This is a genomic window from Allobosea spartocytisi, from assembly GCF_014764685.1.
In the GTDB taxonomy this organism is placed as follows: Bacteria; Pseudomonadota; Alphaproteobacteria; order Rhizobiales; family Beijerinckiaceae; genus Allobosea; species Allobosea spartocytisi.
Genome location: NZ_JACXWY010000010.1, coordinates 112,014 through 169,684 on the forward strand (window position 1 = coordinate 112,014; position 57,671 = coordinate 169,684).

The 57,671-nt window shown below is 64.3% G+C and carries 46 protein-coding genes, 4 pseudogenes and 1 other annotated feature (2 of these 51 cut by a window edge); of the genes and pseudogenes, 24 read left to right on the top strand and 26 right to left on the bottom strand.

Annotated features, from left to right (window positions below; all coding sequences use genetic code 11):
- The 8 genes and pseudogenes from IED13_RS17005 to IED13_RS17040 all read left to right on the top strand — a co-directional run.
- Positions 1–167 carry the 3' portion of a heavy-metal-associated domain-containing protein gene (locus tag IED13_RS17005; RefSeq protein ID WP_089172866.1) on the top strand. 121 nt of this gene lie to the left of the window's left edge, so only the last 167 of its 288 coding nucleotides appear in the window; its start codon lies beyond the left edge, outside the window; it ends in the stop codon at positions 165–167.
- A 1-nt stretch (position 168) separates the two neighbouring features.
- A complete protein-coding gene (gene merF / locus IED13_RS17010; RefSeq protein ID WP_089172867.1) occupies positions 169–408 on the top strand; it encodes a mercury resistance system transport protein MerF in 240 nt (79 codons plus the stop codon).
- A gap of 4 nt (positions 409–412) precedes the next feature.
- Positions 413–2,650 carry a bifunctional organomercurial lyase/mercury(II) reductase MerBA gene (merBA, locus tag IED13_RS17015; protein WP_089172868.1) on the top strand — a complete coding sequence of 746 codons (2,238 nt, stop codon included), beginning with the start codon at positions 413–415 and terminating at the stop codon, positions 2,648–2,650.
- A 126-nt stretch (positions 2,651–2,776) separates the two neighbouring features.
- Positions 2,777–2,992, top strand: a pseudogene (locus tag IED13_RS17020) (zincin-like metallopeptidase domain-containing protein); the annotation flags it as partial.
- Complete coding sequence (locus IED13_RS17025; protein ID WP_157732862.1) at positions 2,992–3,129, top strand: hypothetical protein; 138 nt, start codon at positions 2,992–2,994, stop codon at positions 3,127–3,129. The pseudogene IED13_RS17020 and the gene IED13_RS17025, both read left to right, overlap by 1 nt.
- Positions 3,129–3,827 carry a hypothetical protein gene (locus tag IED13_RS17030; RefSeq protein ID WP_191124835.1) on the top strand — a complete coding sequence of 233 codons (699 nt, stop codon included), beginning with the start codon at positions 3,129–3,131 and terminating at the stop codon, positions 3,825–3,827. The genes IED13_RS17025 and IED13_RS17030 overlap by 1 nt, the downstream gene beginning before the upstream one ends.
- A gap of 938 nt (positions 3,828–4,765) precedes the next feature.
- Positions 4,766–5,077, top strand: a complete 312-nt coding sequence (locus tag IED13_RS17035; RefSeq protein ID WP_089172869.1) for a DUF736 domain-containing protein — start codon at positions 4,766–4,768, stop codon at positions 5,075–5,077.
- Positions 5,078–5,461: 384 nt separating this feature from the next.
- Positions 5,462–5,617 carry a hypothetical protein gene (locus IED13_RS17040; protein ID WP_157732863.1) on the top strand — a complete coding sequence of 52 codons (156 nt, stop codon included), beginning with the start codon at positions 5,462–5,464 and terminating at the stop codon, positions 5,615–5,617.
- Between the two features lie 54 nt (positions 5,618–5,671).
- On the opposite strand, the pseudogene IED13_RS17045 reads toward IED13_RS17040, so the two are convergent.
- A pseudogene (locus IED13_RS17045) lies at positions 5,672–5,951 on the bottom strand (HU family DNA-binding protein).
- A 422-nt stretch (positions 5,952–6,373) separates the two neighbouring features.
- On the opposite strand from IED13_RS17045, the gene IED13_RS17050 reads away from it, so the two are divergent.
- Positions 6,374–6,556, top strand: coding sequence for a hypothetical protein (locus IED13_RS17050; protein WP_089172870.1), 183 nt, complete (start codon positions 6,374–6,376; stop codon positions 6,554–6,556).
- Between the two features lie 70 nt (positions 6,557–6,626).
- On the opposite strand, the gene IED13_RS17055 is transcribed toward IED13_RS17050, so the two are convergent.
- The 4 genes from IED13_RS17055 to IED13_RS17070 all read right to left on the bottom strand — a co-directional run bounded on the left by IED13_RS17055 (position 6,627) and on the right by IED13_RS17070 (position 9,628).
- The gene (locus IED13_RS17055; RefSeq protein ID WP_089172871.1) at positions 6,627–7,826 is read right to left on the bottom strand and encodes a DUF1173 domain-containing protein; all 1,200 of its coding nucleotides are present in this window, start codon (positions 7,824–7,826) and stop codon (positions 6,627–6,629) included.
- 144 nt (positions 7,827–7,970) lie between these two features.
- Positions 7,971–8,339, bottom strand: a complete 369-nt coding sequence (locus tag IED13_RS17060) for a transcriptional regulator (protein WP_089172872.1) — start codon at positions 8,337–8,339, stop codon at positions 7,971–7,973.
- Between the two features lie 175 nt (positions 8,340–8,514).
- Positions 8,515–8,925, bottom strand: coding sequence for a hypothetical protein (locus IED13_RS29370; RefSeq protein WP_089172873.1), 411 nt, complete (start codon positions 8,923–8,925; stop codon positions 8,515–8,517).
- 1 nt (position 8,926) lies between these two features.
- Positions 8,927–9,628, bottom strand: a complete 702-nt coding sequence (locus tag IED13_RS17070; protein ID WP_089172874.1) for a ParA family protein — start codon at positions 9,626–9,628, stop codon at positions 8,927–8,929.
- Positions 9,629–10,231: 603 nt separating this feature from the next.
- Between IED13_RS17070 and IED13_RS17075 the strand changes: the two genes are divergently transcribed.
- Both IED13_RS17075 and IED13_RS17080 read left to right on the top strand, forming a co-directional pair.
- Positions 10,232–10,651: a hypothetical protein gene (locus IED13_RS17075; protein WP_191124836.1), complete on the top strand. Its 420-nt coding sequence runs from the start codon at positions 10,232–10,234 to the stop codon at positions 10,649–10,651.
- Positions 10,648–12,969 (top strand): relaxase/mobilization nuclease domain-containing protein, encoded by a 2,322-nt coding sequence (locus tag IED13_RS17080; protein ID WP_191124837.1) that lies wholly within the window; start codon positions 10,648–10,650, stop codon positions 12,967–12,969. Before IED13_RS17075 ends, IED13_RS17080 begins: the two co-directional genes overlap by 4 nt.
- Positions 12,970–12,977: 8 nt before the next feature.
- On the opposite strand, the gene IED13_RS17085 is transcribed toward IED13_RS17080, so the two are convergent.
- Both IED13_RS17085 and IED13_RS17090 read right to left on the bottom strand, forming a co-directional pair.
- Positions 12,978–13,640 (bottom strand): helix-turn-helix transcriptional regulator, encoded by a 663-nt coding sequence (locus IED13_RS17085; protein WP_248312631.1) that lies wholly within the window; start codon positions 13,638–13,640, stop codon positions 12,978–12,980.
- Positions 13,641–14,235: 595 nt separating this feature from the next.
- Positions 14,236–14,538 (bottom strand): annotated as a pseudogene (locus tag IED13_RS17090) (integrase core domain-containing protein); the annotation flags it as partial.
- 46 nt (positions 14,539–14,584) lie between these two features.
- Between IED13_RS17090 and IED13_RS17095 the strand changes: the two are divergent.
- Positions 14,585–15,988 (top strand): IS30 family transposase, encoded by a 1,404-nt coding sequence (locus IED13_RS17095; protein WP_210323647.1) that lies wholly within the window; start codon positions 14,585–14,587, stop codon positions 15,986–15,988.
- Between the two features lie 7 nt (positions 15,989–15,995).
- Here IED13_RS17095 and IED13_RS17100 read toward each other — a convergent pair.
- Positions 15,996–16,930 (bottom strand): annotated as a pseudogene (locus tag IED13_RS17100) (IS3 family transposase); the annotation flags it as partial.
- Positions 16,530–16,646: a sequence feature (AL1L pseudoknot), on the bottom strand. It overlaps the preceding pseudogene by 117 nt.
- Positions 16,931–17,032: 102 nt before the next feature.
- Between IED13_RS17100 and IED13_RS17105 the strand changes: the two are divergent.
- Positions 17,033–18,061, top strand: a complete 1,029-nt coding sequence (locus IED13_RS17105) for an IS110 family RNA-guided transposase (RefSeq protein ID WP_191124840.1) — start codon at positions 17,033–17,035, stop codon at positions 18,059–18,061.
- Between the two features lie 592 nt (positions 18,062–18,653).
- Here the strand turns inward: IED13_RS17105 and IED13_RS17110 are convergent.
- Complete coding sequence (locus IED13_RS17110; protein ID WP_191124841.1) at positions 18,654–19,670, bottom strand: IS110 family RNA-guided transposase; 1,017 nt, start codon at positions 19,668–19,670, stop codon at positions 18,654–18,656.
- Positions 19,671–20,233: 563 nt separating this feature from the next.
- On the opposite strand from IED13_RS17110, the gene IED13_RS17115 reads away from it, so the two are divergent.
- Both IED13_RS17115 and IED13_RS17120 read left to right on the top strand, forming a co-directional pair.
- Positions 20,234–21,205, top strand: coding sequence for an NAD(P)-dependent oxidoreductase (locus tag IED13_RS17115; protein ID WP_191124842.1), 972 nt, complete (start codon positions 20,234–20,236; stop codon positions 21,203–21,205).
- Position 21,206: 1 nt separating this feature from the next.
- Entirely contained in the window at positions 21,207–21,875 is a 669-nt protein-coding gene (locus IED13_RS17120) for a DUF6629 family protein (protein WP_191124843.1), read from the top strand.
- Between the two features lie 12 nt (positions 21,876–21,887).
- Here IED13_RS17120 and IED13_RS17125 read toward each other — a convergent pair whose 3' ends face one another.
- From IED13_RS17125 to IED13_RS17170, 10 genes are all read right to left on the bottom strand, one after another.
- On the bottom strand, positions 21,888–23,315 hold the full coding sequence (locus tag IED13_RS17125; protein WP_210323648.1) for an ABC1 kinase family protein: 1,428 nt from the start codon (positions 23,313–23,315) through the stop codon (positions 21,888–21,890).
- A 210-nt stretch (positions 23,316–23,525) separates the two neighbouring features.
- A complete protein-coding gene (locus IED13_RS17130) occupies positions 23,526–24,566 on the bottom strand; it encodes a type II glyceraldehyde-3-phosphate dehydrogenase (protein WP_191124845.1) in 1,041 nt (346 codons plus the stop codon).
- A gap of 272 nt (positions 24,567–24,838) precedes the next feature.
- The gene (locus tag IED13_RS17135) at positions 24,839–26,323 is read right to left on the bottom strand and encodes a multicopper oxidase family protein (RefSeq protein WP_191124846.1); all 1,485 of its coding nucleotides are present in this window, start codon (positions 26,321–26,323) and stop codon (positions 24,839–24,841) included.
- 95 nt (positions 26,324–26,418) lie between these two features.
- Entirely contained in the window at positions 26,419–26,796 is a 378-nt protein-coding gene (locus tag IED13_RS17140) for a hypothetical protein (protein ID WP_191124847.1), read from the bottom strand.
- Between the two features lie 128 nt (positions 26,797–26,924).
- Positions 26,925–28,202, bottom strand: coding sequence for an MgtC/SapB family protein (locus IED13_RS17145; protein WP_191124848.1), 1,278 nt, complete (start codon positions 28,200–28,202; stop codon positions 26,925–26,927).
- 43 nt (positions 28,203–28,245) lie between these two features.
- Positions 28,246–28,746 carry a cytochrome b gene (locus IED13_RS17150; protein WP_260368543.1) on the bottom strand — a complete coding sequence of 167 codons (501 nt, stop codon included), beginning with the start codon at positions 28,744–28,746 and terminating at the stop codon, positions 28,246–28,248.
- A gap of 20 nt (positions 28,747–28,766) precedes the next feature.
- Positions 28,767–30,335 carry a thymidine phosphorylase family protein gene (locus IED13_RS17155; protein WP_449727645.1) on the bottom strand — a complete coding sequence of 523 codons (1,569 nt, stop codon included), beginning with the start codon at positions 30,333–30,335 and terminating at the stop codon, positions 28,767–28,769.
- Positions 30,290–31,648: an MBL fold metallo-hydrolase RNA specificity domain-containing protein gene (locus IED13_RS17160; protein WP_191124850.1), complete on the bottom strand. Its 1,359-nt coding sequence runs from the start codon at positions 31,646–31,648 to the stop codon at positions 30,290–30,292. Before IED13_RS17160 ends, IED13_RS17155 begins: the two co-directional genes overlap by 46 nt.
- An 8-nt stretch (positions 31,649–31,656) precedes the next feature.
- A complete protein-coding gene (locus IED13_RS17165; protein WP_191124851.1) occupies positions 31,657–34,026 on the bottom strand; it encodes a phosphoketolase family protein in 2,370 nt (789 codons plus the stop codon).
- A 48-nt stretch (positions 34,027–34,074) separates the two neighbouring features.
- Positions 34,075–35,103 carry a ribose-phosphate pyrophosphokinase gene (locus tag IED13_RS17170; RefSeq protein ID WP_191124852.1) on the bottom strand — a complete coding sequence of 343 codons (1,029 nt, stop codon included), beginning with the start codon at positions 35,101–35,103 and terminating at the stop codon, positions 34,075–34,077.
- A 418-nt stretch (positions 35,104–35,521) separates the two neighbouring features.
- Between IED13_RS17170 and ftsH the strand changes: the two genes are divergently transcribed.
- The 4 genes from ftsH to IED13_RS17190 all read left to right on the top strand — a co-directional run bounded on the left by ftsH (position 35,522) and on the right by IED13_RS17190 (position 42,337).
- Positions 35,522–37,405, top strand: a complete 1,884-nt coding sequence (ftsH, locus tag IED13_RS17175) for an ATP-dependent zinc metalloprotease FtsH (RefSeq protein WP_248312632.1) — start codon at positions 35,522–35,524, stop codon at positions 37,403–37,405.
- Between the two features lie 63 nt (positions 37,406–37,468).
- A complete protein-coding gene (locus IED13_RS17180; RefSeq protein WP_159602293.1) occupies positions 37,469–38,455 on the top strand; it encodes an HlyD family secretion protein in 987 nt (328 codons plus the stop codon).
- Positions 38,445–41,207 carry a ribosome-associated ATPase/putative transporter RbbA gene (rbbA, locus tag IED13_RS17185; RefSeq protein ID WP_191124853.1) on the top strand — a complete coding sequence of 921 codons (2,763 nt, stop codon included), beginning with the start codon at positions 38,445–38,447 and terminating at the stop codon, positions 41,205–41,207. Before IED13_RS17180 ends, rbbA begins: the two co-directional genes overlap by 11 nt.
- A 2-nt stretch (positions 41,208–41,209) precedes the next feature.
- Entirely contained in the window at positions 41,210–42,337 is a 1,128-nt protein-coding gene (locus IED13_RS17190) for an ABC transporter permease (protein ID WP_191124854.1), read from the top strand.
- A gap of 61 nt (positions 42,338–42,398) precedes the next feature.
- Here the strand turns inward: IED13_RS17190 and IED13_RS17195 are convergent, their stop codons facing one another.
- The 4 genes from IED13_RS17195 to arcC form a co-directional block, all read right to left on the bottom strand.
- On the bottom strand, positions 42,399–43,637 hold the full coding sequence (locus IED13_RS17195; protein WP_248312633.1) for an MFS transporter: 1,239 nt from the start codon (positions 43,635–43,637) through the stop codon (positions 42,399–42,401).
- Between the two features lie 382 nt (positions 43,638–44,019).
- Positions 44,020–45,798, bottom strand: a complete 1,779-nt coding sequence (locus IED13_RS17200) for a DUF3141 domain-containing protein (protein WP_191124855.1) — start codon at positions 45,796–45,798, stop codon at positions 44,020–44,022.
- A gap of 211 nt (positions 45,799–46,009) precedes the next feature.
- Positions 46,010–48,103: a heavy metal translocating P-type ATPase gene (locus tag IED13_RS17205; RefSeq protein WP_191124856.1), complete on the bottom strand. Its 2,094-nt coding sequence runs from the start codon at positions 48,101–48,103 to the stop codon at positions 46,010–46,012.
- 210 nt (positions 48,104–48,313) lie between these two features.
- Positions 48,314–49,225, bottom strand: coding sequence for a carbamate kinase (gene arcC, locus IED13_RS17210; RefSeq protein ID WP_191124857.1), 912 nt, complete (start codon positions 49,223–49,225; stop codon positions 48,314–48,316).
- A 411-nt stretch (positions 49,226–49,636) separates the two neighbouring features.
- On the opposite strand from arcC, the gene copM reads away from it, so the two are divergent.
- The 3 genes from copM (at position 49,637) to IED13_RS17225 (ending at position 51,551) form a co-directional block, all read left to right on the top strand.
- Positions 49,637–50,104: a CopM family metallochaperone gene (gene copM, locus IED13_RS17215; protein WP_191124858.1), complete on the top strand. Its 468-nt coding sequence runs from the start codon at positions 49,637–49,639 to the stop codon at positions 50,102–50,104.
- 74 nt (positions 50,105–50,178) lie between these two features.
- Positions 50,179–50,646 (top strand): hypothetical protein, encoded by a 468-nt coding sequence (locus IED13_RS17220; RefSeq protein ID WP_191124859.1) that lies wholly within the window; start codon positions 50,179–50,181, stop codon positions 50,644–50,646.
- Positions 50,647–50,876: 230 nt separating this feature from the next.
- Positions 50,877–51,551 (top strand): NrsF family protein, encoded by a 675-nt coding sequence (locus IED13_RS17225; protein ID WP_191124860.1) that lies wholly within the window; start codon positions 50,877–50,879, stop codon positions 51,549–51,551.
- An 81-nt stretch (positions 51,552–51,632) separates the two neighbouring features.
- Here IED13_RS17225 and IED13_RS17230 read toward each other — a convergent pair whose 3' ends face one another.
- The 3 genes from IED13_RS17230 to IED13_RS17240 form a co-directional block, all read right to left on the bottom strand.
- Positions 51,633–52,898, bottom strand: coding sequence for an SAM-dependent methyltransferase (locus IED13_RS17230; protein ID WP_191124861.1), 1,266 nt, complete (start codon positions 52,896–52,898; stop codon positions 51,633–51,635).
- 137 nt (positions 52,899–53,035) lie between these two features.
- The gene (locus IED13_RS17235; protein WP_191124862.1) at positions 53,036–53,692 is read right to left on the bottom strand and encodes a methyltransferase family protein; all 657 of its coding nucleotides are present in this window, start codon (positions 53,690–53,692) and stop codon (positions 53,036–53,038) included.
- 21 nt (positions 53,693–53,713) lie between these two features.
- A complete protein-coding gene (locus tag IED13_RS17240) occupies positions 53,714–54,001 on the bottom strand; it encodes a DUF2933 domain-containing protein (RefSeq protein ID WP_191124863.1) in 288 nt (95 codons plus the stop codon).
- Between the two features lie 1,501 nt (positions 54,002–55,502).
- Here IED13_RS17240 and IED13_RS17245 point away from each other — a divergent pair.
- Together IED13_RS17245 and ppk2 are read left to right on the top strand one after the other, a co-directional pair.
- Positions 55,503–56,417, top strand: coding sequence for a Crp/Fnr family transcriptional regulator (locus IED13_RS17245; protein ID WP_260368494.1), 915 nt, complete (start codon positions 55,503–55,505; stop codon positions 56,415–56,417).
- An 860-nt stretch (positions 56,418–57,277) separates the two neighbouring features.
- Positions 57,278–57,671: the beginning of a polyphosphate kinase 2 gene (ppk2, locus tag IED13_RS17250; RefSeq protein WP_191124864.1), read on the top strand. 395 nt of this gene lie beyond the right edge of the window; 394 of the gene's 789 nt are visible here — the first part of the coding sequence; it begins with the start codon at positions 57,278–57,280; its stop codon lies off the right edge, out of view.

Genomic DNA, 57,671 nt, shown 5'->3' on the forward strand with positions numbered 1-57,671 from the left:
TTGTGAAGACCACGATGGCGGCGGTCCCCGGCGTCGCGAATGTGACCGTCTCCTTCGAGGCGAAGACCGCGACTGTCACCTTCGACGATGCGAAGACGAACCCCGATGCCATCGCGGCCGCCAGCATGAATGCCGGTTATCCGGCCCACCCGAGGCAGGGCAGTTGACATGAACGACCTTGCCCTGGTCCGCACCGGCGTGGCGGGCGGCATAATAGCTGCGATCTGCTGCGTGACACCCATTCTTGCCGTCCTGCTGCCGCTCGTCGGTCTGGGCGCGTGGCTCGTCAGCGCGGATCTGATGGCGTTTTCACTGCTGGCCGTCAGCCTGGGACTCATAGCGTGGGGCCTCTACCGCCGCCGGGCGAATGCGGCCTGCGGCGAGAGCAAGAACCACAAGGAAGCCTGAAGCCATGAACGATTGCTGTGCATCCTCCTCCCGGGACAAACCTGCCGTTTCTCAGCCCGCGACACTGCCGAGCTTCGCCGTGCGGCCCGATGTTACGTTTCCGGACTGGTCGGCCGTCACATTGCCGGCGGTCCGAGACGCCTTGCAGGCGATGGTCGGCTCCGACCACGTGCTCAATCGCTGGAGCGGCTACGATCCCACCACGGACCGCGTGCGCGTTGCGTTGCTCCAGCTCTACGCCGAAGACGGGCAGGCCCCGGCTATAGGCGCGCTTGCGGAACGTGCAAGTTTGAGCGAGACGGCCATCTGGCCGTTGCTCGCAGAACTTCGCCGGCGCGACCTCGTCGTTCTCGACGGCGAGCAGATCGTCGGTGCCTATCCCTTCACCGACCGCGACACCGGCCATCGGGTCACGCTGGACGGACATGTTCTCAACGCCATGTGCGCGGTCGACGCGCTCGGCATCGGCGCCATGACCGGTCGTGACGTCGCGATCGCCTCGCAATGCCGCCATTGCGGCGCGCCGATCCGGATCACGACGCGTGAGCGAGGACGGGCGCTGGCCGCCGTCGCGCCGTCGACGGCCGTCATGTGGCAAAGTGTCCGCTATGAAGGCGGCTGCGCCGCGAGCTCGCTCTGCGCGACGACCGCCTTCTTCTGCTCGGACGAGCATCTCTCCCTCTGGCGCGACGAACGTTCTGCCGACAAGCCGGGTTTCCGGCTGTCGATCGAGGAAGGACTGCAGGCTGGCCGCGCTCTGTTCGGGCCGAGCCTTGCTGGACTCGATACGGCGTCGAAGAGCACGGCGGTCGCAAGCCGCCCCTTCCCGGCCAACGGCCGCAATGGTGGCACCTACGACCTCGTCGTGATTGGCGCCGGCTCGGCCGGCTTCTCTGCCGCGATCACCGCCGCTGATCAGGGCGCCCAAGTCGCGCTGATCGGCAGTGGTACCATCGGCGGCACCTGCGTCAATGTCGGCTGCGTACCATCGAAGACCCTCATCCGCGCCGCTGAGACGCTGCACAACGCTCGCGTGGCAGCCCGTTTTGCCGGCATCACAGCCGAGGCCGAACTGGCCGACTGGCGCGGAACCGTTCGTCAGAAGGACGCGCTGGTTTCGGAGCTGCGCCGGGCCAAGTATGTCGACCTGCTCCCCGCCTACAACGGCATCGCGTATCGCGATGGGCCGGCGCGCCTCGTCGACGACGGTGTCGAGGTGAATGGTACACGCATTCCGGCCGGCAAAATCATCATCGCTACCGGCGCGCGGCCGGCAATCCCCGCCATCCCTGGGATCGAGACCGTGCCGTATCTGACCAGCACGTCGGCGCTCGAGCTTGAGAAGCTGCCGTCCTCACTGCTCGTCATCGGCGGCGGCTATATCGGCGCGGAACTCGCCCAGATGTTCGCCCGTGCCGGCGTCAAGGTGACGCTCGTCTGTCGCTCGCGACTGTTGCCTGAGGCCGAGCCGGAGATCGGCGCGGCGCTGACGGGGTATTTCGAGGACGAAGGGATCACTGTCGTCTCCGGCATCGCCTACCGTACGATCCGCAAGACTGAGGGCGGCGTTTCACTGACCGTTACGCGCGACGGCGAGGATATTGCTGTCGGCGCCGATCAGGTGCTGATTTCCACCGGCCGCACGCCCAACATCGAAGGCCTCGGGTTTGCCGAGCACGGGATTGCCATCTCGCCGAAGGGCGGCATCGTCGTCGATGACCGCATGCGCACGACGCGCGCTGGCATCTATGCCGCCGGCGACGTCACCGGCCGCGACCAGTTCGTCTACATGGCTGCCTACGGTGCCAAGCTCGCGGCCAAGAACGCCCTTAACGGCGACAGCCTGCGCTATGACAACAGCGCCATGCCGGCGATCGTGTTCACCGATCCGCAGGTGGCGAGCGTCGGGCTGATCGAGGCCGCAGCGCGCGCCGCCGGGCATGCGGTCCGCGTCTCGACGATCGGTCTCGACCAGGTGCCCCGTGCGCTTGCCGCCCGCGACACACGTGGGCTCATCAAGCTCGTCGCCGACGCCGGCAGCGGCCGGCTGCTTGGCGCGCACATCCTCGCGCCGGAAGGCGCCGACAGCATCCAGACCGCAACACTGGCAATCCGGCAGGGGCTCAGCGTCGACGATCTGGCGGACACGATCTTTCCGTACCTCACCACCGTCGAGGGCCTGAAGCTCGCGGCGCTAGCCTTCGACAGGGACGTCGCCAAGCTGTCCTGCTGCGCCGGTTGAATAGTGGCAAGGGCCTCTGAGCACCCCTCGAATCTGTCTCACGCGTCGAGATCGATCGGAAGCGTGTGGATTTTCAGACAAATGCCGCCGAAAAATCCGCCTGAGACAGGTTGACTGTTCAGATAAGTCGCCGAACTCGGAAGCTGCTTTCTTTGCGCCGACCTCGGCATCGCGCCCGAACTCGAACCCCGGCCGGATCACGCCTCCTATCTCGATTCCTGGTTGCGCGTGCTCGCCGATGACAAGCGTGCCATTTTCCAGGCCGCGGCGCATGCGCAGCGGGCTGTCGCCTATCTGCACGGCCTTCAGCCGACGGTCTCCGAAGAACGGGAGGCCGCATAATGGCAGCCACCCCTTCCTCCCGTCTGCTGATCCGCGGCTTCGCCGCGACAGCGCGTGGCGCGCCGATCGACATGCCGGCAATCGCGCGTAACGGCGGCCCGCTCTCGCTGGATGACCATGTTGGGGAGGCAGGCTGATGCGGGCCGCCGCAATCGCAAAGCGGAAGGGCTTCGAGCCCGCCCCCGCGCCCCTACGCAGCCGTTACAAATCTCGGCCGATCGCAAGCACACCGGCTATTGCCGAACTCCTCAGACAGCACGCTCCGGTCGCCATCGGCGTATCCGGCGGCAAGGACAGCCAGGCGGCGGCGATCGCCACGTTCGAATACCTTGACCGTGTCGGCCACATCGGCCCGCGGCTTGCGCTTCATCCGGCTTACCGGCAGTTCGGGATGACGCGCGTCTCGTGCCGGTTCTGCATCATGTCGAGCCTCGCCGACCTCAAGGCCGCAAGCTGCCAGACCAAGGCCCACGAGCTCTATCGGACGATGGTCGACCTCGAATGCCGGAGCTCATTCGCATTCCAGGGCGCGCGCTGGCTCGGCGACATCGCCCCGCATCTCCTTGATCATGACGCTCGTGATGCTTTGGTGCTCGCGAAGAAGACAGCGGCGCGGCGCATTGCCGCGGAGCGCCGCATCAGCCGGCCGATGCGCTTTGTGAAGGGATGGCCGACACGAATGCTCTCCGACACGGAAGCCGATCTGTTGGCGGAGGTCCGGGCCGAAATCAGCGGCCTGCTCCAATTGAACGCGCGGTTTCTCGACCGGGACGGGATCCATGGCCGCTATGCCGAATTGCTGGCGGTCAAGGCCAGCAAAAGCAGGAGCGCATGAGCGGGCTGTCTTCTCACGGCCAGTGGTGAACATCACCTGCCCTGGGGTAGCGGGATCGGCTGGACGATTCCGGGTAGTTGACTGAGCCTCAGAGAGGATAGGGCCACCGCCCGTTCCGGGCGGCCGCGCTCTATGCCTGCGGCACGGAGCCAGCCTGCGGCCGTCTCCGCCGATTCCGGTGACGATCGCTTGTCCAGATCCAAGACGCCGTTCAGACCCGAGATCTGGCTGGGATGTGATGGCCGCTCGCGAAGAGATCGTCGCCTCTTGTTCGGGCCTCCTCGAGCGTCGGAATGCATCTGCCGGAAAACATCCCTGAGCATTGCGCGGCGACCAGGCTAAAGCTGGGCCGGCCGAACCTTCGACGTCCGCGACCGAAGCAGGATGCACCGCGGAAAGCCTGCCGCGCCGTAAGGGCTTGTGGTGGAGTGGGGCGGCACCGCTCGGCTGACGGTAATGCCGGCGCGCAGGCCCGTTCACAGGCGGGGAGTGGAAGGTGTGTTGGCGCCTGGCCTTAGTTTTCAGGGCGGGCGGGTGTCGCACTCGCGCCGGGCTGCCGGGCAGACCGTTCCGGCGGAAGCCTTTGGCGAATCTGTGCGCCGACGCGGCGGCAGCCATGTCGTGGCTCCTCTTCGGTCTGATCCAGGCCTGCCCTCCTGCGGGCTCGATGGGGCATGTCTGACCGGAGAACGGCTTCGCCTCGATCGTCCTCCCGCAACGGCCTCGCGCGACTTTCTTCCCCTGACGCTGCGCGCCATTCCTCGCGGGGCAAGAAAGCCGCTTCCAGCCGTCCTCCATTGCATTGCGGCCCCTAAGGACCACCCCAGCGCGCAAGCGCGCCGGGGACCCCGGTGGGGTGCGGTCCGATCGTCCCCGGTCCTGTCGACAGCCATCGAGGTCGCGAAGGGCGCGGCCCGAAACAGCAAAGGAACGGCACCATGGCTACCATCGGCACCTTCACCTCCACCACCACCGGCTTCACCGGCTCGATCAAGACCCTCACCCTCAACGTCAAGGCCCGCCTCGAGCGCATCGAAAACCCCTCCGACAAGGGCCCCCACTTCCGCATCTACTCCGGCGCCGTCGAACTCGGTGCGGCCTGGCAGAAGCACTCCGAGCAGAGCGGCCGCGACTACCTCTCGGTCAAGCTTGACGACCCGAGCTTCCCGGCGCCGATCTACGCCACCCTGGTCGAGGTCGAAGGCGAACAAGGCCTCCAGCTGATCTGGTCCCGGCCGAACCGGGACTGATCTTCCGCCACCCCGGCCCCGCCATACGGCGGGGCCATTTCCATGTCGGTCGGACCTGCGCCCGCGAGGCCGGGGGCATTCGCGGTTGCCGCCGGCGTGGCGTGTCATCCTGTCGGGCAGGTTCTCTCAGCCGGGAGCCCGCGTCTCCCGGAGGGCGCGGCACCGTGGAGCCAGGCCGTCTTTCTCTCTGGGGCGACAAGCATACCGTCAGTCGGCCCGCCGCAAGGACGGGCGGTACCCCCAATTTTGTCGCCGGGCGCATGCGCGCCCATCGACAAAATCGGCTCCCCCACCCGCCGGCTCCGCCGGTTGCTGACGCAATCCTTGCCCCGGACCTCCAACGACCGGTGGCGGCCTCCCGTCATCGAGACATTGGAGGTTCACATGAACAACGCTTTCGACATCTACGCAGAGATCGGCGAGCTGCGTGCGGAGCTCGCGGAATGCATCCTCACCCGCAAGGAACGCGCCGAGACGCAGGCACGTCTCGACCAACTGCTCGCTGAGGCGGATCGGCGGCGCGAGGCCGAGGAGGCGTGAGCCTCCTCTTCGCATGTCGACGACGGCAGTGTTACCGTTCGCGGTCGGAGGGCTTCAACCGTTGAGCGCGTCCTTCACGGCCTTCGCGGGTGTGAAGCGCAGCTTCTTCGAAGCCGCGATCTTGATTGTCGCACCCGTCGAGGGGTTGCGACCCTCACGCGCCGGGGTCGCCTTCACCTTGAACTTCCCGAAGCCCCGGGACATTGGTTTCACCGCCGCTCTTGGCCGCCTCGGCGATCTGCTTGAACACGCTATCGACGATCGTCTTGGCCTGAGCCTTGGTCAGGTTCTGGTCGGCGGCGATCTTGTCGGCGATTTCAGCGGTGGTGGCCATGGGGGCGTTCCTCGGTGATGTCGTTTGTCGTCGAATCTGTGTGTATGCGCCCGATCGTGGCGCGAGCGGCATCGGGCGTTCGCATCGTGACCACGTCAAGGCCCGCTGCAGTTCTGCGTCAACGGGCTTAGCGCCGTATCACCGGATCGGTCGACGGCAGGTGCCAGCTGCAGGAGAGCGGCGGTACGGGTGTCGTTCGAGGATCAGGGCCATGTGTCGGGGCTTCGGCCCGAGCGGCGCAATCCCGCTCTCTCGCGATGGCGTCCTGGGCCAGCCCCGGATCTTCCACGATCAACCCATGAAGGGTCCGCTAGCAAGCTGCGGCCGCTTGGCCAAGGCCTGCGCGGTGATCGCGACCGGGGCCGACCCTTCGAGGAGCCATCGAGCGGGAATTCCCCCGCTCCGGATGGATCCTCACGACGATGTCCGATCTCAGCCTCGCGCAAGACCACGCCTTCCAGCTCGCCCGCACCCTCATGGTCCCGGTCACGCTCTTCAAGTCCGGCGATCAGTACGGCGCCCTGCCGAGCGACGAACTCGACGCCAACGACGACCTTGAGCCGATCCACGAATTCGATCCGCACGAGCGCGGGCCAGCTCATTGAGCCGGCACCCCGTTGCCGGACCCGCCCGGCCACCCGTCCGTCGCCTCGGCTCGCTGTTCGGCCGACATCGCTATCGGACGGGGAGCGCTGGCATTTCACCACGGCCCGTGTGCCAGATCCAACTATCCATCTCCGGGCGCGATGCGATCATCTCATCGAGCGCTTCCTGATAGGCGTCGTCCGCATTCGCCGGCACGACGAAGAGGGCGAGCGGCCGTGGCCGGTGCTGCAGCAACAGCGCTGCCACGATCGGCTGATCCGCGGGAGAGGCAAAACGCAGGCCCTTGATGCTCTGCTCGCGCGCCTTCGCCAGCGCTTCGACAAGGCGCAGCTCCTGGGCGGATTCGTAGGGGATCCAGTTCTCCGCCACGACCATCAGCGCGATCTCCTCGACGATCGCGAGACCGGCGGCATTCAGCCCGAAGGTCGCGATTGCGATCAGATGCGAGGTATCGTTCGCCGCCCATAGCGCGAGCTCCGCCTCGAAGCGCGCTTGCACGCGAACCCAGGCACGATCGTCGAGCAGGAACGGGAAGCCCGGCAGGTGCTTGATGACGAGCCGGTGGCCGCCGCGCGCCGCCTGGAATTCCTTGACCTCGCCGACCAACACCATGAGCTTTCGCGGGCCGGTCTTCTGCGGCTGGATGTCACTCAGCGCGGTCGCCCGCCGTTGCTCGATCGCGTCCTTCTGCTCGGCGCGGAAGGACTCCGGAACGAGAAGCACGTCACTCAGTGGCGCGCCCTTCACCAGCATCGTCTTCGCCGCTTCGAGCAGGTGCCAGCGAATATTCCACCAGTGGCGCCTGCCGGCCCAGGCGGAGGTCCATTTGGTCAGGCCGGCTTCGTTCCAGAGCAGATGTAGCAGCGCCCGGAGCGACAGCCGGCGCGCCTCGCTCTTCACCGAAGTCGATTCCAACGCGGCAGGCATCGCCGCCGCCCGGCTGCCGGTCCGCGTCAGGCTGAACTCCAGTCGCAACGCCGCCATCCCGCTTTCGGGATCAAGCCGGATCGCACTGCCCATGAGTGGACCGAGACCCGAGAGATCGACAGGCGGCTCATAGGAGTCGCAGTCTGGATCGTGCTGGCCGCCCGAGAGCGGCATGCGCTTGATCACATGCTGCTCGCCGATCGCGGCGACATACATCGGAATGCCCGGCTGGCGGCATAGACACAGCGGGCGAATGTGATCGCGATAAGCCGCCGCGATCGCGTCCTTCAGGGCGGGATCACCCTCCGTTGTGATGGTGCCTGCAATCTCGTACCGGCGCATCCACGTCCTCCTGGCGCGTCACCGGCGTTCCGCTTGCGCGATTGGCGACTGGACTTATGCGAACATCGAGGCCGCCCGCTGCAAGTTAGGCCGCGGCGCGGAGGCGGCGCCGGTCGAAACAGGCTGCCTTCCTGCGCTCATTGCCTACACAGGCAGTTTCCGCGAGCGCGCTTCACGCGCGATCGTGCGTTGAGCCCGGTTCTTCTTGGCGATGGCCGAACTCAAATCGTCATAGTCGACTCCGCCTCTCTGCAGAGCGCGGCGGGCATCTTCGACCTCGAAGCCGAGAAGCTCGAACACCGACATGTGCAGACTGGCGGCGAGGCGCTCGATCGTCTTCAGCGTCGGGTTCCCGGCTCCGCGGAGCATTTGGTAGTAGGTTTGACGCGCGAGCCCCGTCTTCGGCAGAAGCTTCTCCATGCCGCCGTTCTCGATCTCGAGCTGCTGCAGGCGAATCGCGATCATTTCGTTGAGGATCGAATGATCGAGGGGCTGGGGCTTGCGAACGGGCATCTGGTTCCCAGGACAGGTTGGCGATCACGATTCCCAGGACCCTATATCAGCGTCTAACATCTAAGATAATAGACATTTGCAATTTGATCCAAATACGGCTTGCGGCGTCGCCCTGCTCGTATTCAGGCCGATGTCGCCCGGCCCAAGCGACAGGGCGGATTCCGGTGGGGCGCCTTCATATCGGTGGCAGTCGCCCAATCTGCTGCAGATGCTCGTACAGGATGCGGTCGATCACGCGCAGCGGCTGCGTCCGCTCCTCGGCGGCCATCTGGCGAAGGACGAGATCGATCGCGTCCGGCAAGCGCAGCGCATAGGGCCGGGACGACGACCGCTCGCCATAAGCCTCGAACGGGTTCCGCTCTGGCTTCGCTCGCGCGGGCCGCCGGGCCGGTGCTGCGGCTTCCCGCGGCCGAGGCGGAAACGCGCTGCGAGGACTACCGTTGGCGGAGTCGTCATAGGCAGGCGTTACGACCACAGGTTTCGGGTCAGCCGCGACGGGCCCGGACGAAGCAACGCGCTGCGATCTGAAGGCGTCGCGGGGGAGGGGCGGCCTGTCCGGCTTGCTGCTAGTGTCGGAACCGCCCATGTCAGGCCGCCGCCTCGTCCGGCGCTGTACCCTGACTGGCAGCGAGCAGCTCACGCACGACCTGGTCGGCATTGTAACGCGCCTTCCGAACGGGCTCGTCGCCATCGCTCATCTGATAGAGCGTGCCGTGGCCGCTGGTCATCGTGCGATAGGTCACACGGCGATAAAGTGCGTTCGAGCAGATCGGCACCTGTTCGGCATCGAGATAGCCGATGACCTCGCGCAGTGGTCGCGTGTTGCGGTCGAGACTGTCATACTCGTTGAACAGCACGCGATGCTGACTCATCGGTAGAGCCGATGCCGCTGCATGCTGTTCGAGATTGCGGATGGTGCGCACGACCTGCGACGCATCGAAAGTGTGGACCTTGCACGGCAGGACCACAAGATCGGCCCGCAGTGTCGATTGGATCAGGACGTTGCCATAATAGCCGGGCGTGTCGATGACCACGACGTCATAGCGCTCGCCATTTTCGATCGCCGCGAAAAGCTCCGCTTCGTTCGCCGCCCGGATCAGATCGATCCCCTCCGGCTTCATCCCTCGTGCGATGCTCGACGCGTGCCATTGATAGGACGATCCTTGCGGATCCGCGTCGATGATCGCCACCGCATAGCCGTGGCGGGCAAACTCTCCAGCGAGGATGATCGAAACGGTCGTCTTGCCGCTTCCGCCCTTTGGGTTGGCGACTGCGAAGATGCTCGGCATCGGTGCTCCACGGGCCTTCGGGCTCTCTTGGTCAATGTACATTATAATAGATATTAGACAATAGCGTTTCGAGGTAAGGCGGTTTCTCGCGATTGCCGAACTATGCGATTGCGCTAAGGCCGTCAGGCGTGATTGCAGCACTTCGATATGACGTCATTCCGTGAATGCCGGACGTTGGCGGTGCCGCAATTCGGTCTTGCCGTGACGCCGGAAGACCGAAATGAGGCAGGGTGGCATTCGGGCTATGCTGCATCCGCGGAATGCAACGCTCCTTCGGTATATCATTATGATAATGCTGTGATGTGGCGTTCCGCAGGTCGCGAAATGCGATGGTGCGGTAATAACGTTCTTATGCATGACCGAGTCATCGAAAAAGCGAATTGCGGTAATCCCGCATGCCGGAACAGCGGCCCTTGGCGCGATGCGACGGGCCGCGAGGCCGTGAGGTGGCGCAATGCCGGGTGGTCGAGAGTTAGGGTTAGTGATCCGTCTATTATAATAGATATTGGTTGACAAGATACCTGTTTGTGGGCCACAAACAGGGGGGCGGCTGCGGGACGCAGCCGGGCGCTGACGCGCTATCGGCCGGGAAAGGGGAGCGGAATGGCGGGAGCTGCTGCCGGTCGGAGAGGCAAGCCGAGGCTGCGGACCGAGCTCTCAACGGCCGATGAGCAGCGGCTGCTGGACGCGGTGGTCCTGTTCGGCCTGCCGAAGGCGGAGGTGGTCCGCCGCCTGATCCGGGCCTCGGTGCAGGCCGGGCCGGCACTATCGGCGGAGAATACGGAGGCGGTTGTTGCTTTGGCACAGCAGGTCCGGATGGTCGGCCGTAATCTCTCGCAGGTGCTGAAGGCGATCCATCGCGGCAAGGCCGTCGACATGGAGGACACCGAGGCGATCTGGCGCGGCTTGCACGAGGCGATCGCTGCGATCGATGGCGAGCTCACCGAAATGACGGTCGCTTATGGTTCGAAGCTCCGGCGCCAGGCGAAGCTCACACTATCGACCGACGAGCGCCCGGCATGAACCGAAAGGCTCAGATCTCGCGCTGGAGCCAGCAGGCTGAGCTGATTGTTCAGCGGGTGGCTCAATCTCAGCAATGGCGGCGCCCCGGCGCAATCAGCGGTGTCGAGGATGAGGCCTTCGGCCGGCGAGGCGCCCTCACGTTGACACCGGCGATGCCTTCGTCGCGGACGGCCGTCCACGGCGTGACGGTGCCGGGCGCCCGGGACGAGGAGAAGTTGCGACAGCTCCCGGAAACCTCCGGCGGTAGCGGAGCGCCGCTGCCGGGCTCGCGGCCTTCAGCCAAGGCCGCTCCGATCGTCGGCGGTCTGGGCTCAGGCGGCGGAGCGCTCGGCCGGGCCCGGCAACTCGCGGCGGGCTATCAACCTGCGGTGATCAAGGTGGTGTCCTACGCGCACGGCGCGACGCGGGCGACGGCGACCGGTCAATATGTGCTGCGCGAGGATGTTCCGCTTGAAACGCATGACGGCCGCATGTTGGTCGATCGCACGGCCGTCGCGGACGAAATCCGAGCCTGGTCCAGCTCGTTTTCGAAGCGAGCGGAAAGTCAGGATGTGGGCGCGATGCGCCTGACCTTGCAGGGCGTGCGCGATACGCCCGAGGGCCGGCAGGCTTATGAGAAAGCGATCGCCGCGGGATTCGTCGGACACCGCCATGCGCATCGTCTCGAAACAACGCCGGAGGGGATGCTGGAGGCGCAGCTCGTCGTTGCCATGGCCGGGGCGGCGAAGGAGCGGTTCCGGCTGCGCGACCAGCGCGGTCCCGATGACGGTAGTCGGAGCCAGCGTTGTTTCGATCGGGCCTCCGAAGCGCACATCAGGGAGCGGATCTCCCAGGCCTCAGGGATCCCGCCGGAAGCGATCGGGGTCGTGGCCGGCGCCAGCAACCATGGCCGCGATGGTGTGACCTACCGGCTAAACCGGTTGATCGAGAAGGGTCATGCGATCGACGATCGCGGCCGGACAATCGGCAATGCTGCGGACACACGCATGGCTGCCCGCGAGTGGGGACCGACGCTGCGATCGCAATCGCCGCGCGACACCATGCATCTGATCATCTCGGCCAAGGCTGGCACGGATGCCGCGGCGCTGACGCGAGCGGCGCGCGCATTTCTTCAGGATCGCTTCGCCGACCACAAATTCATGTTCGGCGTCCACACGGACAAGGAGGCGGAGGGGCATATCCACGCCCACGCCGTCATCGCGGTAAAGAGCGAATCTGGGCAGAAGCTGCATCCGAGTCGGGAGACCTTCGCCGAATGGCGTCAGGTCTATGCCCAGCATGCGCAGGCCGAGGGCCTGAAGATCGTGGCGACCTCGGCGCGAGAGCGCGCTTCGTCGCAGAGCTATGGCCCGAAGGACAAGGCGATCGTCGCGACGGCCGAGCGTCCTCGCCCGCGCAGAGAAGCGCGTGACCGGGCCTATGCGGCCGATCCGGCCAATCGGAAGCTGATAGACAATGCCCGGCATCGCATCCGGGTCGCTCGGGCCAATCCGATCCGCTTGCCAATGACATCGGTCGCACGGCGCGCCGTTGTAGAGGGCCTCGATGCGTGGAAGGCTGTCGCGTCGGCGCAACCGGGCAACGTCGTCGTCCGAAAGATGGTCGAGCGCCTCTCTATGGCCCAGGCCGTCGGCGCGATTCTGCAGACGATCGGCCGTCGGGTCGATCAGCTCACCAGGGAGAACCCCGACATGCCTGTGACCTCCGAGCAGATGGCCAAGGATCTCCGCCGCATGAACGAAGCGGTGTCGCGGACCAGCGACCTGCTCGAGGGCGAGACGAAGAAGCAATTCCGGGAGGCGTCTGCGCGCTATCTGGAGACTCTGGCGAATCGCGTCGATCTGCAGCGGGCACAGGAGCGCGGCGTCACTCACATGACGCGTGCTGAGGTCGAGGCGATCGTCGGCCCGAATGCCGATCGGCTGATCGAGCGGGCGAATACCTTACGGGATCGCGAAGATCGCGAGGCCGCTGCGGCCCAGCGCGTGGCAGATCGCTCGGTGGAAGTTGGTCGGCGAGGGGAAGCGACAGCCAGTCTCGATCCGACCTCGCAACGCGATCTCCGTGTAGAGCGCACCGTAACCGCCGGGACCGAGAAATTGGCAGCGCGGGAGGCGCGGGAAGCGGCGGCGACCGCTGAGGCGGCGCACGCGCTGGCGCAACACCCAGCTCAGCCGTTGTCGCCGGCGCTGCTTCAGACCGATGCGCTGGCGCGCCTGCGAGCTGAGCAGGAACAGATCATCCGCGAGATCGAGGCGAGCGAGCGCGTCGAATCTCAGTCGAGTAGGGGCCAGCGCATGACGCCCAATCGTAGGTGAGCTCCTCGTTAGCGCAGGATCCTCTCGCGCATGGCTATCGCGATAGCATGCGCCTTGGTCACAGCTCCGAGCTTCTCGCGGGCCGACAGAATGTGTTTGGTCACGGTCGGTTTCGAGATGCCAAGAATGACTGAGATTTCCCATTCGGATTTACCCTCAGCCGACCATAGCAAGCAGTCATACTCGCGAGCTGTGACTTTCCTGCTCAAGGCCGCTGCACTTCTACCCGAAGTGCGTCGACTAAGCACGTGACCCACGAAAAGGGAGGTTGCAAAGGCGAGTGCCGAGCGTTCCTCTCCTGCCAGTTTAAAAGATTGCCCGCCAAACGAAATCGCGGCGTGCGATTGATCTAGGGTCGTTACCGATACGACATAGCCATCAATGAGGCCGAATTCGGCTGCTTCACCTCGAAGAATCTTGGCTCTGCGGGTAGTCGCGTAGGACCCATAGCATTCGGCCCAGCTGAAAGGATCCCGGTTGCGCTGCAGTCGGCGGACGATTGGATCGCAATAAAGGTAGTTCTGCTCAATGTACCGAGCAGACCACTCCTCAGGAAGGTGCCGCACGATGACACGGGACTCGATCTCTGCTTCGCTATGACTCTGTGCAATTTCTGGGATTAGACCACCGAACGCCGATGAAAGGCCGAATTCATTCGTAATCTTGAGCAACGATAATCTCAGCTCGATATCGTTGGCAGCGCGCCCCATTTGTTCAACGAATGACCACGTCCTAGACGTTTTGAGCATCTCGAAAATTGTCGTTGTTCAAGAAAGACTCACTGCTCGACGGCAGTGAAGGTGGACGCATGTTTTCCAGCCGCAATTGCTGCAGTAAGGGAATGTGCCGCGAAGTTGGCCGCACTGCCAAGCCGTCGATTTGTTACAGATTGTTTCATGTGTGGATGCCCCCTGCGGGTCAAGGCGATTCTGCAGCGCTGTTGTCGAGAGCACGGGTGCGGTCATGTGCCCGGCCTCTTATGCAGCCAGGCTGGCTGCGGGCCCCGATGAGTTACGTGGTGCAGGCGCCTAATCAGACTTGCGCGCTATGGCTGCGCGGGGGCTGTATCGGTCTGGCCTGCATCCGGCTCGCCGGTCTCTCAACTCATCGCCGCTTCAGCACCTTGGCCCTGCCGGCCGCGGTCGCCGGGCAGCTCTTTTAGCAGCCGGTCAGGTGGCTGCTGGTGCCCTGTAATTTCCTCCCTTTGCGAGCAGCGCCCAGGCGACCTGAACCGCCCCGGCTTCGCCGGAGGCCGTTTGGTTTGAGTCAGGCTGCGATGGCTGGCTCGTCCAGCATCGCGTAATAGCGTTCCTCGGCTTCGGCCGGTGGGATGTTGCCGATGGGCTCCAGCAGCCGGCGATGGTTGAACCAGTCGACCCAGGTCAGGGTCGCGAACTCCACGGCTTCGAAGGATCGCCATGGCCCGCGCCGATGGATCAGCTCGGCTTTGTAGAGTCCGTTGATCGTCTCGGCGAGAGCGTTGTCATAGCTGTCGCCCACACTGCCGACGGAGGGCTCGATGCCCGCTTCGGCCAGGCGCTCGGTGTAGCGGATGCTGACATACTGGGCGGATTCAACCGGTCGTCGCAACACCCAGAGATTGGAGGTTGTGACGATGTCTGGTCGACGAGCATCGGATCGATGCACACGGCGGAAGTTGAGCTCGCCTGGGAGGCCACCTGCTTGGCAGCGTGAGCATTATCGCCGCTTCTGGCAGGCTGTTGCGCGCGGACGTACAAGCGAGCAGGCGGCCGCCGACGCCGGCATTTCGGTGCCGCTGGGGCCGCGCTGGTTTCGGAGTTCGGGAGGGATGCCACCAACCCACCTTGCCCCTTCTGCGCCAGCGCCGACCGGAAGATATCTGTCCTTCGGCGAGCGTGAGGAGATAGCGATCGAGCTGGCCAAGGGAACAGCGATCCGCGCGGTCGCACGGAAGCTGGGGCGCTCGGCCAGCACGATCTCGCGGGAGGTGCGCCGCAACGCTGCCACGCGCGGTGGCAAGCTTGATTATCGCGCCATCGCTGCACAGTGGCATGCCGACCGCGCGGCACGGCGGCCGCGCCCGGGCAAGCTGGCCAGCAGCCCGGCTCTACGCGCCTATGTCGAGCAGCATCTCTCGGGACAGGTGACGAACGTCGATGGCGCCGGCTTCGCTGGCCCCAAGGTGATATGGAAGAAGCGTCGCGCCGTACTCCGGCAGAGCCGGCGCTGGTCGACCGCGTGGAGCCCCGAGCAGATCGCCCACCGACTTCAGATCGATTACCCGGAAGATCCCAGCATGCGCATCAGCCACGAGGCGATCTACCAGTCCCTGTATATCCAGGGTCGCGGTTCATTGCGCCGGGAGCTGACGGCTTGCTTGCGCTCGGGTCGAGCTCTGCGTGTTCCGCGCGAGCGGACCCGCGGCCGTGGAAAGGCCTTTGTGGGCGATGCCATCATGATCAGTGAACGGCCACCGGCGGTCGAAGACCGAGCGATCCCGGGCCATTGGGAAGGCGATCTCATCCTGGGCCTGCACAGCTCGGCGATCGGCACTCTCGTCGAACGCAGCTCGCGCTTCACGATGCTCCTGCACCTGCCGCGCCAAGAAGGATATCAGCGTGGACAGCGGGTCAAGAACGGCCCACCGCTTGCCGGACACGGTGCTGAAGCCGTTCGCACGGCGATCGTCCAATCCATGAGCGAACTGCCCGCGACGCTTCGTCAATCGCTAACCTGGGACCAGGGAGCCGAGATGGCTCAGCACGCACGGCTCCGCATCGAGAGCGGGCTGGAAGTCTACTTCTGCGATCCGCAAAGCCCATGGCAGCGCGGCTCGAACGAAAACACCAACGGCCTTCTGCGGCAGTACTTCCCGAAAGGCACCGATCTCAGCCGGCACTCAACCGGGGAGCTGGCTGCCGTCGCTCACGCTATGAACACCCGGCCCCGCAAAACGCTCGGATGGAAAACACCGATCGAAGTGCTCGATCAGTTTCTCGCTCAGCGGTATGATGCCGGTGTTGCGACGACCGGTTGAATCCGCCCTGCGAACCGCGATCCGAATGATGCACCAGCCCACCGCGGTGCACAGGTCGGCGCTCGTGCAGGGCCTGCTCCAACGCGTCGAGCACGAAGCTCGCATGGGCCGTCCGCGACACCCTCCAACCGACGATCCGGCGAGCATAGGCATCGATCACGAAGGCGACGTAGACGAAGCCCGACCAGGTGCTGACATAGGTGAAATCCGAGACCCACAGCATGTTCGGCGCCGGCGCGTGGAACACCCGGTTGACATGGTCCAGCGGGCACAGGGCGGCCTTGTCCTGGACGGTCGTGCGGATCGGCTTGCCGCGAATGACGCCTTGCAGACCGAGATCAGCCATCAGGCGTTCGACCGTGCAGCGGGCGACGTCGAACCCCTCGCGCAACATCTGCCGCCAGACCTTGCGCGCGCCGTAGACCTCGAAGTTCTCGCCGAACACACGCTCGATCTGAGGCTTCAGCTCCAGGTCTCGCTTCGCCCGAGCCGAGAGCTTCCCGGGATCGGTCCGCTTGGCGACATGCTCATGATAGGTTGACGGGGCGATCGGCAACACCTTGCAGATCGGCTCGACCCCATGGGCCCCGCGGTGGTCGTCGATGAAGCCGATCATGACCGGTGTCGGCGGTCGAGCTCCGCCTGGGCAAAATACGCCGATGCCTTGCGCAGGATCTCATTGGCTTGCCGAAGCTCCCGGTTCTCGCGTTCGAGAGCCTTGAGCCTGGCCGCCATGTCCGTCGTCAGCCCGGGCTTGCGGCCGCTGTCGACCTCGGCCTTCTTCACCCACTCGTTCAGCGTCTGCGCCGTGCAGCCGATTTTGCCCGAAATCGACATGATCGCCGCCCAGCGCGACGGATGCTCGGCCTCGTGATCCAGCACCATCCGCACCGCACGGGCACGCACATCAGGCGAGAACTTGTTCGTCGTCTTGCTCGTCATAGCCCCATCCTCTCAGGAGTTGATGGAGTGGATGCCCCTCCTGCCGGCGCTTACGCGTGTCAGACATGGAGGCCTGCGGGTTGGCCGCAGTGGGAGGCGAACATGAACGACGTCACCATCATCGGTATCGACCTTGCCAAGCGGGTCTTCCACGCGCACGGCGCTTTTGCTGACGGCTCTGTCGCCTTTCGGAAAAAGCTATCGCGACCGCAGGTGCTTCCGTTTCTCGCGCAACAGCATCGCTGCATCGTCGCGATGGAAGCATGCGCAACTGCTCATGAATGGGGCCGTGCGATCCAGGAACTCGGTCACGACGTGCGGCTGATCTCACCAGCCTACGTCAAGCCGTTCGTGAAGCGGCAGAAGAACGACACGGCGGACGCAGAAGCCATTGCCGAGGCCGCCGCACGGCCGACCATGCGGTTCGTCGTCGTGAAGACCGAAGAGCAACAGGCCAGATCAATGGTGTTCCGAACCCGGGATCTGCTCGTGCGGCAACGGACGCAGTTGATCAACGCCCTGCGGGGCCATCTGGCAGAACATGGGATTATCGCTCCCCATGGCCCGGCTCATGTGAAGGTTCTAGCAGCCGCGATCAGTGACGCCAGCAGATCGCTGCCGGAGCTGGTACGCGATATCGGCGCTATTTACCTCGACCAGATCGCTCTGTTGGACGGCAAGATTGCGGAGCTGGAGAAAGTTCTTCGCCGTGAAGCGCAAAGCGGCACCGAAACCTGCCGTCTTCAGACCATGCCAGGGATTGGGCCGATCACAGCGATGGCGATCGAAGCCTTCGCTCCGCCAATGACTATCTTCAAGCGTGGCCGCGGCTTCGCCGCCTGGCTCGGCCTAGTCCCAGTGCAACATTCCACTGGCGGCAAGCAGCGCCTCGGCCGGACGTCGAAGATGGGCCAGCGAGACATCCGTCGGCTCCTCATTATTGGCGCCATGGCTGTCATCCGGTGGGCGTCGCGTCGAGGAGCGCGTGCCGGGTCGTGGCTACAGCGCATGATTGAGCGAAAGCCCCTCATGTTGGTCGCCCTGGCGCTGGCCAATAAGATGGCCCGCGCCATCTGGGCCATGCTGACGAAACAAGAGGACTATCGGGATCCGGGAGCCGCGACCGTCTGATCGAACGATGAGGCGCCAACGCATCCGGATGGTAGGCATGTGAGGAGGTCACGAACGTCAAGGGCAAGCGATCGGTCTGATCGGGATCAGGAAAAGCACAGAGGCCCCAAGAGCGAAAAGCTCGCCGAGTTGATCTGCACCGGATCCGCGTATCTCCATGACGGCCAGCGGCACTCCTGAGCACCGCACCACAAGGCCTGACACATGACCGCACCCGATCACATGCCGTCGCCGTTCAAAAACCGCTTGCATGAAACGGGGCATCCACACATGGGGCCTCCGACAAACCCGGGGCGTGTGTGGATGCCCCCGGCTTTGCAAGGGGATTCTTCGGACGGATCTTGGCAGCCAGGCACTTCTATCGGTCGTGTGTCAGGCCTTTGATCGTGGCTATCCGCCACGTGGCCGGTATGCAGTTCGATGGATGGGGTCCACATCGGTTCAGAGAGCTTTGATGCTCGAGCCCCGGGACTGGTTTTCCCTATCCTGAACTTGGAAGTCCTTGGCCTGCATAGGTCGTCAGTCGATCTCCTTGCCGAGGCCTTGCGGGCCCCGAGGCGTTCACCACGATCCTTCCATCGAAGGCCGCCGCTCACGCCATCCTGTAATTCTGTTCCCTCGTCATCATCGCCCAGATGTTGCGCGCCATCTTGTTGGCCAAGGCGACGGCTGCCACCATCCTGGGCTTTCGCGCTACCATCCTGCCAAGCCAGTTGTCCGGCATGACGCCTTTGCGGATGATCCACCGAATCCGGCTCATCGCTCCGACAATCAGCAGCTTGCGGATGTCGGTCTGCCCCATCTTGCTGACGCCGCCATGGAGGATCTTGCCGCCCGTCGATCGCTGCCGCGGCACGAGGCCGAGCCAGGCGGCGAAGTTCCGGCCGCTGGCGAAGGCGCGCAGATCTGGCGCGAAGGCCATGATGGCGCCGGCCGTGACCGGCCCGACGCCTGGAACAGTGCACAGGCGGCGCGTCTCGACCTGCTCCTCGCTTGCTGCCCTGAGGCCAGATGCGAGCTCTTCGATCCGATCGCCGAGCACATCGATCTGATCAAGATAGAGCCGGGCGACCTCCTTGACCGTATCGGGAAGCCCCTCCGCTTCGCCATTCTCCAGCAAGCCGACGACCTCTCTCAGGTGCACGGGCCCTTGGGCGACGACGATCCCGAACTCCGCCAGATGGCCGCGCAGGGCGTTGATCAGCTGCGTACGCTGCCGGACGAAGCACTGATGCGTGCGGAAAGCGACGGCCCGCGCCTGATGCTCGGCGCTCTTCACAGCGACGTAGTGAATGTTTGGCCGCAGAACAGCTTCCGCGATCGCAGCCGCGTCAGCTGCATCGTTCTTCTGTCGCTTGACGAAGGGCTTCACGTAGATCGGCGGGAGCAGCCGGACGTCATGGCCGTGGCCTTGCGCCAGACGGCCCCAGTAGTGGCTTGTCGCACAGGCCTCCATGGCCACGACACAAGGGGCCTGCGACCGCAGCATCTGCATCAGCTTGGCGCGCGACACCGTGCGGTTGAATAGAACCGCCCCGCCTCGTGCCGTCGCGCAGACCTGGAAGCTTCGCTTGGCGAGATCGATCGCCAGAACATGGACGTCGGACATCGGCTCCTCCTTCGACCGCGCCTTGTTGGCGCTCGCAGGCACCTTACGATGCCGGCCGGAGGGGGCATCCACCCCATCAGTTCACGCACTGGTTGACTCCGAGCAATTGCGTTGAGGCCAGTGACGCGGGCGCACTCTGCGACAAAATGCGGGATGTGGTCCTTTCGCTCTATCACGGTGATCGCGGACGCTGAATCTGAATGATGCGGCGCTACGTCACCAATGCCAATCTGCTTTGATGGGGATTTGCGATGCGCGTGCTGGATGTGGTGTCGACCCGCTGGTCAGGATAAGCTCTGCGCACTGCGTTCGGCGGCCGCGCAGATCATCGTCGCCGAATATATTAGCGGTCTGCCGCTGCTCAATGCTGTCCTGTACGGGCAGCCGGAGCTTCATGTCGGGCGCGGCAAGGTGCACGTTGCAGGCCATACGCTGGCGGGAGGAACCCCGGGGCAGCGCGTATGGTGGTCGACAGAGTCGTGGGGATCGGGCTTAAGGACGATCTGACGGTCGAGCAGGAGCATGAATGAGGGGGTTCTGTTCGGTCGGGGGATTGGTAATAGATGGCCTGCAATACACTGCTGCTCCAGCACGATGTCCGGTGCGTGACGGTCCCGCTCAACATCGCCATGGTGGATGATTTCAAGAGTGCAGAGGCGATCAGCCCCTTTGTGGCCTCTCGCCTGGATGCCGAGTTCATAGATCGATTGCCTGAGCTGAAACTCATCACAATCGGTTCGGCGGGATATGACCATATCGACCTAGCAGCCTGCCGCGAGCGTGGCGTCGTCATTGCAAATGTGCCGGATTGCGGGGATGCGACGGCCGCCCAACACGCCTTCGCGCTGCTTTTGGCGCTGGCGCGCAACATCGTGGAGAGCGTCGCGCTCACGCGGCGCGGCGGCTTCTCAATGGCCGGCACGCGCGGCCTCGAATTGCGTGACAAGGTCATCGCGGTTGTCGGGACAGGTTACATCGGGCGCCGTACGATCGAGATCGCGCGCGGGTTCGGCATGCGTGTCGTCGCCTTCGATCAGGTCCAGGACGCGGCTGCCGCGACACGGCTAGGCTTCACCTATGGGCCGCTCGACGAGGTCCTGGCGCAGGCCGATGTGGAAACGCTGCATGTGCCGTCATCGCCATCGACGGTGGGACTGATCGGCGAGCGGCAATTCGCGGCGATGAAGGATCGCGCCATCCTCATCAATACGGCGCGCGGCAATGTGGTCGACTCCGAAGCGCTGGTCCGGGCGCTGGCGAACGGCAAGCTGCGCGCGGCCGGCCTCGACGTGCTGCCGCAGGAGCCGCTGATCCGCGAGGAAGCCGAGATCTTTCGCCAGGACAAGACGGTCGATGCGTCTGATCTCAAGGCGCCGGTCGCCAATCACGTGCTGCTTCGATTCCCCAACGTCCTGGTCACGCCGCACAATGCCTACAACACCGACGCGGCCCTGGCGCGCATCATGGAGACCACAATCGCCAACATCGAAGGCTTTGCGGCTGATCGCCCCATCAACCTGGTCGAGGCTGCTTGAGATGTGCCTGTCCGCAGAGGTCAGTCTCGCCGCCGCGGCCGTCCTCATCCCGGCCGGAGCCGTCGCCGCCTCATCGGCTTGGCGGCGGGATCGCCGCTACCTGATGATCGCGACGCTGCCTTTTCTGTTCGGCCTGCAACAATTGGTGGAAGGACTGGTCTGGATCGAGGGTCGCGCCGGCAACACGCACCATGTCGCTCAGTATTCACTCCTCTACATGTTCTTCACATGGATTGCTTGGCCGATCTGGGTGCCAGTCTCGGCGTATTTTCTCGAGCGCGGCGCGCGGCGCAATATCATCCTTCTGTTCGTCATCGCCGGAGCGATGCTCGGCGGCCTGCAGTTCGTTCCGTACTTTGTCCATGATGGCTGGCTAACCACGACGTTGCTGCGCTGGGCGGTCCGCTACCAGGACATCAATCTGCTCGACGGGCTTGTCTCGCGGATCGTGACCTATGCGATCTATGTCACCGTGGTCATCGTGCCGTTCCTGCTGGTGCGCGACTGGAAGATCAAGACATTCGGCTTACTCGTCGCCGGCGTCCTCATCGTCACCTACGTGTTCTTCTCTTACGCCTACATCTCGGTGTTCTGCTTTGGCGGCGCGGTTATCTCCGCGTATCTCCTGGCGCTGATCTGGCGCATGCGTGCCACGCCCGCTCCGGTGTAATCGCCCGGGCACTCAACCTTGCCAGAGCGATCGCGCCAAGCGCGCGACGCGCAGACAAAGCCAGATCGCGAGAGCGAAGCCGATCAGAGCCGCCGCTGGCATCCCCAGCACGTGGGGGCCGGCATTTACTTGCGCCAGCAGGGCGGACGCGACCAGCAGGCCAGCCGACAGGAGCGCGAGCGCCAGGAGCCCCGCGCGGCGATCCAGCCTCCGCTCGATTTCCTCCGAATGCGCGATGCGCAGCCCGAGAGCAGGTTCCTTCCCGTATTGATGGGCGCGATGCAGCAGCGAAGCAAGCAACGCAGGCAGATCCTGGGCCGAGAGCGCGAGCTCGGTCTTGAGGCGCGTCATGGCAGCGCGCTCGGGCCTGCCGCCCAGCGTATCGGCGATCGCGGCTTCACCGTTGGCGATGAGGTTATCGAGCACGTTGAAGTCCGGGTCCAGCCGGCGCAGGCAACCCTCGATCAGAAAGAGCGCGCGGACGAGGACCATGAGGTTGTAAGGCATCGCGACATGGGCGCCGTCGCCGAGCCGCATCACTCTCAGAAAGGCGTCGGCGATCGACCAATCCTTGAGGGGAAGCGATGAATAGTCGCTGAGAATCTCTTCAATACCGGGGGCGAAAAGCGCTCGATCGGCTGTGCGGTCGATCCGCGAGAGCTTGATGGCGGCGTCGAGCATCCAGCCAGCGTCCTGCTGAACGAAGGCCTGCAGGAATAGTCCGAGATTGCGCCTTGTGGTGCGGTCGAGATTGCCGACAAGGCCGAAATCGTGAAAGCAGATCCGGCCGTCTTCCATCAGGAAGAGGTTGCCGGGATGAGGGTCGCCGTGAAAAAGCCCGCTCTTCAGCAACTGCTCGAGATAGAAATCGACGAGTACGCCCGCGATGCGGGGACCGTCCTGCACTACGGCCGGATCCTCGATCGATCGGCCGTGGCTCAAAACCTGTACGAGGATCGACTCCCTGCATAGCGCTTCGATCGCTTCTGGCACATAGACGTCGTTCCGCTGCTTATAGGCCTCACAGAAGCGCCGGATATTGCGCGCTTCCTGCAGAAGATCGGTTTCGCGCCTGAGATTGGTCCAGATCTCGCGGGCGAGGCGCTCGAGTTGTAAGCGCCGGAGGCTCGGGATCGCCGTTCCGGCGAGCCGGGCGACGGCAACGAGAATGCGCATGTCACCATCAATGCGCTCGCGCATGTGCGGACGCCGGATCTTGACGATGACGTCCTTGCCGTCGGGCAGGGCGGCGTGATGAACCTGCGCGATCGACGCGGCGGCAAACGGCTCGTTGTCGAAGGACCGGAACACGTCGCCGAGCGGGCGAGCCAGCGCGTGTGCGAGTTCCGCTTCCGCCTCTTGCGCGGAGAAGGGCCGGGCGTGTTCGCGGAGCTCGCGTAGCTGCCGCAGATATGGCTCCGGGAACAGATCGGGCCGCATGCTGAGGGCCTGTCCGATCTTGATGAAGCTGCCGCCGAGATCATCGAGCGTCCGCCGCAGTCGGGCTGGCAGGGCCGAGGCTTCGGCGCCGACTCCGCGTCGACGCTCGGCTAGATACAGCAGGACAAGCGAGGCGGCCGCAGCAAGGATCTTGACGAACCGGAAGTTCACGTCGGCGGCCCCGCTTGATGACCGATGCCGCCCATGGCCTCAGAAGAACCGCTGGCGGATGCCGAGCGAAGCGTTCGTGCGCGCGATGGACGCGTGGGCGTCGGGTTCGAGGCCGGTGAGCGCGCGAATCGCGTCGATCGTCTCGGGAATGACGATCGCCTGGTTGTCCACCATATAGGCGTAGAAAAGCTCGTCACCTTCGGTGCGCAGCATGTCCTCCCACAGCGCCACTTCGTAAAGATTGTCGCGGGGTCGGTCGAGATCGGCCATGAGTTCCTTGACCGTGTTGATGGCACCGAGCCCATCCGTGGTCCGGATCAAAGCAATGCGTGAAGACCATCGGAAGGCCTGAAGCACCTCCTCTTTGTCGGCCGGTCGTGTCAGCTGGACCGACCAGTAATGGAGATGCGCAAGCGTCTCCGGCACCTTCACCGCCATGGTGACGACATCGAGCTCAGGATCGACGCTTTGGACGTCGGGCCCCTGATGGCTCGGGATCTTCGGCTCGGGTACGAGCGTGTTCATGATGCCGCCGGCATCGCTTTCCCAGGGATCGGTGGCGCGCCTCAGCAGGGTTCCGCGCGCGCGCTTCAGGAAACCAGCTCGCTTGAGCGCCGAGAGCGTGCGGACGATGGATGTGGTGTTGCAGGACACGACGCGTGTCGACTCGCGACCGATGGCGCTTGCGAAGGAGCTTTCGGCAACGAACGAATGTCCGGTCACGGCGTGCTTTTCGCCGCCATGCAGGATGAACTTGATACGCCGAGAACGGTAGCGCTCGACATTGGCGGCGCCGATATGCTTGGGCGTGCAATCGATGATGACGTCGGCCTGCTCGAGAAGCGCATCGAGGGGACCGGCGACCGTGAGGCCGGCTGCCGTCATCGCCCCGTGCGCCTCATCGGTGGCCGCATAGAGCGCGATTTTCTTCTGATCCAGCGAACGCAGGCGCCAATCGCTGGCGACGTCGCAGACGCCGACGAGTTCCATGTCATCCTGAAGGCGCACGGCGTCGGCCACGCGCTTGCCGATCACGCCGAATCCGTTCACCGCGACGCGGACGGAGCTCTCCTGTGTCATTGCAGGTATTCCTCGACGGGTTGCGGCAATCGCCCCGGCGCCGGTCTCTTGACCGGGGCGGCGGACATCACCTGCTTGCCAGCGTGTGCGCCGATGATCTTTGATCGAAGTTAAGGTTGCCGCCCTCCGATAGGGCCGCTGATACTTGGTGAAATCAGCTAGGAAATGCTTTTCGGCTGATCTTCTCGCGCCCTTGCAGGGCTTGGTTCAGTACTCAATGCTGGCCGCTTGCCCGATGCCGACGACGATGCCGGCATCGGGTTTCTCGCGGCTCAGCCGAGGTCGTCATAGGTGACGTAGGCCATCATCCCAGTCGCCATGTGATAGAGATGATGGCAATGCAATGGCCATGTCCCGGGGTTGTTGGCGTCGAAGGCGATCGTCATCGAGGCCCCCGGCGGAACGAGGACGGTATCGCGAACCGCGCCGGCCAGTTTCGCGCCGTTGATGGCGGTGACCTGGAAATGATGGCCGTGCAGGTGCATCGGATGCGACATCATCGATGCGTTGCGCATGGTGATCTCGATGCGCTGCCGGCGCCTGGCACGCAGTGCGTCGCCGCCATCGATCGCCCAGGCATAGCTCTGCATCTGGCCGGTCAGCGTCAGCGTGAAACTGCGATCCGCCGGCTTCACCTCCAGAGGATGTTGCGCGCGCAGTCGCTGCTCGAGGTCGGCCCCGACGATCGGCCCGGCCACGTCACCTACCTTGGCGACGCGTTTTACGGTGGATTGGGAGGTGGCCAGGATCACGCCCGTTCGTTCGGCAGCTCCCTCGCGCAGCGCAAGGACGGGATAGGCGCCCTCGCCGGTCGGCAGCGCGAGAGAGATGTCAAGGCGCTGCCCCATGCTGACCGGGAAGCTCGAACCCACGATCGGTTCGACGGCTTGGCCGTCGACAGCCAGAAGCGTGCCCGTGAGCGCGCCGGTATCGATGGTAAAGCCCGTCGCGGTTGCGCCGTTGATGATGCGAAGGCGGACGCGGCCGGCTTTTTCCACGCGCACGATTTCGGGGTCGTCGAGCGTCCGCTCGTTGGCGAGATAGGCATCGTAGTCGATGTCGTTGAGGTCCATTCCGGCCATCTGCATGCCGGGCATCGCCCCCATCGACATCTTGCCCATGTCGCCATGTCCCTTGCCGGAATGGTTCGTCATCGGCATGCCGGCCATATCGCCTGATTTCTTGCCCGCGTCGTGGCCTTGACCTTGTTGCAGCCGCGCGAGAAGTTCTTCGACGGGTGTGAAGGAGAAATCATGCAGGAGGATGACGACCTCCTGCTCGTCGCGCGCCCGATCGGCGGCCCGGCGGACGATAAGCGGGGCTGCGAGCAGATTCTGCTCCTGCAGCGTGTGGGCGTGCATCCAGTGCGTCCCGCCATCGCCGACGGGGAACGTGTAGCGATGACTGGTTGCCGGTTTGAGCAATGGCAAGGGGTTGTCCGGCACGCCGTCCGCCTCCCACGGCGGCGTCAGCCCGTGCCAGTGAATGAGCGTCGGTTGACCGATCACGTTCGTAAGCTCGACGTCGAAGAGCACCTCCGCATCCAATGTCAGGCCATGCGTGCCATCGGGTTGCATGAGGCCGAAGACGCGTGCGGCGCGGCCATTGACCTCGATGGTGCGGCTCGCGGCCGCGAGCTTGGTGGGTAAGCGGCCGGCCTGCGTCTGCGCCCAGCCGATCGCGGGACGAGCAAGTGCGCCAGTCCCGAGAGCGGCCGCGCCGCTCATCATGGTGTTGAGAAAACTGCGTCTATTCATGATCGTAAATCCTCATCGTGCCTGAATTGGCCAAGCGTGCTGATTGAGCGCACCACGAGGGCGCGCGCCGAACCCCGAAGCATCGGGGGGCTGGGTCAGCGTCGAGGAGGTTTGTGCGGCTGGCGGACAAAAATGCCGGCGATCGGGTCGCCACGGTCGAGTTGATGCTTGACCAACATCGACCGCGGCCTCTCATCCGAACCCATGGTTGCGGCCGCGTTGCAAAGGCTGCACACCGATGTGCAACAGCGGTCAGCGAGCGTTGGGACCAGTTTGTCGATGGCGTCAGTCCGAGAATGGACGCCGACAGTACTGCCCGCGCCATCGCTGCCCAACGCGTGCTCGACCAAATGCCCCGTGTTCGGGCAGGGCATGGCGTGTGCGCTTGCGGCCGACATGCCGAGCAAGGCGAGCACGAGCACGGCGACCAGCGCCGTTCTCATGCAACCGACAACACTGGCCAGTAAACTCATCTGCCTTGAGGACCCATTTCTGGAAGGATATCTTAGCACGCTTCAATCATGATTGATCGGGATCAATCTGTCGGGGCGTTTGCTTATGCATCGCCACCGATGGGTCAGCAGAGTCCAGGCCGTCTCTGTCACTGGAGGACTGGCGTCGCTCCGGGCCAACCGAAGTGCGGTAGCGCCATGAAGGCTGCGAAGCCGGCCATGCCCGCCAGCGCGGTGGCGACTGCGAGAGGAAGCCAAAAGCGAATGGGACCGGTCGCACCGGCGACGAGCAGGCGGCTGGCGGCATTGGTTGCAAGCGCGATCAGGACAGCGTGCCCGACCGTCTCGAGATCAGCTGTCGGTCCAAGAAGCCGCAGCGCGCTCAGAACTGCAACGTCGACATCGAAGGTCCCCGAGACTGCCGACGTCGCAACCGTTCCAGCGGCATATCCCGACGCAGCAGCGCTGACGGTTGAGACGACGGCGAACAGCGCCGCGAACGCGAGAAGCGGCGCGAGCTCGAAGGGATTGCGCGGCGCATTGTCGCCGGCCGCCGCAAGGTGACCACGGGTGAGGAAGACGCCGCCGCATATCGCCAAACCGGCGACGGCTGCGAGAATAGCAAGGCCGGCGACGCCGAGCACCGCGGGTGCGACGATGGCCACGATGCCGGCGACGCGCAGGACCGAGACAGCGGAAGCGAGTGTCGCGGCGCCGGCAAGTGGCCAAGGATTTTCCCCCGCCGCCGCCGCGCGTGCCAATGCAAGGGTGACAGCCGTGGACGAGACGACTGCGCCCGCCAGTCCGCCGACGAGCACACCTCTTGTGGTGCCAAGGATTCGCACGGCGATGTAGCCGAGGAAGGAGATCGCGGCGGTGAGCACCGTAAACAGCCAAACCTGGCGGGGGTTGAAGCCGCCCCAGGGATCGACCGGCTCTGCGGGAAGCAGGGGCAGAATAATCGCTGTCATGACAGCGAGCACCAGCGCGGCGCGCAGCTCGACCCACGAGATGCGTCTGAGCAAGCCATGGAGGAGATCGCGACTGGCGAGAAGAACGGCAAGCGCCGTGCCCCCAGCGGCAGCGGCGCGGTGGTCGCCCACGACCGCCAGGGCGCCGAGGACGAACACGCCGAGCCCAGCGACGACCCCGGTTACGCTGAAGTCGGCATCATGGACGGCTTCGCGGCTCTTGTACCAGGCAAAGACAGCCGTGAAAGCGAACAGGCCCGCAATGAGCACCGACGGCGCCTCGAGGCTGCGGGCCAGTGTCGCGAACAGTCCGCCTAGCAGGCCTGTGATCGCATAGGTGCGGATACCAGCCGTGCGCGTTCCATCCGGCGCGTCGCGCTCGCGCCACCCGCGCTCGAGGCCAACCAGCAGGCCGATAGCGAGGGCAAGGCCGAGCTTCGCAATCAGCGATTCCATCGCCAACCTCCCGAAGGCGGGCGGCTCTGGCGCGAGGCGAGCGTCATCGCGCTTTTCGGATCATGCGCCACAAAACCTGGTCGCGACGCCAGAAATGGTGCCAAAGCGCGGCGCCGGCGTGAAGGAGGACGAGAGCGAGGAGCGTCCAGCTGAGCAGGCTGTGAACCGGCGCGATCCGGAACGTCAGATACATGGCGATCGTGCCGGTGACGGGCAGCGCGACCAGAACTGCATAGAGCGCCGCATGCATGGCGGCGGGACTCATGCGCTCGAAAGGGGACAAGCCCGGCACGGGCGCTGGCCGACCGTAGGCGAAGCGCAGCACAAGTTGCGCCATCACGAGGAAGAGAATCGCCCAACCGCTCCAGGCATGTACTTGGTGCAGAAACAGGTCGATGGGACGCGGCTTCATGAACAGATGCGCCATGTGCGTGCGCTGAATCGCCCAGGCCGTTGGCAGCTGGACGAGGCATAGAAGCAGCACCGTCCAATGCATGAGCCGATGAGCGAGAGGGAATCCGTCCGGTCGATGTGCTCGACGCATCGACCTTGGCCAACGCCATCTCAAGCCTCGACCTCGACGATGTCGCCGGCGCGCGCGGCATAATCGAGCGCGTAGGAGAGCTCACCGCTCGTCTCAGCGTGGACATGGAGGAGCGGCTGGCCGCGATCGATCTCGTCGCCGAGCCTGACCTCCATGTGAACGCCCGCCGCTTTCGCCTCCGGCGCACCCGCGAGCTTGGCGAGCCGGGAGAGCTTGCGGTTGTTGATGTAAACCACGCGACCGGCACGGGCAGCCGTCAGCGGATGGATGTAGGAGGCCTTCGGCGGCACACGAAGGCCGCCCTGGGCCTGGCAGATCGCCTCGAATTTCGACCAGGCCCAGCCGCTGGCGAGCGTTGCGAGCGCGAGGTCGAGGCCTTGTCCTTTCGCGGCCTTGCCGCCGATCTCAAGTGCTGCTCCAGCCAGAGCGGCGGCGCGGCGACGCAAATCGTCGGGCGCCTCGGCTGCGTTGTTCAGCACGGCAAGCACGTCCAGCGCCTCGAGCGCGGGCCCGATGCCGCGCCCGACAGGCTGTGAGCCATCGGTCTGAACGCAGGTCGTCGCGAGGTTGAAGCGGGCCGCGACGGCGCTCAAGCGCTCCGCCAAGCGGCTGGCGGCGTCCTCGCTGCGCACCTTGGCGGTGGGTCCGACGGGAATGTCGATCACAACATGGGTCGAACCCGCGGCGATCTTCTTGGACAGCACGGAGGCGACGAGCTGGCCTTGGGTGTCGATGTCGAGCTCGCGCTCGACGCGCACGAAGATATCGTCGGCGGGGCTCAGATGCACGGCGCCGCCCCAGGCGACGCAGCCGCCTTCGCTCTCCACGACGCGCCTCAGCGTGGCGATGTCGAGCTCCACCGGCGCCAGCGTTTCCATCGTGTCGGCGGTGCCGGCCGGGGAGGTGATGGCGCGTGACGAGGTTTTGGGCATGACCAGGCCGTTCGCTGCAACGATCGCGACCACGATCGGCGTTGTCCGATTGCCGGGAAGGCCGCCGACGCAGTGCTTGTCGACGACGATCGACGCGTCCCATCGCATCCGCTCGCCGACATCCACCATGGCGCCGGTCAGATCGGCGGTCTCGTTCTCGTCGAGCGGTAGGGCCGCGCTCGCGGTCAGAAAGGCCGCAAGGTGGACCTCCGTATAGCGTCCGGCAACCACGTCCCGCAGGATGTCGACAAAGGCGCGTGCGTCGAGCCGATTGCCATAGATACGCTGACGCACGCTGGCGAGAGAGTCGATCGCGGGCGCATGGCTGACACGGACCGCATCACCGTCTTTGAGGCCGAGCCGTTCCCACGCGGTCTCGGAGAGGCCGACCTCATCGATGGCGATGAGGTCGTCGCCATCGACCTGGAACAAGGTCGCCTGTACTTCGCCCTTGCCGTTCGAGACCAGTACCTGCGAGCGGGCCGACAAGCCTTCCGATCGGCAGACGTGACAATCGGTCCGCATGACAACCACTGCCTGGTGCTGCGTGTGCAGGCGGATGCGGCGGACCCGCAGCGTCGGTTGGGCAGGAATCGTGGTGTCGGCAGGCGTCATAGATCGAACTTCTGGTTCTGCCGGGGAACGACGGCGCTCCATTTGAGCTCCCGGTCGACGCGAACGCGCAAGGCTTCGGAGCCCTCGTCCTCGCCGTGCACGATGAAGACACGAGATGGCGGCCGCCGGAAGCCCGAGAGCCATCGCATGAGCTCGTTGGAATCGGCATGGGCCGAGAGCATCGACAGCTCTTCGACCGCGGCGCGGACCGGAATCCACTCGCCATGGATCTTGGTCTCCTGCGCGCCTTGCAGCATGGCCCGGCCGCGCGTGCCGGCCGCCTGGAAACCGGAGAACAGGATCGTATTGCGGGCGTCGGGAGCGAAGGCCTTCAGGTGATGAAGGACGCGCCCGCCGGTCGCCATGCCGCTCGCCGAGATCACCACCTTGGGGTAGGGGCTTGCCGTAATGCCCTTAGAGCCGTCGACGTCGCGCGTGTAAGTGGCGATCGCGCAGACCTCCTTGCATTGCTCCGGCGTCAGACGATGATCCTCGCGATGGGCATGGAGAAGGTCGGTAGCGTCGATCGCCATCGGACTGTCGAGATAGATCGGCACCTTCGACAGGCGCCCGGCCGTCTTGAGCTTCCACAGATGGTAAAGCAGCGACTGGGCGCGTCCGACGGCGAAGGCGGGAACGACGATCGTCCCGCCGCGCGCGATCGTCCGTTCGACGACAGCGCCGAGTGCTTCGGTCGGATCGGCGGGATCGTGAACGCGGTTGCCATAGGTCGACTCGATCAGAACGTAATCCGCCTCCGGCGCCGGGACCGGATCGGGGAGAACCGGATCGTCATAGCGGCCGAGATCGCCGGAGAAGGCGATGCGCCGCCCACCCCATTCGACCTCGGCGGTCGCGGCGCCCAGGATGTGACCGGCGTGGCGGAAGGTGAGCGTCGCGCCGAAAGGCAGCTTGACCGGCTTGTCGAAGGGCACAGTCGAAAAGAACTCGAGGCTGCGCTCTGCATCATGGATGCCGTAGAGCGCGAGCGCCGGCTTGTGCTTCGAGAAGCCCTTACGGTTGGCGTATTCGGCGTCTTTCTCCTGAAGGTGCCCGCTGTCCTTCAGGATGAGCTCCGACACATCGCGCGTCGCGGACGTCGCGTAGATCCTCCCGCGAAAGCCATCACGCACCAGTTTCGGAAGATAGCCCGAATGGTCGAGATGAGCGTGCGTCAGGATGACGGCGTCAATGCTCGCCGGCGCGATCGGCAGCGGCTCCCAGTTCAGCTCGCGCAGATTCTTGAGGCCCTGAAACAGACCGCAGTCGATCAGGATGCGCTTGTCGCCGTTGGCAAGGAGATGTTTCGAACCGGTGACGGTGCCTGCGCCGCCGAGGGAGGTGAGTGTCAGCATGTCGTCCTTCAATGCGTGGGGGTGGACAGATCGGCGGGTGAACCTTTCCCATCGATGGCGTTGCGTTCGGTGATCGTCAGAAACTCCTCACGCGACCACCCGGCCAATGGAGCAGCTGCTTCGATCAGATGCGCCCATGAGCAGCGGTTGGCGAACAGCATGCCGGCGACGTCGAGCGTGCCGCCACGGCTGATATAGCCGCGGGCCGCGGTTTGCTTCGGCCCGCCGTCGAGCCGTCGCAAGAGGCCGAGCATCGGTTCGGGCCGCGTGTGCGATACGATCAGCCGCGGAACGCCGTCAGGGAAGAGGCGGTTCAGCGCGTCGTTCGTCACGACGAAGCGCGCCTCGATCGGGTCGCGCGGGATACGGAAGCGGCCCGGTTCGTTGATCGCCGTCACCAGAACCCGCCGCCCGTGCTCTTTCAGACGACGCGCGGCCTTGAGCGCCTCTTCGAGCTGATAGGCGCCAATCGCAACGATCTGCAATTGCGCATCCTGAGTCTGCCCTTCGATCGGGGCGGCGCCATCGGCGACGAAGCGGGTCGCGGCCTCGCTGTCGAAACGATGCGGCATGTCACGCTTGGAGACGATCACGCCGGCGACCTGTCCGCGGCCGCCGAAGACCGACGCCATGGTGGCGACGGTGCTGTTGGCGTCGACGGGAAACAGCACGCGCGCCGTATCGGACATCTCGCCGAGAAGCGCCTCGCCGAGCGTCGGGTCCTGGTGTGACTGCTCGTTCTTCGCGTTCTCCCAGGTGTGCGAGGTGACGACCAGCGGCACCGAAATCCAGCCTGGCTCCTTGCCGTCCTCACGCTGGCGGCGGGCGAACACGATCTCCTGCCGCAGGCCGCCGAGCATCTTCATCGCAAAGGCTTCGTAGCTGACGATGAGGTTGAGACCGCCTTTGTTCGCAAGCGGTGCGCCGGCGACCGCCTCCTCGTTCAGCGCCGTGATCACGCCGCCCTCGCGTGCTTCGGCGACGCCCGTCTCCGGCGCGTTGACGCGATGGCGCAGTCGCTCAAGGGTCGCCCCCATATGATTGGAGCTCAGCTCATCGGGATTGCCGACGCGCACCCGCAGGGCGGGATTGGCGTCGACGAGACGCACGAACCAGCGATCGAGCGCATGCATGGCGCAATCGGCCGGCGCGCCGATCTCGGTCCAACCCGGCGCAGGCAGGTCCGGCCCTGCCGGATGACGAACCGCGAGCGGGTGGCGGCTCTCCGCTGGCCGGTTCTGCTTTCCATGGACGGCGATAGCAGCAACCGCCGCCTCGATGTCGTCAGGGGTTACGAACAGGGCTCGCGCCGCGTCATTGAAGGCCTTGCGGGCAGCGGCGTCACGCGAGGGGTTCGCGGAGAGTGGCAGGTTGTGCGCCGCGTTCGTTCCGGCGCCCGGAAAGCCGAAGCCCTTCACCGTCTCGGCAATGACATAGGGGATAGGGGCGGGATAGGCGCGGGCCGGATCGGCGATAAACCGGCCGAGGCGTTCCTCGGCTGTCAGGATCGCCCAGACGAAGGCCGCCGGGTCTTTGCCGTCGATGCCGAAGGGATCGAAGCCGTTGAGCCTGAGATGATCGGCGAGCCACTCCGCGCCGCCCTGCTGCGCGATCTGCGCTCGCTCCTCGATGCGTCGCCCATTCAGGATCATGATCGGCACCACGAGGCCGCTATCCTCTGCGCGCCACCAGCGCGCCGTCCAGTCAGAGCCGCGCTGCTCCTCGAAGGCGCCATCGCTTAGAAAGGCGACCAGACTCTCTCCCGGCAGCGGCGCATGGACATACTGGACCTCGGCGAAGCCGAGATAGCCTCCCTCGGAGATGGCGCCGGCCGTGTTCGGCCCGGCGTGGCTGCCGATCGGCACCGCCGGGCGGCCGTCGGCATCGATGGCGTAGGAGTAGAAATCGGCGGCAAGCTGGGACAGGCCCGTCTCGCTACGGTCATATCGTCCCTTCTGCGCATCGGAGACATCGCCTGTGAGCGTGTTGATCGCCTCGATCGCGGCCACGCAATGGCCCTGTCCCATAAGCCAGGAGCGGGTGGTGGCCGAGATTGCGTTCGCGGTGAGATAGCCGACAAAGGCGGGCACCATGTTCAGCGATCCGCCGGTATGCCCTTCCGGCGCGGCCTTGAAGGCCTCGGCTGGTAACGCCGCGCCGGATAGGTCGACGCGCTTGGCATAGGTCATGTGGACGACCGTCCACATCGCCGCGGAAGCCAACCGGTCGGCGGCGGCGAGCAGGCGGTAGAACACGTCCGGGTTCAGCTTGGGCGACTGCGCGAGCGCGCGAATGCGCTGGACCGTCTCGTCGCTATGCGTGATCGGGCCGTAGCCGGCGCGCCAGTGTTCGAAGGCTGATGACGTCGTATCGGCCATGCGCTGCTGCCTTTGCTGGATGGATCTGCTTTCTGGATATCGACCGCCTCATGCGACCCCGCCGGTCCAGGGCGGAGGGTCGCTTGCAGGAAAGGTATCGATGCCGGCGCGTTCGACGTCATCGACCGGCTCGGGCGGGCGTCGATGACGGACAAGTTCGGGATCGGGCGCGTCGGCGGCCGCAAGCGCCTCGGCGATCAGCCCCGAGAGCCCGATCGCGTTGGTCGGGTGGCTGACGGAGTCGGAGGAGACGATCCTGCCGCAAAGCGGCGCCAGCCGCTCATACGAGTCGCCGGCGAAGATACCGTGCACGACGGCGACGTCGGGGCGGGCAAATCCGAGCGGGGTCAGCTTGCTTGCCGCTTCGATGAGGGTGTTGCCGGACGAAGCGATGTCGTCGACCAGAACGGGCTGCAACCCGTTCCATTGCGAAAGGTCCGGCAACGCGATCTCGACGTCGCGATCGCCATGCCGGATCTTGCGTAGCACCGCGTGCGGCGCCCCGATCCGCGCCGCGATCGCGGAGACCCATTGCTCGCTCTCCTCGTCCGGGCCGATGACGAGCGGCTTGGCGATCGACGCGGCGATCCAGTCCGCCAGAAGAGGCGCGGCATGCAGCGTCAGCGCCGGGATCTCATAAAGCGCCGAAAGGGCCGGATAGCGGTGCAGATGGGGATCGACGGTGACGAGCCGGTCGAAGCTGGAGGATATCAGGCGCGCGAAGGTTCGTGACGTGATGGCCTCGCCCGGCTGAAAACGGCGATCCTGCCGCATATAGGCGAGATAGGGAGCGACCAAGGTGACCGTGGACGCGCCGAGCGACCGCGCCGCGTCGGCAAGAAAGACGAGCCGGAGGAATCCCTCGTCGGGGCGCGCCAGCGTCGAAACCAGCAGCACCGCTTTTCCCGCCACGTCCGTGGCGAGGCGCACATAGGTTTCGCCATCCGGGAAGTTGCGGGTTTCGATCGCGCCCAGCTCGCCGGCGCCGGCGTCGGCGAGCGCTTGCGCAAAAGCCTCGTTGCCGGGAAGAGCAATGATGACGTGGGGGGAAATCTTCTGGGCTGGGGCAGTGGCCATTCTTCGTCTTTCGTCGTTTCGTCTCGGCCTGCATCGGGAGGTTGGCGAGGCTTCATGATTTCTTGCGCAAAGGCGAATACAGGCTGTCGATAAAGCCCGCGCGGCCGCTCGATTCTTTAATCGAGATTAAGTTCTCGCCGTTGTGTGCCGGCCCGGCGCACACGTTCGAGCGGCATTTCCGCTCGTGCGCGATGGCGTGCATATCGTTTGATGGTGAGCGACTTTCCGAACGCAATCTTGATCTGAGTTAAAGTTTCGGCCGTCCCGGGCGCGCATTTTCAGGGCCGAGCGGGGCTCGGGTTTCGCCTTCAGCAGCGAACCTCTGTAGGCCCAGACGCTCACAGATGCGTCGAATGATGCCGTGCCTGGTTGATGGTATCAACCGCATCAGCCCGTCGCGCGGCAAAGAAGTACGGGAATGCGGCCGATGGAGAATGACGATAAAGCGCCCGCCAAGCGGGTCTTCAAGTTCGACATCATGTACTTCATTGCGGTCTTCTTCGCCGTTCTGCTGATCCGGGACCTGCTTGTCGGCCAGGGTCACATCAAGGTCATCCCGTACAGCGAATTCCAGGGCCTGATCGAAAAGGACGGCGTCACCGACCTGGTCGTCGGACCGACGGAGATCACCGGCGCGTACAAGCCGCCGATCGAGAAGGACGCCCCCCAGCATTTCTCCACGGTTCGCGTCGATCCGCAGATCGCCGACGTGCTAACCAAGCGCACCATCTCCTTCTCCGGGAAACCGGCGCCGGGCCTCTTCGAAAACCTGCTGTCGTGGTTGATGCCGGCGGCGATGTTCGTGCTGATCTGGATGTTCCTGTTGCGCCCGATGATGGCCGGGCAGCATGGCGGACTGATGAGCATCGGGCGCAGCCGCGCCAAGGTCTATGCCGAGAAGTCCGTGAAGGTGACATTCGCCGATGTGGCGGGCGTCGATGAAGCCAAGCAAGAGCTGGCCGAAGTCGTGGGCTTCCTCAAGGACCCGGCGACCTATGGCCGCCTCGGCGCGCGCATCCCCAAGGGCTTGCTTCTCGTTGGACCGCCGGGGACGGGCAAGACGCTGCTGGCGCGCGCTGTCGCCGGCGAATCGGGCGTCCGCTTCTTCTCGATCACCGGGTCCGAATTCGTCGAGATGTTCGTCGGCGTCGGTGCTTCGCGCGTGCGCGACCTGTTCCAACAGGCGCGCGAGCAAGCCCCGGCCATCGTCTTCATCGACGAACTCGACGCGCTCGGCCGCGCCCGCGGCGTCGATATGCCCGGCGGCGGACATGACGAGAAGGAGCAGACGCTCAATCAGCTGCTCGCCGAGATGGACGGCTTCGACCCGAGCGTCGGCATCGTCGTGCTGGCCGCGACGAACCGGCCCGAGATTCTCGATCCGGCGCTGCTGCGGGCGGGCCGCTTCGATCGTCAGGTCTTGGTCGACCGCCCCGACCGTCAGGGCCGCATCGACATCCTCAACGTGCACTTGAAGAAGATCAGCGCGGCGTCGGAACTCGATGTGGCAGCGGTTGCCGCGCTCACGCCAGGCTTCACCGGCGCTGATCTCGCCAATCTCGTCAACGAGGCCGCGCTGGTCGCCACCCGCCGCAGCGCGAGCACCACCGTGCTCGACGATTTCACGCAGGCCGTGGAACGCATCGTCGCGGGCCTGGAAAAGAAAAGCCGGATTCTCATTCCGCGCGAGCGGCAGATCGTGGCGCATCACGAGATGGGTCATGCGCTCGTCGCCATGGCGCTGCCGCAGACCGACGTCGTGCAGAAGGTCTCGATCATCCCGCGCGGCATCGCGGCACTCGGTTACACGCTGCAGCGGCCGACCGAAGATCGTTTTCTCATGAGTCAGTCCGAGTTGCAGGATCGCATGGCGGTGCTGCTTGGCGGTCGGGCCGCCGAAAGCCTGGTATTCGACGAGATTTCGACAGGCGCGGCGGACGATCTCGTCAAGGCGACGGACATCGCGCGCAACATGGTGGTCCGGTTCGGCATGTCGAAGGAGCTCGGACAGGTCGCTTATGAGCCGGAGACGGGCAGCTTCCTTGTCGGCCAGACCCCGATCTGGCGGCCGCGCACCTACAGCGATGAGACGGCCGAGGCCATCGACCACATGGTGAAAGACCTGATCGACCGGGCCTTCCAGAAGGCCCGGTCGATCCTCGAGCGCAACCGTTCGGTGCTGGATAGCAGCGCGCGCGAACTTCTTGCGCACGAAACGCTGGGCCCCGATGACCTTGCCAAGCTGACCACCGGTCTCGAGCGCGAAGCGCCGGGACGGCCAGGCCTCGCTCTGGTCGAATGATGGGGATCAAACACCGCCGGATCGGCCTGCTTGGCGGGCGCTCGCTGTTCGAGGGACCATAAAGTGCGCAGATCGCCCATTGTCGTCATCGCCGTGTTGGTCGCGACCGCGGCAGCCGGAGCCTATGTCTATTGGCTTGGAACGCAAAACCGCGTGCCGGCGGGCCTGGCGCGGGTGAACGGCAGGATTGAGGTCGAGCGGGTCGACATCACCAGCAAATATGCCGGGCGTCTGGCGGAAGTGCTGGTCGACGAGGGCGCCAATGTCAGCAAGGGTGATGTGCTCGCGCGGCTCGACACGAGCGAGATCCAGGCGCAACTGACGGCGGCCCGCGCAGCTGTGCACCGCAGCCATCAGAGCGTCGCCAGCGCACAGGCGAGCGTCGCGCTGCGCGAGGCCGAGCTCAATCTTGCGCAGGTCGAGCTCCAGCGTGTGGTTGAACTCATGCGGACCAACACATCGACACAGGCTGAGCTTGATCGCCGGACGGCGCAACGCGACATCTCGCGGGCCTCATTGCAGACCGCGAAGGCCGCGGTCGAGGATGCGAAGGCCTCGGTCGAAGTCGCCGAGGCGCAGGTCAATCAGATCGAGGCGGCCATCGCCGACATGACCTTGAGGGCGCCGGTGTCTGGCCGCGTCGAGTATCGTCTGGCACGAACTGGCGAGGTTGTCGGCGCCGGAGGTCGGGTGCTGACGGTGTTCGATCTCTCGGATGCGCATATGACGATCTATCTTCCTACGGCCTCCGCCGGTCGCGTGGCGGTGGGCTCACAGGCGCGCCTCGTGCTGGATGGTCCGGGCGGATTTGTTCTACCGGCGACCGTGTCCTTCGTCTCCGCCGACGCGCAGTTCACGCCGAAATTCGTCGAGACGGCGAACGAGCGCGAGAAGCTGATGTATCGCGTCAAGCTGCATATCGACCCAGCGCTGGTCGCCTCGGAGCGCGGCTATGTGAAGGCGGGGATGACCGGCAACGCTTATGTCCCGGTGACGGGAGACGCGAATTGGCCGGCCGAGCTTGCGCCGAGGCTGCCCGATGGAGGCTGACCCCGCCGCCGTCAGCCTGTCGGGTGTCCAGCATGCCTATGGGAAGGTGCTCGCTCTTCGCGATCTGGCTCTGACCATCCCTGCTGGCTGCAAGCTCGCGATTGTCGGTCCTGACGGGGTCGGCAAGTCGACGTTACTCGGCTTGATCGCGGGGGTTCGTCGCATTCAGCGCGGTTCGGTCAATGTGCTGGGCGGCGACATGGCCTCGGCGGCGCACCGAAGCGAGGCTGCGCCCCGCATCGCCTACATGCCGCAAGGGCTCGGACGCAATCTTTATCCGACCTTGTCGGTCTACGAGAACATCGACTTCTTTGCCCGGCTCTACAGCCAGCCGGACGAGCGCCGGCCTGGGCGTATCTCCGAGCTCATGCGGGTCACCGGGCTGTTTGCCTTTGCCGATCGGCCAGCGGGAAAGCTCTCCGGCGGGATGAAGCAGAAGCTCGGGCTGTGCTGCGCACTGGTGCATTATCCCGATCTCCTCATCCTGGACGAGCCGACGACCGGCATCGACCCACTGTCGCGCCGCCAGTTCTGGACCTTGATCGCGCGCATCCAGGCCGAGCGGCCGACTATGACGGTGATCGTGGCAACGGCCTATATGGAGGAGGCCGGGGCCTTCGATCGCATCGTGGCGATCGACGATGGCGCGATCATCGCCGACGGGAGCCAGGCGGAGCTTCTTGCGCGCACCGGCGCCGCCACGCTCGAACAAGCCTATATCGAGCTGCAGCGCCCGGAGCGGCGTGGGGCGCGGGTTGCGGCCTCCGCACCACGTCTCGAAGCGGATGGCGGACCGCCTGCCATCGTGGCCGAGGGCCTGACGATGCGCTTTGGCGATTTCACCGCGGTCGATCATGTGAGCTTTCGCATCGACCGCGGCGAGATCTTCGGCTTCCTCGGCTCCAATGGCTGCGGCAAGACGACGACGATGAAAATGCTGACCGGGCTGCTTCCGGCAACCGAAGGACGTGCCGAGCTCCTGGGCAAACCGGTCGATGCGCGCGACATCTCGACGAGGACGCGCATCGGCTACGTCTCGCAATCCTTCTCCCTCTACGAAGAACTGACCGTGCGCGGCAATCTCGAACTGCACGGGCGGCTGTGCGGCATCGGCGGCAAGGGGCTGGGTGAGCGGGTCGAGGAGGCCTTGTCGCGCTTCGAACTCGGTGATGTCGCCGAGACGCTGCCGGACGCCTTGCCGTTGGGCATGCGCCAGCGCCTCCAGCTGGCGGCGGCATGCCTGCATCGTCCCGATGTCCTCATCCTGGACGAGCCCACCTCGGGCGTCGATCCGGCGGCGCGCGACCGCTTCTGGAACCTGCTGCTCGAGATGTCGCGCCGCGACGGGGTGACGATCTTCATCTCGACGCATTTCATGAACGAGGCCGAGCGTTGCGACCGCGTCTCTCTCATGCATGCGGGCCGCGTGCTGGCGGTCGGCGCGCCACGCGAACTCCAGGCCGCGCGGGGCGCCGCGAGCCTCGAGGATGCCTTCGTCGCCTATCTGGAGGACGCGGCTGCGGCCGGGGCCGAAGAGGCGGCTGTGGAAGATGCGCGCAGCGCCGTCGAGCCCGGCTCAGCGACGCGGAACGACGATGCCATGGCGGTGCAGAGGCCGAGGCTCGCTTCCATGAAGCGGATATGGACATTCGCGCGCCGCGAGGCGCTCGAGCTCAGCCGGGATCGCATCCGGCTGGCCTTCGCGCTGATTGGTCCGCTCGTGCTCATGGCCGCCTTCGGCTACGGGATTTCCTTCGACATCGAAGGTCTGCGCTACGCGGTGCTCGACCGCGACCAGTCGCTGGAAAGCCGGGCTTTCCTCGACCAATTCTCGAATTCGCGGTACTTCGTCGAGCAGGCACGCCTGAACGAGGATGTCGAGATCGACCGACGCCTGCGTGCTGGCGAACTGAAATTCGCGATCGACATTCCGCCGGGCTTCGGCCGCGACTTGTTGCAAGGCCACCGACCTGAAGTCGGCTTCTGGCTTGACGGCGGCAACACCTTCCCCGCCGAGACCGCGCGCGCCTACATTCTTGGCACGCTTCGGACCTATGCCGGCGAGCTCGCGCGCGCCGCGCGAAGCGCCAACGGGCTGCCGGCCGAGACGCTGCGGGTTGAGCCGCGCTTTCGTTACAATCAGGACTTCCGCTCTGTCTTCGCGATCACGCCGGGATCGATCATGCTGCTGCTGATCATCTTCCCAGCGATGCTGACGGCCCTTGGCGTCGTGCGGGAGAAGGAGATGGGGTCGATCGCGAATGTCTACGCGTCGCCGGCGACGGTCGGCGAGTATCTGCTGGGCAAGCAGCTCCCTTATGTCGCGATCGGCGTCCTGAGCTATCTCAGTCTGCTGGTTTTCGCCGGCGGCGTGCTCGGCGTGGTGCCGAAGGGCTCGCTGCTTGCGCTGTCGCTCGCAGCCCTCGTCTATGTTTTCGCCGCCACGGCCTTCGGGCTTCTGGTCTCGGCTTTCGTCTCCACGCAAGTAGCGGCGATATTCGGCACCGCCATCCTGACGGCCATGACCGCAGCGCATTATTCGGGATTCCTGATCCCCGCCTCTTCGCTCGAGGGGCCGGGGCGCATCATGGGGCTGTCCTTCCCGGCGCTGTGGTTTCAGACGATCAGCCTCGGGGTGTTCGCCAAGGGTCTCGACACGCCTGCCTTCGCCCGCGAGCTTCTCGTGCTGATGGCGTTCGGGCTCGGCTTCCTGCTGCTGGCGCGGCTGTTGATCCGCAAGCAGGGGGCGTAGCGATGCGGCGCTGGATCGAGAACGCCTTCCGTCTCGGCATCAAGGAATTCGCCAGTCTGTCGCGCGATGTGGTGATGGTGGTGCTGATCGCCTACGTCTTCACCTTCGCGGTCTATTCCGAAGCCACCGCGATGCGCACGGATGTCAACGATGCCAAGGTGGCCGTCATCGACGGCGATCGCTCGACGCTCTCGGGCCGGATCAAGGACGCTCTGCGACCTCCCTATTTTCGACCGGCGGTCGAGATCGACCGCTCGAGCCTCGACGGCTTGATGGACAAGGGCGCCTTCACGTTCGTTCTCGATATCCCGCATGGTCTGGAAGCCGACTTCCTGGCCGGGCGCAGCCCAGCCATCCAGGTCAATGTCGATGCCACCAGTATCTCACAGGCGGGCGTCGGCACGGCCTATATCCAGGAAATCGTGGCGCAGGAGACGACAAGCTTCCTCAAACAGGCACCCGCCGAGACGCTCGCACCGGTCAACGCGGTCTTCCGCGCCATGTTCAATCCCAATCTCGAAGCCATCAGCTTCACCGCCAGCATGGGCGTCATCAACAATGTCACCATCCTCGCCATCATTCTGGTGGGCGCCGCGGTGATGCGCGAACGAGAGCATGGCACGATCGAGCATCTCCTGGTGATGCCGGTGAGCGCCAGCGAGATCATCGCCGGCAAGGTCTGGGCGAACGGACTGGTTATCCTGCTGGCAGCCGCATTCTCCCTTCACGTCGTCGTCGAGGTCATCCTGCGCACGCCGATCGTCGGTTCGATCGAACTGTTCCTCGCAGGGACCGCGATCTATCTGTTCGCGGTCACCTCACTTGGCATCCTGCTCGCCACGGTCGCGAACTCCATGCCGCAATTTGCGCTGCTCTCGATCCCGGTCTTCGTCCTGATGTTCCTGTTGTCCGGCTCGTTCACGCCGTTTGAGAGCATGCCGCGCGCCCTGCAGGCGATCATGGACCTGTCACCGTCGACGCATTTCGTGCGCTTCGCGCAAGCGGTGCTCTACCGCGGCGCTCGCATCGATGTCGTCTGGCGCGATCTTCTCATCATGGCCGGACTCGGCGCCGGCTTCGTGGCGATTGCCCTCTATCGCTTCAAGGCCATGCTCGCGCGCCAGTCGTGAGCATCGGCTTCAGGCGTGGTCTCAACATATGGAGGCTTGCGCGCTTTCGCCTCGCCGGCATCTATTGGCTTGCTGCCTGTTCCGGTACGAGAAGCCGGGGCAAGCGGATACAGGCCAAGAGCGTTGCCAGGACGAGCAGTGCAGCGAGCAGTAAGTTCGCATCCGGAAGGATCGGAAGGTTAAACAGCGCACCGCCTGCAACGGATCCCAAGGCCTGACCAAGGCTCGCGGCGGCGGTCATGCGGCCGAGCTGCGCGCCCTGGCTCGTCGGGATACCGAAAGAGGCCCAGTAGGTCGCTACCGGAGACAGCATGCCGGCACTTGCCGCCACCAGTGCGACCGCAACCGACATCAAGACCGATGTACTGACGAGCGAGACGATGACCAGCCCGATGGCAAGCGTCGCCAGACCGGGCGCGACGAACCAGCGCGTGAACTCCGGCTTGATGAGTGGCGAAAAAACCAAGGCCTGCACGACCGCCATCACCAGGCTGCACTCGGCGAACATGATGCCGATATGCGCGGCATCGAGACCGAGGACCTTCCCGCGTAGCGCAAGTCCGACTTCGAAGACGCCGATGGCGAGCGCCGTGACCAGTGCGATCGCCAGGAGCCGCAACATGGCGCGCCGTTCGATCCGCGCGGCGTCGTGTGTCACATCGAGGTTCTCGCGGCGTGTTCCGGAGGGAAGCAGGATTACGACCAACACCGCTGCGATAACGGCCAGCCCTGTCGCCGTGAGCAGGGGCATCGCAAGAGAGCGATCGGGTGGGAGGGCCCAGAGTCTGCCAGCGACACGCACCGCCAGCCCACCGAGCAAAGGTCCGATGAAGAAGCCGGCGGTACCGGCGATATTGATCAGCGCGAAGCGATGGGCGCGCCACTCTTTCGACGGCGCATAATCGCCGATGAGCGCATAGGCGACCGGGGTGATGGCGGCAGCGAAGAGCCCGGCGAGAAAACGGCCGAGATAGAGAAGCGGCAGGCTTTCAGTGACGGCGAAGAATGCGGTGGTCGCGGCAAAACCCAGAAGGCCGACCAGGATAATCGGTTTACGACCATATCGATCGGAGATGCGTCCCCAGACCGGAGCGCCGACGAAGATGGCGATGATATAAGCGCCCGTCAGCAACCCCGTATGCCATGACAGCGCCTGCGGCGTGCTCTCGCCGGCGATCTGCTCGATCAGGAAGGGCAGGATCGGCAAGGCAACGCCGTAACCGACTGTGATCGCAAACATTGCGATGAGCACCGTCGACAGCGCGCTCCAGCTCAAATGGGTTGCTTCAGCCGCGGCCATGCTGCTTCGAGCCCGCGTCCAATCGGCGGCCCGATCGAACAGGCAAGGTCGACATCCGCATCTTTAGAGACACAAAGGGCCGGCCCGATACGACCCGAACGCAAAACCATTCCGCACAGGCCGTCATCAGGGCTGCGAGCAACGTCTGCACCGATTTCGGCCTGGACATCGAACGTTGATGGGGTTGCTTCGTCATCATCGTTCCCTCGCTCAAGACGCCGCTTGCAAGAGCTAGGCGATGGTCAGGTCTGAATCTTTAATCCGCATCAAGTTTTGTGATGATCTCGCAATGAAGGCTGTATGGATCAGCGGGGCAGCGCCGGGCGCGAGAGACCCGATTGCGATCCGCTTGGTCCCCAAAACGTCAGCGCTGCGGATTGGCCTATTGGCTATAGAGACGCCGAAACAGCCGCTCCTGCGCGCTGTCGCGCGCCTCGCGGACGATTTCGATGGCGGTTTCCGTCTGCTTGCTGAGCGTGCGTTCGGCGGATCGCATCGGGTTGTCGGGGGACACCAGTATCCGCTTCGAGCGGACCTCGTCGGCGAGGCGCGCGACGACATGCATCCACGGCAAAAACTTTTCTGACAACAGGTAACGGCTGGTTCGCATCGGATGAAGCCATCGCAGCGCCTCGGCCGACCATGGCGTGGCCATGGCCTGAACCCACGGGCTGACGAAGTTGCTGTAGAGCGCTTCGTTTGCCTGCGACAATTGCCGCACCCGTTCGAAGACTTTGCGCGGATTGTCGAAGGCCAGGTCTTCCACGCGCCGCTCTTCGAAGGCGACGCTGTATTGCGGTTTGCGGCAGTCGGGATCGTTCGTCGGGTTGGAGATCTTCATCTCGTAGAGGCCGGGCGCAAGGTTCGCGACCTCGTCGAGGCTCTCGAGGATGGCGCGGTGCTCCAGGCGCGCGACCGATGCCGAAACGAAAATGCCGAGGTGACCGACGTGAGGATCGGTCAAGAAGACGATCCTCTGGCCCGCCTCCTTCAAGGCGTCAGTGGTCTTGTAGACGGCCTTGAGCCAGGCCAGGGCCTGATGGGGCGGGGTGATGTTGTCGCCATACGAGGCAAAGATCACCAACGGGCTCTTGAGGCTGCGCAAATCGATCTTCACTTCGTCGCCGAGGTCGAGCGTGCCTTGCTCGAGCTCGTTGCCGATGAAGAGATGGTCGACGATCTCGACCATCTCTTCCCGGCTGAAGCTGTACCAGGCGTTCCACCAGCGCTCGAACTCGAGGAACCGCTCCTCCTCGCGGTCGACATCGAGGTAGAGGTTTGCGTATTTGTCCCAGATCGCCGCCTCGGGCTTCAACGTTTCGAAATTCTGGATGAGCCAGGCGCCGTCAAAACGACCGTTTCCGAGATCGCCGACGAAGTGGGTGAGCCAGCTTCCGCCGAGCAGGCCGCCAGCGAGACGCATCGGATTTGCTCCCGACTCTCCCGCCCAATAGGAGAGGGGCGAACCATTGAGCACGATGGGACCGACAGGCGCCCGGCAATGGATCGCGACCAGCATGGCGGCCCAGCCGGCCTGGCAATTTCCGTAGAGCACGGGCTTTTTGCCGGGGTGCCTTGCGATCACCTCGTCAACGAAGTGATGCATTGCGTGCAGGACATCGACGAGCCTTTGGTGGGGGCTCGGCGCTGGAAAGAAGCTGACGAAGTAGACCGGAAACCCCTCATGCAGAGCGATACCGATTTCGGACTCGCGCTTGAAGCCGCCAATGCCGGGCCCGTGCCCGGCGCGCGGATCCATGATGATGACAGGGGGCTTGGTGTCGTCGACGCACGTATCCGCGTGCTCGGTGCCGGCGGTCGTGATCCGCAGTAGCGCATAATTCGCCGGGCGTTCGAAGCGTCTCGCATCGAGCAGCATTTCATACTGGAAAGTGAGCACCGGCGGCATACCGGCCTCCTCGTGCTCCAGCATAATGTTTGCCCGTTTTCTCAAGACGTCCCAGAACAAAACCGATCGCTGCCAGGCGTCGATCGAATAGGCCCATATTCCCGCAGGATCGAACGGCGTGCCGGCCGCCGGGGTGGACAGTGCCGGCTCGTGCCGATCAGGGTGTACGGATGGCAATACAGGAAGCGCGGCCGGCCCGGCATGGACCACTGGCGCGCTTTGCTCGCGTTCCGCAGGGATCGTGACCGGCATCGGAGGCTCCTCTAAAATGTCGCGTACCCGATCTCACGCGGCGCTGAGCATCTCGTCCTTGACGGACGTTAAAGACTTCACCGGTCGGGCGCCCCAACGCCTCATCTTAGTGCGCGCAGCCCGTGGGGCGGAGCCGTTGGCCCGTCCCCTCCGGTTGCGCCAAAATGACAGCCGAGAGGCCAGCCATCCTTTTGAGGCCAGTCGAAGCCCCTTACCCGTGCCTGCGGTAGAAGCGCAGGAACTGCGCATTGATCGCGACGATGATCGTGCTCGCCGACATGAAGACAGCAGCCACCGCCGGGGTCATCAGGAAGCCGGTGCCGAAGGTAATGCCGGCGGCCATCGGGATCGCCACGGTGTTGTAACCCGTCGCCCAGATGAGGTTCTGCACCATCTTGCGATAGGTGGCCCGAGACAGGCCGAGGATGGCCGCGACGTCGCGCGGATCGCTCTTGACGAGCACGACATCCGCCGACTCGACGGCAACGTCGGTGCCGGCGCCGATGGCAACGCCGAGGTCCGCCTGAACAAGGGCCGGCGCGTCGTTGACGCCGTCGCCCACCATCGCCACCGAAAGCCCGCGGGCCTGCAGCTCCTTGATCTTGTCCGACTTCTGGTCGGGCAGAACCTCCGCGAAATATTCGGCGATACCGAGTTCCTTCGATACGCTTTCGGCGACGCCCTTTGCGTCGCCCGTCAACATGACCGGCTTGATGCCAAGCCGCGTCAGTTCCGCGATCGCGTCCTTGGATTCCGGCCGGACGATGTCGGCGAGCGCGAAGAGCGCACGCGGCTCGCCATCGCGCAGCAGCGCCACCACGGTCTTGCCCTGAGCCTCGAGCTGCTTGAGCTTCTCGTTGGTGATGGGCTTGCCTTGCCGGGCGAGATGACCGGGGCTGACGATATGGATGTCTTGGCCGTCGACCTTGGCGACGATGCCCTCGCCCGTGATATTGCTCACCTCGCTGGCCTTCGGAATGGTCAGATTCCTGCGCTTGGCCTCGGCGACGATGCCGTGAGCGATGGGGTGTTCGGACTGGTTTTCGGCTGCCGCGGCAAAAGCGAGTTCCGCGTTTTCGTCGCTGCCTGCCAGCAGCACGATGTCGCTGACCCCGAAACGTCCTTCCGTCAGCGTGCCGGTCTTGTCGAGCACGACAGCGTCGAGATTGCGCGCCCTCTCGAACGCCGCCCGATCGCGGATCAGAAGGCCATTGCTGGCGCTGAGCGATGTGCTGACGGCGACCACGAGAGGAACCGCAAGGCCAAGCGCGTGCGGGCACGCCACGACCATGACGGTGACCATGCGCTCAAGCGCGAATTCGAGTGGGGCTCCAAGCCAGAACCACCAGACGAACAGCGTTCCGAAGCCCACGACCAGAGCGATGTAGGTCAGCCAGGCCGCCGCCCTGTTGGCGATATCCTGCGTGCGCGAGCGCGTCGCCTGCGCCTTCTTCACGAGATCGATGACTTGGGCGAGATAGGTCGCATCTCCGGTCTTGGTCACCTTGATGGTGACGGCGTTTGCGCCATTGATGGCGCCGCCGATTGCCGTTGCACCGACCGTCTTGGTGACGGGACGCGATTCACCCGTCAGCATCGCTTCGTTGAAGCCTGACGATCCCTCGATGATCTCGCCGTCGACCGGCACCTTGGCGCCGGGACGAACGATGACATGGTCGCCGGGCTTGAGTTCGGAGATCGGCACGTCGTGCGTCGTGCCGTCGGCGTCGATGCGGGTGGCGCTATCGGGCAGGAGGCGAACCAGCTCTTCCAGCGCGCGCGAAGCGCCCATGACCGAGCGCATCTCGACCCAGTGGCCGAGCAGCATGATGGCAATGAGGGTGACGAGCTCCCAGTAGAATGCTTCGCCTGGGAAGCCAAAGGTCACCGCTGCTGAGAAGAAATAGGCGGCCGAGATGGCCATCGCGATCAGCGTCATCATACCGGGCTGCCCCTTGCGCAGCTCGGAGAAGAAGCCGGTGAGGAAAGGCCACCCGCCGTAGAGATAGGCGATGGTCGAGAGCGCGAAGAGGACGAGACCATCACCTCGGAAGGACAGGACGTCCGTCAGACCGAGGTAATGCCGGATCATCGGCGAGAGGAGCAGGACCGGAGGCGTCAGAACCAGGGTGACCCAGAACCGGCGGCGGAAGTCCGCGACCATGGCCCCGTGGTCATGACCAGCATGCTCCGAATGGCTGGATCCGGCCGCCGCGACGATCTTCGCGCCGCCATGACCGGCCTGGTGCGCCGCTTCAGCGCCCGCGTGCCGATGATGGTCGTGGTGGTCGTGATGGGAGGTCATTCTTCCTCGTCCGTCAGGTGGCCCGGCCTGAGGTTGGATTGGGCAGGGCGATAGAATTCTGTGCCGCGCTGACCATAGACTGGAAGCGACAACGTCCTGATCACAAACCTCGCCGCCGCGTGCCTTGAAATCTTTAATCCAGATCAAGTTCTGGCCGCGCGTCGGTCCCCAACTCCAGATAGGTCCGAGGCGGACCGTTTGCGCAGGGCACTATTCGGATTTGATGAGTGTCCCGGCGTTGCCCTCGAGGATCGCGCGGGCATCGTCCAGCCGTCCAATGCCAGCAACGCGACCGGGCGCGTTGGCAAACTGACAGGCCGCCTCCACCTTCGGCCCCATAGAGCCGGGCGGGAATTGATACGCCGCGAGCTCGGCGGGTTGCGTCCGTCGAACGGGGCGTTGCTGCGGTGTGCCCCACTCGAGATAGACGGCATCGACGTCCGTCAGCATGAGGAATGCGTCGGCAGCAAGGTCTGCGGCGAGCAGTCCGGCGGCGCGATCCTTGTCGATGACAGCCTCGACACCTTGAAAAGTGCCGGAGGGGTCACGGACGACGGGAATGCCGCCGCCGCCCGCGCAGATCGTCACGACTTTCGCGGAGACCAGCATGCGGATCACCTCGATCTGGACGATCCGCCGGGGCAAAGGGGAGGCAACAACGCGACGCCACCGGCCTGGCGCTTCTTCAAGCATGGGCCAGCCATGTGCCGTGCGGGCATTCTCGGCCTCCCGTGCGTCATACACTGGACCGATCGGCTTCTCGGGACGGCCGAATGCGGGGTCGTCGCGCGCCACCTCGATGTGCGTCAGCAACGTGGCAAGTCGGGTGGCGGGAGGAAGGACGTTGGTCAGTTCCTGCTCGATCATATAGCCAATCATGCCGATGCTCTCGGCGCTGATGACGTCGAGGGGATAAGGGGGCACCTCTTTCAACGCTGCGGCCTGGAGGGCGAGCAAACCGACTTGCGGGCCGCTTCCATGGGCTACGATAATATCGTGGTCGGTGGCGAGATCGGCCAGCGCCGCGGCCGCCTTCCTCACATTGGCGCGCTGAGCCTCGGCGCTCATCGGCTCGCCGCGCTTCAGAAGCGCATTACCCCCAAGTGCAACAACAACGCGCATGGTTAGCCCCGCACCGGGCCGCAGACGCATGCGACGAGGCGCGTTTCGGCATGGGCTTGCAAGGCACCGCTCTGGTCCCGTCCGATTGCCACATCCTCATGCATCAAACTGCCCTCTACGTCTTCACCTCCCGGGCTCCGTCCATGTCCACGACCATCGTCGCTGGCCCGCACTCTCCGAAGCCCGATACCACTCACAAGGCTGGCCGCGTCTTAGCCCCAGACGCCGATAGGACCGCCCAATCTCGCGGTCGAGGCGATGGCGATCCTTGATCGAAGTTAAGTTCGTCGATGCTGGCTCGTTCTACTGTGAACCCGAGCTGGAATCGAGGTCATCGCCGACCGGCGCCTGGGTCGAGAAATCGGATGGCCGCGATGCTTTCGGCGGAAACAGTTCGACGAGGACATGGCAATGCAGCCCAAGTTGCGAGCGATGGTGACTTTCGCGTTCCTGCTCGTGCCGAGCCTCGCTGTTGCGCAGCACGACTCGCACCATGACGGCGCGGCAACGGGTCAGCCCGCGCCGCCGGCGGCTGCGGCGCCATCGCAGCAATGCGCGCCGATGATGGGTATGATGCAGGGTATGATGGCCGAGCACATGTCGGCATGCATGGCGGCGCTGCCAAAAGCTTCGCAAGCCTACATGCGGGCGATGATGGGCATGCACATGCCGATGATGGAAGCGGTGCAGGCCAAGGACCCGGATGTCGCTTTCGTCAAAGGCATGATTGGGCATCACCAGGCCGCCATCGACATGGCGCGGGCCGTCCTTGAATACGGATCGGATCAGCCGGCGAAAGCCCTCGCGCAGGACATCATCGCGAGCCAGGAGGCCGAAATCGCTCGCATGCGCGCGTGGCTCAAGCAGCGTGGCGAATAGGTCGGGAGCGCCTGCGCGCGTCGCGTTTCGGGACCGGCGCGCGATCGGGATGGGCTCGTGATCGGAGAGGTCGAATGGTTGCTCGGATATGGCGGCGCTGCGCTGGTGTTTTGATCACAATCGCTCTCGCGCTTGGCCCTGCGCTCGCGGATGATGGCTATCGCAACGCAGATGGGCTGGCCGTCTATCTCGGTATTGTGCCGGCAGCTGTCGTCCACGGCCATCCGACGACGCATGCGGAGAGCACGATGCACGGCGGCGCCGGAACAGCAGGCCATCAGCAGCATATCGTGGTCGCGGTGTTCGATGCGCGATCAGGCGCGCGTGTGGAGAACGCCCAGGTGTCGGCCAGGATCGGCGGCCTGGGTCACGTCGGTGAACAATCCGTTCGGCTTGATCCCATGAAAATCGCGAACACGATCACCTATGGAGGATTCGTCACCCTTCCCGGAAACGATCGCTACGACATTGTGGTCGACATAGCCATTCCCGGCCGATCACGCCCGGTCTCGGTGACTTTCTCCAGCGATCACATCCAATAAGGACGGCCGTGAGCGCGCCACCCTGATTGGCAACCACTTCGTTGGATTCGCTTCAATCAAACGGCAAAACACGACGGCTGTAACAACATGCTGCTGTTCTGCGAATTCGATATGTCGCCGGTCGCAGGCGCTTCGGCAGACCGATCGAAACATTGCCGAGTCGACAGGCTGATGTCGTTGGGTTCGGACCGTTCGAAGTCCAGCGACTCGATCTTGGGCTGGAGGCGCCCGTGGTTTGGAAACGCGTACGAACGGAAGAGCTGATCAGCAGGCTGGCGGCGGATCTCAGGCCTCGCCACGTTGAACAGCGCATTCGATCCCGCCGGCTGTGGACGGTTGCTATTGCCATCGCCTTGCCGTTGCTCGCGCTGGGGCGGCCGCTTCGTACTGATATCGCCTATGAAATTGCGGATCCGATGTTCGTTGCTTCGGTCGCGACCTCAGCACTGATCTTCATCACAGGTCTCCTGGCGATCGTCATGCTCCGCCGCCCGGGGCGCTCTCGGTATTGGCTCCTCATGCCGCTGGTCGCCTTGGCGCTCTGGGTTGTCATGGAATTGACCAGCGGCGCCCTCGAGGTTGTCCGGGAGGGATGGCACGCCTTTGGCTTTGAAAGCAGCCCGCAATGTCCATTGTTCATCGGAATCGTCGGAGTCCCGATGTTTCTGGCCATGCTTAGCTTGAGTCGTCTCGGTCTCATGGTGTGGAGAGGACCGATTGCTGTCATCGCCGCTCTGTCGAGCTTTTCCCTTCCTGCGACCATCCTCAACCTGCTTCACGGTCTCGACACCAGCGCGATGGTACTGCTTTGGCACCTCAGTGCGGTGGTTGTCTTCGCCGGCGCGGCCGTCGTTCTGTTCAGGCAGCGTATTCCGCGCATCCTCTATGAATGGCTCGCTTTGTAGTGGCTGGCGCGGCGAAGGCGATCGATACGCTCGGTAGCGTGCACACCATTGCTGATCGATGCACAGTCGTTCAACTGACCGTCACGCAAGAGGTCTCGCGGGGGGGGCTTCGCACTCTTGCGTCGTGCCGCTGACGCCCCGCAAGCGGCGCTCTTCGCGCTCGATGTAGCCCCGCGTGAGCGGCACCGCGTCCTGCTTTCTGGCAATCTGGATTTGAAACACCATCATCCCTTGATAGCGGAAGGCAAGTTCGGAGACGCCGAGATAGTACTCCCACAGGCGGGCGAAGCGTTCATCGAAGAGTTCGACCGCCTCCGCACGGCGGGCGAGAAACCGCTCCCGCCAATGTCTGAGCGTTTCGGCATAATGCAAGCGCAGGATCTCAATGTCGGTGATGACGAGCCCGGCCCGCTCGATCGCGGGAAGGACCTCGGAAAGCGATGGAATGCAGCCGCCGGGAAAGATGTACTTGGCGATCCACGGATTGGTGAAACCGGGCTCGTCTGACCGGCCGATCGAGTGAAGGAGAAGCACACCTTCGTCATCGAGCAGGTCGCGGCATTTCCGGAAAAACGCATCATAGTGATTGACGCCGACGTGTTCGAACATGCCCACGGACACGATCCGATCGAAACGTTCGCCGACGTCCCTGTAGTCCTGCGATCGAAAGTCGAGACGACCGGGATCCGCGGCGCTGGCGGCGCGTGCCCTGGCGAATTCGAGTTGTTCGGCCGAAAGGGTGATCCCGGTGACGTGTGCATCGAAGGCCTCAGCGAGGTAGAGCGCAAGGCCGCCCCAGCCGCAGCCGATGTCAAGCACCCGCGCATTCCGATTGGGGAGCAGCTTGGCCGCGATGTGCCGCTTCTTGGCCTGCTGGGCCTCGTCCAATGACATGTCTGCGCGTTCGAAGTAGGCGCAGCTATACTGCATGTCCTCGTCGAGGAAGAGCTCGTAGAGCTTCCCGCTAAGATCGTAGTGATGAGCGACGTTTCGCCTCGATCGCCTGCGGCCGTTCTTCTGCGCAAGCCGGCGGAGAACGAAGCGCAGGCCGGCCAGCATCTTGGTGGTGATCGGCGCCGCGCCATTGTGGTTTTGGGACAAAAGCAGCTCAAGGAACTGCGTGATAGTGCCCTGTTCGATGATGAGGTCGCCGTCGACGAAGGCTTCGCCAAGACGCAGCTCCGGATCGAGCAGGACGCGCCGCTGCGCCGTCGCTGTTCTGAAGCGGACCTTGACGGCCAATCCAGCTCCGTCGCCGAAGGTCCTGGCAACGCCATTGGCGGTTGTTATTGTGAGGCTTCCGGTTTTGACGAGACGACGGAGAGTTCTGAAAACAAGGGCATCCATGGCCGGGCTTTCTCAGTCGATTGACGCGAAGCCCGACTAGAATGCGTGCGAACCGGCGGCAGACTTTAACGTGGATTGAATAGACGGGGCTGCGAGGTCATCGACGCTGACTGCCGGACGACGACCGCGACTTGCGATCACCCGCTTGCATTGATGCGCTGGCCAGACAGGCGCGGAATGAAGGCCGGTACGTCTCGCATATAGCGCGCGTAGGCGTCGCCGAATTCGGCCAGGGATTCCCGCTCTTCATGCTTGGAAAGCCGCCAATACATGAACACCAGGACGGGGAACATGGCCAGCGTGAGCAAGGTCGGCCATTGCAGCAGGAAGCCGAACATGACCAGCACGAAACCGACATATTGCGGATGCCGAATTCGCGCGTAGATGCCCGTCGTTGCCAGCCTGTGCTGTCGTTGCGCTTGATAGAGCGCGTTCCAGCCGGCGGAGATCAGAATGAAGCCGCCGCCGATGAAGACAAAGCTGAGAATGTGGAACGGGCCGAAATGGGGATTGGCGCGCCAGCCGAACAGCTCTTCGAGCAGGTGACCGGCGTCGTGCGAAAACCAATCGACACCTGGATAGCGCGATTGCAGCCATCCCGAGAGCAGATAGATCGTGAGGGGAAAGCCGTACATCTCGGTGAAGAGCGCGATGATGAAGGCGCTGAAGGCGCCGAACGAGCGCCAGTCCCGAGGAGTCGACGGCTTGAAGAAGCTGAACGCGAAGAAGATGAAGACGATCGAGTTCAGGACAACAAGGGACCAGAGACCATAGGCCGGAATACTGTCGTGCATGGGCGCGCTCCGCTGAAATGATCAATGCTGATGCGGTGATTGACCGGGCGGGGATTGAGCCGGAGGCGACGGTGCGTCGGCTTCCCTGCCATGCCCGCCGTGGCCACCATGCTTTCCGTGCATGAACACGTGCAGGAGCGGGCAAGCAAGGATGATGAGGAAGGGCAGCCAGCCCAAGAGATGCGCGCGATGTTCCGTGATCAGGTAGAAAGCGGCGATCGCCAGGAAGCCGTAGAGCGCAATATTCGCCGCGCTAATGCGGCTCGGCCGTTGTTGTTGATGGTCCATGTGGTTGGTGTGCGGTTCCATGACGGCCTCGCCGGATTAAATGACCTTGCCAAATGACGTTGGGCATAGTCCTTACCCGGAGGGTCGAAGGGCCGCTGCCGTGAGGAGTTTGGCAAATCGCGCTTCTGCTCACGGGCGAACGGTGGGCGCTCCCAAGGGGCGCGTCTTTAATCTCGGTTAAAGTGTTGCCGCCGTCGCCGGCGAGGAAAGTACGAGGCTGACGCTAATGCCGGTCGGTTCGGCGCGGTCGACGCGGTCGGGGCCCCGTGACCGCCGGCGCGTATCGAGGGCGTCTCGGGCCTTGGGGTGATGATTCCGCCGGAGGGTCGATATCTGCACCGTGTAGAGAGGTCGCGGCGGGCAAGCCGTCGAATTCGCGCGCTAGGCTTGCCACGGAGCGGGCGCACGATCCGACGCGAACGTCGATCCCGCATTCAACGAGGCGGTCGCGTTCGGCTGCCGCGATAAAGCCGCAGACGAGCCTCGTCGCACCGCTCCCGAGGATGAGAGCGCAGATGGAATCATTGGTTCGCTCGCGGTTCGGCCGGAACTCTCGAACCGGCGTAAGCGGATCGATCAAGAGTAGGCCATCGCACTTGGCGAAGAACGGACTCAGCAGGGTTCTCTGTCGGCTGCGCGAGACGAGCAGCGCGACCCCGCGCGTTCGTTCTGTCGGCGTCGGGTCTATCGTTGGCATTTCCGATCCGCAGGACATGTCCTCATGCACTTTGTGGGCATGGGCGATCAATTCGCACTTTAATCTCGATCAAACATGGATCGAACAGCGACGATGGCCATCTGGTTGCATCACGATGGCACTGTGCGAGCGCAGACGCGGCGCGCAGAGCGCCCAACTCCTTGATCTGAGTCAATACTTATTTCCCCAGAGTATGATCGGCTCTACCCGTCGGCATCTTTCGTGGCGTGCGTAGGTCTCGTTTCCCTCGGCGCCTGAGGCGGCGCGACCGACGACGGAAAGCCTGTAGGGGCGAGCCTATGCTCAGGGTCCTGGCACTGCTGATCTTCTGCACGGTGTCCTTGCTGACGCAAGGAGCGCCAGCGGAGGCTCATGCGGGTCATGCAAGCCAGGTCCGGTCGCAGAGCCAAGCAAACTCGGTTCAGCTTCTTGTCGCTCCGTCGTCGGATGAAAGCGGTTGCCCGGTCTCCAATGGGCGCTGCTGCAAAAGCATGTGCGCCATGTGCTATCTGCCGATGCCGCCTCAGCACGAGGGATTCGTGGCCATTCGGCTGGACTCCTCGACTTTGCTGCCATCGCGCGAGGATCTCGCGCGGCTCATCGTGCTTGGCAGAGACCCTCCCATACCGCGTCCTCTCGATCTCTGACGGTCCTCCAGCCGGCGTGTAGCCCGATTTTCGTCCGGGGACACGCCTGAGCTTGGCGGCGCCGCACTGAGCGACTCGGCGTGCTGTCGCCGACGGTCATCAGGGACATTTCTCAACGAAGGATTGACGGGCTGCGTGAGCAGCCGCCGCAACGGGCTCGGAGCCCGGGAGGTGTAATGTGAGCTTGGATCGAGCGTCTTTAACAGAAAAGGCAGCCCGGTCGCTCCGCCGCGACGATTGGGGAACCGTCGAGCGCGAGCGGAATGGACTGGTTTTACGTGAGTTGTCATTGGCCGACGCGAGCCGCTGGGACTGCGCGCGGGGCGATGAGTTGATCCGGCGCCGGGGGAGCCGTCAGGAAACACAAAACGGCGGACCGCAGGGCACGGCGGCCGGCGCCGCGTTGCCGGTCGAGCAGCATCGGCTGATCCCGCGTTATCACTCCGGTGACCGCAAGATCGAGGCGGGGCGCGACCTGTTCAGCATAGGCTGGACGGGCAAGTCGGTGTTCAACCTCCTCGACGGCTGGGTGGCGGTCTACACGCTGCTCGAGGACGGCCGGCGGCAGATCGTCCAGTTCGCGCTGCCGGGCGCAATCCTGGGTATTCTGCCGTCGAGGCGTGGGCCGGCAACGGTAGGCGCACAAGCTTTGACCGATGTGACGGTTTCGGTGATACCGGCATCCGTCCTGACTTCGCAAGCGCGCACCGATCCGGAAATCTGCCTGCGGCTGGTTCGGTCTCTGGCCCGCGATTGCAGTCTGGCATTCGACCACCTGACCAGTATTGGGCGACGGTCGGCCCGCGGACGGGTGGCGCATCTGCTCCTCGAGCTCTTCACTCGCTACCGCGCACAATGGCCGGGCAATCGTATTGAAGAGATGTCGTTGCCGCTGACGCAAGAACAGATCGGTGACGCTACTGGCTTGACGTTCGTCCATGTAAACCGTGTCCTGAGCGCGATGCGCAAGGAGGGGATCGTGCAATTTCACTATCGCAGATTGCGAATATTGGACCCGGATCGCCTGATAGAAGTTGCGGGTGTCGACCCGGAAACGGCGGCGGGCTGGCTTGAACGACGGCCATGGACGTAGCGTCTTCTGACCGTGGTGTCTCTCATCGAGGCGACACCATAGGCACCGTTGGCTCGTGCGGTTGAGACGGACCTCGACCCTCGACGCGATCCGAACCGACGTGCGCGCGCCGGTGGGACACCGACGGCGTCGGATTGCGCCTGCGGGCCGAGCTGTGATTAATGAGCTCCGGATCGCGGATCAATGCCTTCGGCCGAAGATGGACCGGTACTGCGAAGAGGGCAGTACCGATATGGGCGGGCGCTCCTTAATCGAGATTAAAGATGCCCTGCCTGCGGTAGGCCAGAATTGCTTTGGACACGGCGGAGGATAGCGGCGAAGCAACTTCACGCCGAGCACTGCCGATGCCTCGTGTCAGGCCCCAAAGCAGGAGTGATCGAAATGAGCGCCTCATCTGTCGACGAAATCAAGACAAGAAGCTCCAAGCCTTCGCCGGCGAATGCCTCGTCCTGTTGCGGCGGGGATGCGAAGGCGCAGGCTGCGGTGCATCCGCACGCCCACGGTTCCTGCGCGAGCGAGGACCACGCGGCCACGCATTCGACGACGACAACTGGGGCTGGCGGTCAGAGCCATTCCAGTGCAGGTCATCATCGGAAGACGTCTGGCTGTTGCGGCAGCTGAGCCATCGGGCGGTTGAGGGTGACGATCAATCGTGATTGGCGACGTGCGGCGACGTGATCTCCGAACGTTCGTCGGCGAACCACGCCGCCCTCGATCGACCGGCCTCCTTCGGCGCCGGCCACGCTGGGGATGGACGATGGCCAAGCTCACGAATGTCATCCCCACCCTGGCGTCCTTCAGACCGCCCGAGCAGCTGCGATCGCGGCGTGTGCGACATACCTCCACGACAGGATTTGCAGATGAGCAAGAACGACAAGAAAGATAAAAAAGAAAAGCGCGAAGCCGCCCGAAAAACACTTCACGATCTCCAGGTCGATCTGTCGCGATTGCAAAAGCACGTCATAAAATCGGGCAAGAAGATTCTGGTGATTTTCGAAGGACGAGACGCCTCGGGCAAAGATGGGACGATCAAACGGATCGTCGAGCATCTTAGTCCACGGGAGACCCGCGTCGTCGCGCTCGGCACACCATCTGACCGCGATCAGAAGTCCTGGTATTTCCAGCGTTGGGTGCCGCATTTACCGGCGAGTGGGGAAATCGTTCTATTCAATCGCAGTTGGTATAATCGCGCCGGCGTCGAGCGGGTGATGGGGTTTTGCAGCAATGAGGAATATGATGAATTCCTCACGACGG

Excerpts from the sequence above, each read along its gene's own strand:
- IED13_RS17230 (WP_191124861.1), bottom strand. The coding sequence starts at position 52,898 with ATGGATGCCCTTGTTTTCAGAACTCTCCGTCGTCTCGTCAAAACCGGA.
- IED13_RS17050 (WP_089172870.1), top strand. The coding sequence starts at position 6,374 with ATGTCCGATCTCAGCCTCGCGCAAGACCACGCCTTCCAGCTCGCCCGC.
- IED13_RS17140 (WP_191124847.1), bottom strand. The coding sequence starts at position 26,796 with ATGAGTTTACTGGCCAGTGTTGTCGGTTGCATGAGAACGGCGCTGGTC.
- IED13_RS17115 (WP_191124842.1), top strand. The coding sequence starts at position 20,234 with ATGGCCTGCAATACACTGCTGCTCCAGCACGATGTCCGGTGCGTGACG.
- IED13_RS17060 (WP_089172872.1), bottom strand. The coding sequence starts at position 8,339 with ATGCCCGTTCGCAAGCCCCAGCCCCTCGATCATTCGATCCTCAACGAA.
- IED13_RS17035 (WP_089172869.1), top strand. The coding sequence starts at position 4,766 with ATGGCTACCATCGGCACCTTCACCTCCACCACCACCGGCTTCACCGGC.
- IED13_RS17120 (WP_191124843.1), top strand. The coding sequence starts at position 21,207 with ATGTGCCTGTCCGCAGAGGTCAGTCTCGCCGCCGCGGCCGTCCTCATC.
- copM (WP_191124858.1), top strand. The coding sequence starts at position 49,637 with ATGCAGCCCAAGTTGCGAGCGATGGTGACTTTCGCGTTCCTGCTCGTG.
- IED13_RS17125 (WP_210323648.1), bottom strand. The coding sequence starts at position 23,315 with ATGCGGCCCGATCTGTTCCCGGAGCCATATCTGCGGCAGCTACGCGAG.
- IED13_RS17190 (WP_191124854.1), top strand. The coding sequence starts at position 41,210 with ATGCGGCGCTGGATCGAGAACGCCTTCCGTCTCGGCATCAAGGAATTC.
- IED13_RS17195 (WP_248312633.1), bottom strand. The coding sequence starts at position 43,637 with ATGGCCGCGGCTGAAGCAACCCATTTGAGCTGGAGCGCGCTGTCGACG.
- merF (WP_089172867.1), top strand. The coding sequence starts at position 169 with ATGAACGACCTTGCCCTGGTCCGCACCGGCGTGGCGGGCGGCATAATA.
- IED13_RS17040 (WP_157732863.1), top strand. The coding sequence starts at position 5,462 with ATGAACAACGCTTTCGACATCTACGCAGAGATCGGCGAGCTGCGTGCG.
- IED13_RS17030 (WP_191124835.1), top strand. The coding sequence starts at position 3,129 with ATGCGGGCCGCCGCAATCGCAAAGCGGAAGGGCTTCGAGCCCGCCCCC.
- IED13_RS17220 (WP_191124859.1), top strand. The coding sequence starts at position 50,179 with ATGGTTGCTCGGATATGGCGGCGCTGCGCTGGTGTTTTGATCACAATC.
- IED13_RS17145 (WP_191124848.1), bottom strand. The coding sequence starts at position 28,202 with ATGGAATCGCTGATTGCGAAGCTCGGCCTTGCCCTCGCTATCGGCCTG.
- IED13_RS17160 (WP_191124850.1), bottom strand. The coding sequence starts at position 31,648 with ATGCTGACACTCACCTCCCTCGGCGGCGCAGGCACCGTCACCGGTTCG.
- IED13_RS17110 (WP_191124841.1), bottom strand. The coding sequence starts at position 19,670 with ATGTCCGACGTCCATGTTCTGGCGATCGATCTCGCCAAGCGAAGCTTC.
- IED13_RS17205 (WP_191124856.1), bottom strand. The coding sequence starts at position 48,103 with ATGACCTCCCATCACGACCACCACGACCATCATCGGCACGCGGGCGCT.
- IED13_RS17155 (WP_449727645.1), bottom strand. The coding sequence starts at position 30,335 with ATGGAGCGCCGTCGTTCCCCGGCAGAACCAGAAGTTCGATCTATGACG.
- IED13_RS17165 (WP_191124851.1), bottom strand. The coding sequence starts at position 34,026 with ATGGCCGATACGACGTCATCAGCCTTCGAACACTGGCGCGCCGGCTAC.
- IED13_RS17055 (WP_089172871.1), bottom strand. The coding sequence starts at position 7,826 with ATGCGCCGGTACGAGATTGCAGGCACCATCACAACGGAGGGTGATCCC.
- IED13_RS17025 (WP_157732862.1), top strand. The coding sequence starts at position 2,992 with ATGGCAGCCACCCCTTCCTCCCGTCTGCTGATCCGCGGCTTCGCCGCG.
- IED13_RS17200 (WP_191124855.1), bottom strand. The coding sequence starts at position 45,798 with ATGCCGGTCACGATCCCTGCGGAACGCGAGCAAAGCGCGCCAGTGGTC.
- IED13_RS17070 (WP_089172874.1), bottom strand. The coding sequence starts at position 9,628 with ATGCCGAGCATCTTCGCAGTCGCCAACCCAAAGGGCGGAAGCGGCAAG.
- IED13_RS17130 (WP_191124845.1), bottom strand. The coding sequence starts at position 24,566 with ATGACACAGGAGAGCTCCGTCCGCGTCGCGGTGAACGGATTCGGCGTG.
- IED13_RS17080 (WP_191124837.1), top strand. The coding sequence starts at position 10,648 with ATGAACCGAAAGGCTCAGATCTCGCGCTGGAGCCAGCAGGCTGAGCTG.
- IED13_RS17075 (WP_191124836.1), top strand. The coding sequence starts at position 10,232 with ATGGCGGGAGCTGCTGCCGGTCGGAGAGGCAAGCCGAGGCTGCGGACC.
- IED13_RS17105 (WP_191124840.1), top strand. The coding sequence starts at position 17,033 with ATGAACGACGTCACCATCATCGGTATCGACCTTGCCAAGCGGGTCTTC.
- IED13_RS17240 (WP_191124863.1), bottom strand. The coding sequence starts at position 54,001 with ATGGAACCGCACACCAACCACATGGACCATCAACAACAACGGCCGAGC.
- IED13_RS17095 (WP_210323647.1), top strand. The coding sequence starts at position 14,585 with ATGTCTGGTCGACGAGCATCGGATCGATGCACACGGCGGAAGTTGAGC.
- IED13_RS29370 (WP_089172873.1), bottom strand. The coding sequence starts at position 8,925 with ATGGGCGGTTCCGACACTAGCAGCAAGCCGGACAGGCCGCCCCTCCCC.
- IED13_RS17235 (WP_191124862.1), bottom strand. The coding sequence starts at position 53,692 with ATGCACGACAGTATTCCGGCCTATGGTCTCTGGTCCCTTGTTGTCCTG.
- merBA (WP_089172868.1), top strand. The coding sequence starts at position 413 with ATGAACGATTGCTGTGCATCCTCCTCCCGGGACAAACCTGCCGTTTCT.
- ftsH (WP_248312632.1), top strand. The coding sequence starts at position 35,522 with ATGCGGCCGATGGAGAATGACGATAAAGCGCCCGCCAAGCGGGTCTTC.
- IED13_RS17135 (WP_191124846.1), bottom strand. The coding sequence starts at position 26,323 with ATGAATAGACGCAGTTTTCTCAACACCATGATGAGCGGCGCGGCCGCT.
- rbbA (WP_191124853.1), top strand. The coding sequence starts at position 38,445 with ATGGAGGCTGACCCCGCCGCCGTCAGCCTGTCGGGTGTCCAGCATGCC.
- IED13_RS17170 (WP_191124852.1), bottom strand. The coding sequence starts at position 35,103 with ATGGCCACTGCCCCAGCCCAGAAGATTTCCCCCCACGTCATCATTGCT.
- arcC (WP_191124857.1), bottom strand. The coding sequence starts at position 49,225 with ATGCGCGTTGTTGTTGCACTTGGGGGTAATGCGCTTCTGAAGCGCGGC.
- IED13_RS17150 (WP_260368543.1), bottom strand. The coding sequence starts at position 28,746 with ATGCGTCGAGCACATCGACCGGACGGATTCCCTCTCGCTCATCGGCTC.